This window comes from Vibrio mytili (genome assembly GCF_000830505.1).
Classification (GTDB): Bacteria; Pseudomonadota; Gammaproteobacteria; order Enterobacterales; family Vibrionaceae; genus Vibrio; species Vibrio mytili.
The window spans coordinates 1-57,671 of the sequence record NZ_JXOK01000036.1 but is presented as its reverse complement, the minus strand read 5'-3'; the positions used below and the strand labels follow the sequence as shown (position 1 = coordinate 57,671).

The following is a 57,671-nucleotide window of genomic DNA, read 5'->3' as shown; positions in this document are numbered from 1 at the left end:
TGGCCGCACTCAAGTGCGATATCGAACTCGGTTTTAATCTGCAAGATATTCGTTTTACCGGGCCGAACAAGGTGGCGTAGCGAGGCGTATTTGGAAAAGATATGGCGATTGATATCGTCGTATCTCCAGTGTCACGTCCAATAAATGAAAAAAGCGCCAGTATGTGCCGGCGCTTTTTACATGATTTGTGTTTCAACCAATCAGTGCGGAGAGATATTCGACAAACACTGAATATGGATCGTGATCTCTTCACGGTCATGATATAAGTGCTTAGCTTGCAACTTGAATTTGACTTTGTTTTCAATCAGAAACAGTTTCAAGTTCTCTAGATCTTGCAGCACTTCGTCGTAGCGACCTTTCATTGGCAACTTGAGATTAAATATTGCTTCTTTTGCCCACCCTTTGAGCAACCATTGGCCCATCAAGTGCGCCACACGTGCAGGCTTTTCAACCATATCACAAACGATCCAAGTTACATTCTTACGGTCAGGTTCAAACTTGAACCCGTCAACCATATGGTGCTTAATCTGGCCCGTTTCCATCAAGCTGTCTGCCATCATTCCGTTATCGACGCAATGAACAAACATCGAGCGCTTCACCAATTGGTAAGTCCAGCCACCAGGACACGCCCCCAAATCCACTCCCCACATTCCAGGCGCCAAACGCTCGTCCCACTCTTCACGTGGAATAAACACATGGAACGCTTCTTCCAGCTTTAATGTTGAACGACTTGGCGCATCCGCTGGAAACTTCAAGCGTGGTATGCCCATAAAAAACTGTGAGTTGTTGTCTGAGTACGAATAACCAACATAACAGTGACCTGGTGCAACGAAGCAAATGTGCAGCACAGGCTTTTTCGCGTTGTCTTTATTCCACATCAACCCTTTACCACGTAATGCTTGTCTCATCGGTACGGTAAACTTGCGGCAGAATTTCAGTAGCTCTTTTGCTTCGTTAGTGTCAGGCGTTTCGATACGCAAATCCCCACAGCGAGGGAAAGCGTCAATATCCGCTAACTCAGTAAGGATCGGGCTAATGCGATCTTCACTTGGTAACGATACGAATTCAGCGGCCACGGCAAACATCTGACGAGCGAAGATCAAAGACTGAAAGTCCAACTCTCTTGCCAATTTGTCTGCATCTCCATCTTGATAACATTCAAAGACAACGTATCCGGCGTTTTTCTTAACACGCGGGAAGCCGAACACTTCCAGTTGCGTCGCTTTGTCCTGAATTTCACCAGCACACTCTTTCTCGAAGCCAGAACGGCAATAGAGCATCAGTTGTTTCACTTGGAGACCTCTTTGATATTAAACGCAGCAAAAAAGAACAGACACCAGCCGATCATAAACATAAATCCACCCATCGGAGTGATAGGACCAAACCACTTGATGCCCGTTAGCGCCAGCGCGTAGAGACTGCCGCTAAAACAAAAGATGCCGATGATAAAGCAAATCGCTGCGATGAAAAAATACTTTTGCGCCTTTTGTTCTAAATTCATTAGCAACAAAAGCCCACAAAATGCGATCGCTAAAGTATGGATGAATTGATACAACACACCGGTCTTAAATACCTCAAGCAAGTACGGCGACAACATGGCTTTTAATCCATGAGCGGCAAACGCACCAAGCGCAACCGAGATGACACCAGATAAACCGGTAAAGGAGAGTAACCACTTACTTTTCACTGTATACCTCGTTAATAAATTCCGCTAAACACTCAACCGCCAGAGTAAGATTTTCCGCTTCAGTAAACCCTGAGCGCTTACGTGGTTTAAAGCTATGGTCACCATCCGGTAAAAAAGTCACGCGAATATGATCCGACAAAGCAAACTCATCGAATTCTTCCTGCTTACCAAATGTGTCGCGCTCACCCTGCAAAATCAGAGTAGGTTTATCTATTATCGCTAGATGTTCACCTTTGTAATTCTCTGGCTTACCAGGAGGATGAAAGGGATAACCTAAACAAGCAACACCTGCGATCAATTCATGGTCGGCTAACAAGCTTGCCATACGCCCTCCCATGGATTTACCACCAATAACAATAGGTTTATCCGTAAAGTGAGTGATCACTTCTTTGTAGGCTTCAAGCAGTTTAGGCGCGCGATCCGGTGGGCGTTTTTTACCATCCTCAGCCCGTTTAATCATATAAGGAAAGTTAAAACGTACGACACGAATTCCCTGCTCGACCAATCCCTTGGCAACAGCTGCCATAAAGTTATGCTCCATGTCCGCTCCTGCGCCATGAGCGAAAATAAACAGCGGTCCGTTCTCGGGGCCTTCCACTAACCAATCACTCATCTAACACTTCCTCTTGCTCTTTTCTTGCAGTGGCTACCATCCAATCACGGAAGGTGGCGATACGGCCCATGTCTGCCTGTTGTTCATGACAAACGACATAAAAAGCGTTTTTCGAAATCAACACCTCATCAAATGGAGCGATAAGTCGCCCCGCCTCCATTTCCGGCTTAGCAAGCACGTTATTCCCCAACGCTACGCCTTGTCCATGCGCTGCTGCTTGCAACACCATGGTTGAGTGACTGAAAATGGGGCCATGATTGACATTAATACCTTCAATGTTGTTCTGACGAGCAAACTGTTTCCAGTCTTTCCTTGAGGTATCATGTAGCAAAGTATGCAACCTTAGATCACTTAGAGATTCTAATGGTTTGTTACCTAAAAGTAACGAAGGTGAACAAAGCGGGATCAAAAACTCTTGGTAAAGTTTTTCCGATCGCAAACCTGGCCAATTACCACGCCCATAGTAAATGGCGACATCGACATCATCCGTCAGAGAGCCTTCATCCATATCCACCGCTTTGATACGAACATCAATATCTGGCTCTTGCGCATTAAAGTCTGCCAAACGAGGCACCAACCATTGGATAGCAAAACTAGGTGGCAAACTGATGGTCAGCGCCCCTTTTTCACTGCGTTCCAACACCTTATCAGTTGCTTCTGCAATTGAAGTAAAAATATCTTTGATGTCCAGAAAGTAGCTTTGCCCCTCTTCCGTTAACAATAAAGAACGGTTTCTGCGACGGAAAAGTTTAAGTGACAAAAACTCTTCCAACGCTTTAATTTGATGACTAACCGCCGCTTGAGTTACAAATAACTCTTCAGCAGCACGGGTAAAACTAAGGTGGCGAGCAGCAGCTTCAAACACACGAAGTGAATTCAAAGGCGGTAATCTGCGAGACATATGGGACCCCAAATAAGATTAGTTTTTTTTATCTGAAACATTATAAAATGTCCATTGTCGAACAGCCAGATAAATTCTATATTTCCCCCCGCAACGCGAGCCAGAACGGCTTGGTTTCTTTTGGAATCAATTGGCTTTGTCGTTGCGATGTTGTGTTTGCAAACTCGTATTTCGAGTTAGGTAGTTTTCTACCGAAGTGTTTTGTCTACTATCCCAAAGACAAAACAGATACTTCCTGTATTTATTTTGACCTGTCTGTCAAATTTCTTGCACCGCCTTTTAGGCGGTGTTTTTTTTATGCGTCAAAAAGCCTCAGCAAACAAAAAAGCGCAAATTGAATGTTCAATTTGCGCTTTTTCATTTCAACCAATCTAGGGGAAGATCAATCTGTCAATGTTTAAGGACGGTACACTTTCACATTGTTGAAGCCTTGCTCTTGCAAATATAGCGCTTGCAAACGGCTCATGACACCACGGTCACAATACAACAGATACGTTTTAGACTGCTCTAAATCACCGAACTGTGTTCCCAGTTTGTAGAAAGGAATGTGTTTCACTTCCACACCGTCAATAACTAACGGGTTGTCATCTTCCTCTTCTGGGCTACGGATATCGAGGACAACCGCATGCTCCTCAACCGCTTGTACCTGCTCGACTTCTGGTGCCGCTTTCTCAGACTCTTTAGCAATATCACGAATATCCATCACGCGCGCTTCTTTCACCACATTGTCTAAGATGCTGAAATCAAATTTCTCTTCTTCTGCTTCTAGCTTCGCTTTTACTGCTTTCACTGTTGGCTTTTTAGAAATCACACCACAGTACTCTGGCATGGTCTTAGCAAAGTCTTCAGTACCAATCTCGCGTGCTAGGTTGATGATGTCTTCTTTATCCCAGTTAATCAGAGGGCGAAGAATCAGCGTGTCTGTCACGTTATCAATATGACGTAGGTTAGTCAGCGTTTGGCTAGAAACTTGACCAAGCGCCTCACCCGTCACCAAGGCTTCAATCTTGAACTTCTCAGCCACCATTCCAGCAGCACGCATGAACATACGCTTCAAGATAACGCCCATTTGCCCATCATCAACTTTCTCTAAAATTTCAGCGACCACGGGTTCGAAATCTACCGAGATAAAACGCACTTTCGCTGAGGAACCGTATTTGTTCCATAGATAGTAAGAGACTTGCTTAACACCGATTTCGTGAGCAGGGCCGCCAAGGTTAAAGAAACAGTAATGGACTTTTGAGCCGCGCTTAATGTGTAAGTAGCTTGATACACCAGAATCAAATCCACCAGAAATCAGACTGAGTAAATCTTCTTGGGTTCCTAGAGGAAAACCACCCAAACCTTTGTGACGCGATAGTACTTGGTTGAGCTTGTCACCAGAAACTTCGACTTTAACCGTCACATCAGGGTTGTGTAGTTTTACGCTTGCGCTTTCTACGGCCTGATTAAGACCACCACCAACATAACGTTCAAGCTCGATCGAGGTGAAGTCATGCTTTCCACGACGCTTAGCTCGAACCACGAAGGTTTTGTTTTCAATTAATGGACGGCTGAGTTCCAGAACTTGCTCGTAGATGTCGTGTAAATCTTTGAACTCTGACTGCTTAACTTCCAAAACATGGTGAATACCAGGTGTGTGGGTTAAGACTTCTAAAACTTCAGCGTGGTATTCGTTACTCTCTGAGGTCACTTCAATGTGATCGCGACGGTTAAATACCGCCACAGATTCCGTGCGATTTTTGATGATATTACGAATGTTACACTCTAAAATCTTTGTGAAGCGCTTACGCACAGATTCACTTTTTACAAAAATTTCTGGATGGGGCTTTACAATAAATTTCATAGTCTAATTCGCAGGTTAGTTTCGCAATCAACAAGAAATGAACTCACAAAACGATATTATATCAATCGAAGCACACGCGAAATGGATACTCAGATCCATACTATGTGATGAGCTCACTTTTAGGGCGCAAGATTATACACCCAAGCGGGTTGGAAAGACAAAAAAAGCGAGCAGTTTGCTCGCTTAATAAATGTACACCACGAGTAAAACCCGCTTACTCACTGAATTACAGGCACTTCATCGCTATAGAGCGGTTCACCTTGCATGATACTGATTTCCACACGTCGGTTTAACGCACGGTTCTCGTCTGAGTCGTTAGGTAACAGAGGTTCAGTGTCCGCCATCCCTCGCACACGTAAACGCTGATGTGAAAAACCTCTGACCTTCTCCATCTCTTGAGCGACGGATACCGCTCGTTGAGAAGAAAGATCCCAGTTAGAACGGTAGAGCTCCGAGTCTAGTGGCCGATTGTCTGTATGACCAGAGATACGAATAATACCGGGAACGTCTTTGACTAACTCCGCTATCTGCCTAACGAGAGGACGAAATTTAGGCTGTAAAAACGCAGAACCTTCCGGAAAGGCGCCTTTCTCACGCATACGAATCACTATCTGTTGCCCTAGGTTTTCTACTTCAATGGCGCCTTGCTCAATCTCTCGCTCCAAAGCCTTCTTGATGCTTTCCATCAAGGTTTCCATCTCTTGTGACGCTTCCTGAGACTGAGATGATGTTTCGGACTGCTGCTGTTGCCTATCCGATTCTGAAGACTGATTATTGCGGGTAGACGTATCAGGTGACTGACCTCCAGTGAGTTTCCCTTCATCTCGCTGGGTACCACCAGCACGATCGGACTCCCCTTCATGAAACTCCAACGTTTGTTGGGTGATGTCCATAGTCTGCTGCATGATGACATCGATGGGTGTCGGCTCAGGTCTTCCCGGTCTAAATTCTTGCGCGATAATGCTGGTGCCTTTGGGGATATCCTTCACTTCAAGTTGGTTTTGCACACCAAACGCGAATTTCATCGATCCCGCGATCTGCTTGAACTTAAGGACATCCATCTCTGAAAATGACAGCAACAAAACAAAGAAACACATCAACAGTGACATTAGGTCAGCAAACGTGCCCATCCACAGCGGGAGACCAGGCGGCGGACAATCACATTTGTTGTCTTCATCATCCATTTTAACTCTCCCGGCTACTCATCAATTTCCAGTGCACGTTTACCCTCATTGAGGTAGTTTTTGAGATAACTATCAATCACACGTGGGTTTTGACCATCCTGAATGGCCAAAACACCGTCCATAATCAAGCGGCGATTAAGCGTCTCTTGATCCCGGCGCAGAGACAATTTATCAGCAATAGGAAAGAACACCATATTCGACAAAATCGCACCATATAACGTGGTTAACAGCGCAACAGCCATTGCAGGACCTATCGATTTTGGATCGTCCATATTCGACAACATTGCCACCAAACCAACTAGGGTACCAATCATTCCCATCGCTGGAGCAACGTCACCAAATGCGCGGAAAACCCCCGTTCCTTGCGTGTGTCGTTCATCCGTGAGGGCGATATCTTTTTGCAAAGCGGCGCGCACAACGTCGGCGTCATGCCCATCGACTAACAAATCAATGCCCTTTTGCATAAAGTTATTGGTGATTTCCATTTCCTCTAATGCAAGAAAACCACCTTTACGTGCGGCGTCAGCCATTTCGACAATTTTAGCAATCAAATCTTCAGGTTCGTCCGACTTAAACATAAAAGCTTTACCTGCGATTTTTGTCGCACCAAAGAACTGCCCTATCGTAAACTTCATTAACACGACAAAGGTTGAGCCACCTACAACAATAAGGATTGAGGTCACATCAACAAACATACCAATGCTACCGCCTAATATCATCGCCATGATGACAAAGGCAAAACCACCAATCAAACCTAATAGGGTTGCTAAATCCACAAAGCACTCCTCACGCTAAAATCCAATATTGCCACTTAAGACGAATTATCAACTGTATCGGCCACAAACACAGAATTTTTAGGAAAAACTTAGTAAACCGATCACAAATACGATCAGACACACTTCTCTAATTTCTCACTATTCGCCTTTCTCGGGTATTTAGAGCCAATTTTGTGACAATTTTATGAGGTTAAATTTGACCAAGTTACTAGGCTAGGGTAACTTTCGTGCATCCTATAAAAGGCGAATTTAAGGCAGAGAAGAGATGGCGGTCAAGAAACCTGAAAACATGACCTTCGAAGCAACCATTGAAGAGCTCGATAGCGTCGTAGAACAATTAGAGAACGGGGATCTTGCCCTCGATGATGCCCTACGTAAGTTTGAACGTGGCATTGCTCTCGCACGAGCAGGTCAAACCAAGTTAAGCGATGCGGAACAACGTGTCAGCATTCTACTTAGTGAAGATGACGAGGCGCCGTTAAGTGACTTCACCCCAGATTCAGAGTAACAATCAGTAGTGAGCAATGTGATGCAACAGACATTGACGTCTTTTCAACAAAGAAACAATCATCAATTGAATTTATGGTTAGAACAGCTCCCATATCAAGAGCAGCCATTGATTCAAGCAATGAAGTATGGGCTTTTGTTAGGCGGTAAGCGCGTTCGCCCTTATCTCGTTTACATCACAGGTCAAATGCTTGGTTGTGAGGCGGAAGATTTAGATACCCCAGCTGCTGCTATCGAATGCATTCACGCCTACTCGCTTATCCATGATGATCTGCCTGCAATGGATGATGACGAGCTGCGACGAGGTCAGTTAACGTGTCATATTAAGTTTGACGAAGCGACGGCTATACTGACTGGTGATGCCCTGCAAACGCTCGCGTTTACAATCATTGCCGATGGCAAACTGAGTTCATACGCTGAACCTCAGCGAATCAAAATGATCAAAGCTTTAGCGGACGCCTCTGGCGCCAATGGCATGTGTGTTGGACAAGCGCTCGATTTAGCTGCGGAAAACCGTCAAATATCTTTGCACGAGATGGAAGAAATCCATCGCAAAAAAACAGGCGCTCTGATCGACTGCGCCGTCAAACTCGGAGCCCTCGCCGCTGGTGAAAAAGGCCTTGAGGTTTTACCTCAGCTAGAACGCTACTCAAAAGCAATTGGTTTAGCGTTTCAGGTTCAAGACGACATTCTTGATATCATTAGTGACACAGAAACACTAGGTAAGCCGCAAGGTTCAGACCTTGAGTTGAACAAAAGCACTTACCCGTCTTTACTGGGTTTAGATGGAGCGATTGAGAAAGCTCACACTCTACTGCAGGAAGCACTTCAAGCATTGGAAGCTATCCCATACAATACCCAGTTACTAGAAGAGTTCGCCCGATATGTCATCGAGCGCAAGAACTAACACTATAAGCGCGCAATTATATGACTCTTGATATTTCAAAATACCCAACGCTGGCCTTAGCAAATACTCCGGAAGAGTTGCGTCTACTTCCAAAAGAAACATTACCAACGCTGTGTGATGAGCTTCGAACGTATCTGCTAAATTCAGTTAGCCAGTCTAGCGGACACTTAGCGTCTGGCTTAGGCACCGTAGAGTTAACGGTCGCTCTGCATTACGTTTATAACACACCAATTGACCAATTGATCTGGGATGTGGGTCATCAGGCTTATCCACATAAAATCCTAACCGGACGGCGTGATAAGATGCCGACCATCCGCCAAAAAGATGGGTTACACCCCTTCCCTTGGCGTGAAGAAAGTGAATATGACACGCTCTCCGTTGGTCACTCTTCTACGTCGATCAGTGCTGGACTTGGTATGGCCATTAGTGCACAACAAGAAGGAAAAGGCCGCAAGGTTGTCAGTGTGATCGGCGATGGCGCAATTACCGCGGGCATGGCTTTTGAAGCGATGAACCATGCTGGTGACATTCATCCTGACATGTTGGTGATCTTAAACGACAACGAAATGTCGATTTCAGAAAACGTTGGCGCGCTGAACAATCATTTAGCCAAAGTCCTGTCAGGCAGCCTTTATACTTCCATTCGCGAAGGGGGCAAAAAAGTGCTTTCGGGCGTACCGCCAATCAAAGAGTTAGTACGTCGTACGGAAGAGCACCTTAAAGGCATGGTGGTGCCAGGCACTCTGTTTGAAGAGTTCGGTTTCAATTACATTGGCCCTATTGATGGACACGATGTGAATGAACTGGTCAAAACGCTGAAAAATATGCGTGAACTGAAAGGTCCACAATTTCTGCATATCATGACTAAAAAAGGCAAAGGTTATGAGCCAGCAGAGAAAGATCCTATTGGGTATCATGGTGTACCGAAATTTGATCCAAGCCATAACTGCCTTCCAAAGAGCAGCGGTGGCAAGCCGACCTTTTCAAAAATCTTTGGTGATTTCTTATGTGATATGGCCTCTCAAGATCCTAAACTGATGGCTATCACGCCCGCCATGCGCGAAGGATCTGGCATGGTTCGATTTTCAAAAGAATACCCAGAGCAATACTTTGATGTTGCTATCGCAGAGCAACATGCAGTGACACTCGCCACCGGCATGGCGATTGCGGGTAACCACCCGATCGTCGCTATCTACTCAACGTTCTTGCAGCGTGGCTACGATCAGTTAATCCATGACATTGCAATTATGAACTTACCAGTGATGTTCGCAATAGATCGAGCAGGACTTGTTGGTGCAGACGGTCAAACGCACCAAGGTGCCTTTGACTTGAGCTTTATGCGCTGCATTCCAAACATGGTGATCATGGCGCCAAGTGACGAAAACGAGTGCCGTCAGATGCTCTACACAGGCCACAAACATACCGGGCCAAGTGCCGTGCGTTACCCACGCGGCAGTGGCATGGGGACAGAGGTTAACAACGAATTTTCTGCACTTGAAATCGGTAAAGGTCGAATCTTACGTGAAGGCAATAAAGTCGCCATTCTAAACTTTGGTACGTTCTTAGCTAACGCGTTAGAAGCGGCAGAAAAACTCAATGCGACCGTGGCAGACATGCGTTTTGTCAAACCACTGGACGAAGCCCTTATTCGTCAGCTGGCTGCGGAGCATGATGTGCTTATCACGTTAGAAGAAAACGTCGTTGCTGGCGGTGCAGGTGCTGGCGTGGTGGAGTTCATGATGAAAGATAAAATCATCATGCCAGTACTCAACCTCGGTTTACCAGACGCCTTTATTCCTCAAGGCACACAAGAAGAGCTGCACGAAGAGCTTGGCCTAGATGCGAAAGGAATCGAAGCGGCTATCACAGATTACTTGAACAAGTAAAAACACCGATAAAATATAAACAAGGGATGCGTCAGCATCCCTTTTTTGTATTCGTTAGTGCTCGCATGATGCCAACCTGAAGTGAGCTATTTCATCCAGCCAGCATAGTGGGCGACCAAATACAGGACAACGCCAGCCATAATACCTGCGACGATATCATCAACCATGATCCCTAACCCACCATGAATTCGCTTATCCAACCATCCAATCGGCCAAGGCTTCACCATGTCGAAAAAGCGAAACAAGATAAATCCTGTAAGTAACCACTTCCACTCAGTGATAGGGATATTCAGCGCAGGAACAATACCCATGGTGATCCAAAAACCAGCGAACTCATCCCACACAATCGAACCGTGGTCATGGACGCCCATATCATCAGACGTCACCTGGCAGATCTTAATGCCAACAACACATGAGATCAGAACGACAACCACATACGCAGCAAAAGGCAACTGCGCCAAGAGTAAAAAGAAAGGAACCGCCGCTAACGTGCCCATGGTTCCCGGAATGAGTGGCGATAAACCACTACCAAAGCCGGTGGCCAATAAATGCCATGGATTTTTTAATGAAAGCAGATAAAGAGGGTTCGTCATATTGTTAAACCTATTCTACGGGTTTGGCTTCGATGTTACTGGAAGTGGTCAAAACCACTCAGGTCCCAATCGAGAGGTTGATGATTATCATGCAGCTCAAACGTACCATTCGGCCTAATTTGACCGATGCAGGTGACTTTACACCCAATATGAGACAGTGCACTTTGTAGTGATCCACGATTTTGTTCCGAGACCGTAAAACACAACTCATACTCTTCACCGCTGGATAAAGCGTATTGCTGCGCACTCACCTTATCATCTAAAAACTGAGCAAGCTCCGAAGAGATAGGCAATTGCGAGACATCAATACTGACACCAACTTGCGAGCGTTGCAAAATATGCTTTATATCAGAAATAAGTCCATCTGAGATATCTATCGCTGATGATGCAAGACCAACTAATGCCTGTCCAGCCAATACTCGAGGCGTACTAAGGTAATGAGCTTTTTCTAACGCTTCAGCCCCAACTCGGTGACGCAGTGCGTCATCAAGAATAACATCTAACCCCGCTTTCGCATCACCCAGATTTCCTGTCACATACACCCAATCCCCCACATTTGCGCCGGATCGTTGCAGTGCTTTTCCTTCTGCGACAAAGCCTTGCACCGTGAGTGTTAAGCTCAACGGGCCTTTCGTCGTATCGCCACCAATTAACTGGATACCAAAATAATCGGCGAGCGCAAAAAAGGCATCACAAAAAGGCGCTAACCACGCTTCATCAGGCTCCGGCATTGTTAAAGCAAAACTGACCCAAGCAGGCGTCGCCCCCATGGCAGCAAATCACTAATGTTCGAAGCCAATGCTTTGTGGGCAACCCAAGCAGGGTTGGCGTGCGGCAGAAAATGAGTACCAGCCACTAATGTATCAGTGCTAATTGCGATCTGAACATTCGCAGGGGCTTTGACCAGAGCACAGTCATCCCCTCCGGCTAGGTGAACATCTTTGCGTTGGTTTTGACGACCAACAAAATACTTCTCAATCAGGTTAAATTCACCAGACATCATGACATCTATCTTATTGACATAAAAAAGGTCAGCGTATGCTGACCTTTTCATAAAAGAAATTGTTATTTCTTGCGAACGTGAGGTGCGGCTTTATCAAGTACACCATTTACAAACTTGTGGCTATCTTCAGCTGCAAATACTTTTGCAAGTTCAATCGCTTCATTGATAACAACTTTGTAAGGAACATCTTCGCGACGCGTCATCTCGTACATAGCAAGACGAAGAAGGGCGAGTTCCATCATATCCAGGTCCTGCATCGGACGGGAAGTGTATGGACGGATTTTACTATCTAGTTCAGCGTGGCTAAGTACAACACCGCCTAGTAGTTCACGAAAATACTCTACGTCAGTTTCTGGCGCAGTAAGCGCTGGTTCTGATGCGTGAAGATCTTCTTCATCGTATTTGTCACCAGACAAAAACTGTTGTTCGATCGTGGCAACATTCTCTTTGGTAATTTGCCATGAATAGATCGCTTGTAGAGCGAATTGACGTGCATTACGACGTGCGGCTGGTTTCACACTGGCCCCCATTAGGAATCAATTTCAGATAGTACATTAATCATTTCAAGTGCGCTTAGTGCAGCCTCTGCACCTTTATTACCAGCCTTGGTTCCTGCGCGTTCAATCGCTTGATCGATCGTATCAACAGTCAAAACACCAAATGCAACTGGAATACTGAATTCCATAGACACTTGCGCCAGACCTTTATTCATTTCACTACAAACATAGTCAAAGTGAGGCGTACCGCCGCGAATAACTGAACCCAAAGATACAATCGCATCAAATTTGCCAGTTTTAGCAACACGTTGAGCAACAAGAGGCAGCTCGACGGCACCTGGGCAACGTACAACAGTAATGTTGTCTTCGCTTACTTGTCCGTGACGTTTTAGTGTATCGATCGCACCAGAAAGTAGGCTTTCGTTAATAAAACTATTGAAACGAGAAATAACGATAGCAATTTTTGCATTTGGCGCTGGGAAGCCACCCTCGATCACTTTCATAAGCTTTCCTTTAACTCTATTTATAAGTGAAATATTTTCTTCAAGTGAGAATCGCCGGATTCTAGCACAAATTTGTGAGCAATATCTAATAGAAATTAGCGTCCCTAACCCTTTACGGCATGAACGACATAAAGACTAAAAACTTTACGCTCAACGCTTATTCGCAAACGTACTCAACGACGTTCAGACCAAAACCACCTAAGGCGTGGTATTTCTTATTGGTCGACGAGAGCAAACGCATATCATTCACGCCAAGATCAGCAAGAATCTGAGAGCCAACCCCAACCCGACGCGACGTTCCCTGCTTCTTAGCAAGAGTTGGAGCCTCTCCTTTGTCTTGCGCTTCAAACATTTTGACGCGATGGATCAGCAGTTCAGTGGAGTCTTCATGCCCAAGTACCACTAACACCCCACCTTCTTCACCAATACGTTTCATTGCTTTGTCCAGCGTCCAACTGCGCTCTGCGTTACGGTCACTGCGCAATAAGTCAGTAAATACATCTTGGAGATGGACACGTACCAACGGCGCATCACCTTTGAGGTCGCCGCGGCACATTGCATAGTGCACTTGATTATCGATCGTATCTTTGTACGTAACCAAGTTAAACTCACCAAACTCAGTCGGTAACTTACATTCAGCCACTCGCTCAATGGTCGTTTCAGTGTTATTTCGATATTCGATTAAATCGGCAATCGTACCCAATTTAATACCGTGCTTTTCAGCAAAGACTTCGAGATCTGGTCGACGAGCCATACTGCCATCATCGTTTAAAATTTCGACGATTACAGAAGCGGGCTCAAAGCCAGCTAGACGAGCTAAGTCACACCCGGCTTCCGTATGGCCCGCGCGTGTTAATACTCCACCCTCTTGCGCTGCTAATGGGAAGATATGGCCAGGTTGAACCAAATCCGCCGCTTTGGCATCCGGAGCAACAGCCGCTTGGACAGTGCGAGCTCGGTCAGCAGCAGAGATACCCGTTGTCACGCCTTCAGCAGCTTCAATCGATACAGTAAAATTCGTGGTGTACTGAGCATTGTTGTCTTGCACCATCGGTGGCAAACCCAGTTTTTCACAACGCTCTTTGGACATGGTCAGGCAGATCAAACCTCGCCCGTGGGTCGCCATAAAGTTGATCGCTTCCGGCGTAATATGCTCGGCAGCCATGATCAAGTCACCTTCATTCTCTCGGTCTTCATCATCCATCAAGATGACCATTTTACCTAAGCGAATATCGTCAATAATTTCTTGTGGTGTACTGATTGGCATATTCTGTTTCCCGTTTTTAAATTTATTATTACACACTGGTCGTGACTGAGTAGGATCTCAACATGTTGAGCGGTTTAAGCAAACCCGTTTTTCTGCAAGAATTCCATAGTGATACGCGATTCTGATTTTTCTTCTTGCTGTCCTTGAAGCAATCGCTCCATATAGCGAGCGAGCACATCCACTTCTAAGTTCACTTTACGACCCACTTGGAATTGATCGATCGTTGTCTCTTCACTCGTGTGAGGCACAATGGTGAGCTTAAACGCATTCTTGCGCAGATCGTTCACGGTCAGGCTAATGCCATCCACCGTTATCGAGCCTTTTCCTGCAACGTACTTGCTAATTTCTGCTGGCATCGCAACCCAAAACTCTATCGCACGCCCAACCTGATTGCGTTCAATAATTTCACCAACGCCATCGACGTGTCCAGATACGATATGACCACCAAAACGTGTCGTCGGTAACATGGCTTTTTCTAGGTTAACCTTCTCCCCTACCTGATATTGTGCAAAACCCGTCATTTTCAGCGTTTCTAACGACAAATCGGCACTGTAATGGTTCGGGCCGAAATCAATGACCGTTAAACACACACCGTTGGTCGCGATACTGTCACCGAGCTTAACGTCAGACATATCCAACGTCCCCGTTTCTACCGTTACGGTGATGTCTTCACCTTTGGGGGTAATCGCAGTAAGTTTACCTACTGCTTCAACAATTCCTGTAAACATAGTGCTTCTTTTCTAAAGTTCTTTGCGCGCAATGGAGGCAGTAATACGAATATCCGGCCCGATCATGCGCACATCGGTAACGTCCAAGTCAATGACCTCTGCCATGTCGGTAAGTCCAAGCGCGCCAATGAGACCTCGGCCATCACTGCCCATTAACTTAGGAGCAAGATAAACCACCAATTCATCCACAAGGTTAGCGTGAATCAGTGCACTGGCGAGTGTCGCGCCCGCTTCAACCCACAGATGGTTAATTTGATACTTGTTTGCGACTCTTTTTAATGTTGCCGCAAGATCAATTTGTCCAGCATTGTCCAATTGCGGTGCGATATCACCCTCGCTACTAACAAGGATACGCTCCCCGGCGCTGTTGAACAATTTGAGATCCGGTTTAAGTTGATGTTGTCGATCTAATATCACTCGACTCGGTTGACGCACATCTTCCGCAGCATACTGAGATTTTACACTCGCGGGTAAATCATTCCATCTAACATTTAACGAGGCATCATCATCAATCACCGTCTTACTGGTCGACAAGACTCCACCACTCATAGCGCGAAATCGTTGTACATCTTGGCGAGCTTGCGAGGAGGTAATCCACTGGCTCTGACCATTGCTTAGAGCGCTTTGCCCATCTAAGCTTGCCGCCATTTTTAGTTGAACGAATGGCATATCGGTTTGCATGAACTTAATAAAGCCCCTGTTAAGCATAAGCGCATCGATCTCAAGTAAACCGACTTGGACGTCAATGCCTGCATCACGTAGCATTTGAATACCGCGACCCGAGACTCTAGGGTTGGGATCTTGCATTGCACATACCACACGGGCTACTTTGGCGTTAATGAGCCTTCTGCGCAAGGTGGCGTACGACCATAATGAGAACAGGGCTCCAGTGTCACATACGCCGTCGCACCTTGAGCTTTATCACCAGCCATACGCAAAGCGTGCACTTCAGCATGAGGCTCTCCCGCACGGTAGTGATAACCTTCGCCCACAATCTGTTCGTCACGGACAATAACGCATCCGACGTTAGGATTTGGTGCGGTCGTATACATGCCTTGTTTCGCTAACGTAATCGCACGTGACATCATCGCAAAATCTTGAGGAGAATATTCTGTCTGAGGAGTGTGTTGAGTCATGCTTTGTTTGGTTCTCAAGGTTTAATCTTCAAGGCGGGCGATCTCTTCACCAAACTCTCGAATATCTTCGAAGCTGCGATAGACCGATGCAAAACGGATATAAGCCACTTTGTCCAACTCTTTGAGCTGATCCATGACTAAGTTACCAATCATGTCACTTGGAACTTCACGCTCACCCGTAGCACGAAGTTGCGATTTAATCATACTGATCGCTAATTCAATGGCGTCGGCACTCACAGGACGTTTTTCTAGAGCGCGCTGGATACCGCCTACCATTTTATCTTCATCGAACGGTTCACGGTTGCCATTTGATTTGATCACTTTAGGCATGACCAGTTCAGCTGTTTCGAATGTCGTAAAGCGCTCACTGCATGCGAGACACTGACGTCGACGACGGACCTGGTGACCATCTGCAACCAGTCGGGAATCTATTACTTTTGTTTCGTTCTCGGAACAAAAAGGACAATGCATATCACCTCCAAATAAACCGCTTAAAAAGCATCAATAGTGTAGCGGAATTGATAACTTAGAGAAAACAAAAAGGGGCACTGACGCCCCTTTTTCATTCAATATGAGATTGTTTTTGTTAACTTCGTACTAAAGTGGCTAACTCCGTGCTAAATAGTTGGCTTTCCCCACCCATTTATAACTGGTTAGCTCTTCTAGGCCCATAGGCCCACGCGCGTGCAGTTTTTGTGTCGATACAGCGACTTCAGCACCTAGACCAAATTGCGCACCGTCGGTAAATCGTGTTGCTGCGTTAACGTAAACCGCTGCAGAGCCGACAGAGTTTATAAACAACTCAGAATTTTCAAGGCTGTTAGTCATGATCGCATCAGAGTGACTGGCGTTGTGTACGCGCATATGGTCAATCGCATCTTTTACGTCCGACACCACTTTCACACCTAACGTGAAACTCAGCCATTCAGTATCGAAGTCTCCTTCGCCCGCTTCACGAATTTGTTTAGCATCCACCATCAAAGCTTTCGCCTTTGTTTCTGCAACAAAAGTGACTTTGTCATTTAGGCGTTCGACCAACATAGGTAGGAAGTCTGCGGCAATGTTTTCATGTACTAGTAATGTATCGAGCGAATTACAGGCTGAAGGACGTTGAACTTTTGAGTTTTCAACTACGTTCAACGATTTTGCTAGATCGGCAGATTCATCGACAAAGATATGACTGATACCAAAACCACCGATAATAACGGGAATGGTACTGTTCTCTTTGCACATTTTATGCAAACCAGCGCCACCACGAGGAATAATCATATCCACATAGTCATCGAGTTTAAGCAGTTGAGACACCAATTCACGGTCTGGCTTTTCAATGTATTGAACTGAGGCAGCTGGCAGGTTCGCTTTTGCTAACGCTGACTGGATAACTTTAACCAACTCCATATTCGAGAAGAACGTTTCTTTCCCCCCGCGCAAGATACTGGCGTTGCCGGTTTTCAGACACAAAGCAGCGATATCAATTGTCACGTTCGGACGCGCTTCGTAAATCACGCCAACCACACCCAGTGGTACGCGACGTCGTGATAGCGACATGCCGTTTTCTAATACTTTACTGTCAATTTCACTGCCAACCGGGTCGCTCAAGCTGATGACATTACGAACATCATTGGCAATACCTGTGAGTCGCTCCTCGTTTAGAAGCAATCGGTCAAGTAAAGCTTCGGTTAAACCTGCTTCACGGCCAAGATCGATGTCCTTCGCGTTCGCAGCCAAAATGGCTGCTGAGTTTGCTTCTAGCTCATCCGCGATGATGGCAAGTGCTTGGTTTTTCTGTGCTGTTGACGCTGTCGCCAGTTCAAATGCTGCGTCTTTGGCAGCTTTTCCCATGTACGTTAAATCCACGTTGCTTCCCTTAATTTCTATTCTTGAATGACGACAAGGTCATCTCTATGAATGACTTCAGAGCCATAATCATGGCCTAAAATAGAGATAATATCTTTACTGTGCTTACCCGCAATTTTAGTTAGGTCGTCATTGGAATAGGCACTGATACCACGTGCGACTAACTTACCGTGTGTGTTTGTCACTCGCACAACTTCACCACGAGCAAAGTCACCACTCACTTTAGTTACTCCTTTGGCCAATAGGCTGCTGCCCTTTTCCACAACAGCCTTAACTGCACCATCATCAATAATAATATCACCAGAAGCCGCTGGGCCCGCTAAGATCCAACGCTTGCGGTTTTCCAATGATTCTGCACACGGTAAGAAACGGGTACCTTGTGGCTCTGCGCTCAATGAATCAAAAATAACGTTTGGTGCGCTGCCCGCTGCGATAATGACCTCAATCCCCGCTCGACGCGCAATATCAGCAGCTTGGAGCTTGGTTGCCATACCACCAGTACCTAGTGTTGTTCCACTACCACCTGCGATTTTACGCAATGTATCATCAATGGTTTTTACTTCTTTGATCAACTCAGCATTAGGGTCTTTGCGTGGATCCGCGGTAAATAACCCTTTCTGATCAGTAAGAAGCAGTAACTTATCCGCACCACATAAAATGCCCACGAGTGCCGATAAGTTGTCGTTGTCGCCTACTTTGATTTCACTGGTTGCCACGGCATCGTTTTCATTCACGATTGGAATAATGTCGTTTGCGACCAGTGCATTGACGGTATCGCGAGCATTCAAAAAGCGTTCACGATCTTCCAAGTCAGCACGCGTAAGCAGCATTTGGCCGATCTTAATCCCATAAATGGCAAATAAAGACTCCCATGTTTGAATCAAGCAACTTTGTCCCACAGCAGCCAGCAACTGTTTGCTCGCCATCTCGTTGGGGAGTGCGGGGTATCCAAGGTGCTCACGCCCTGCTGCGATAGCACCAGACGAAACCATTACGATGGAATGGCCTTGTTTCTTAAGTTCAGCACACTGACGTGCCAGCTCAACCATATGAGCACGGTCTAACGCCAATGTACCGCCTGTCAGCACACTTGTACCCAGTTTCACAACGACCGTTTGAGGTTGCGAAACATCTGCATTTTGTTGATTCGTTGTCATGATGTCTTTTGAAGTGAAAACAAATATAAAGAGAGGATGTTTTAACAATCCAAGCGGTATTAAACAAGAGAAAAGGTGCGAAAACGCACCTTTTTACTGTATATAAAAAGAAAACAGCCAAATATCAAAATAAAACAGTCAAATTAAGCAAAATCGAAAGACTCCGTATGGTATTCAACTTCTAATTTGAAATGCTCTTCTAACGTATCGACTAACTTTTGATGGAAGGTGCTTTGCGTTGCATAGACTTCCTCAACGGTTTTCTTTGGTAGGGTTTCAGACACCCATTGGCCTTCTTTATTGTACTTGCCAATGTGGTAGTTTGCGGTAAAACCACCGTCAATGGATTCTAAATCCATCCACCACCCCCAAAACTCGCGTTTTTCTGGTGACTTTTTATCGTCTACACAAACCGAAAGGCAATCAAAATAGTAGCGCCCTTGTTGTGATTGAGGCTCGCGTAGATAAGGACCTATCCCTTTTAACTTTGACATCAAGCGAAAATGAGTCGGTCCTTGAGCTGTTTGTGACATATGAATCTCCATTTTCATAATAAACACCCAAGAATAGTTATGTTCATACTCTTGCCACCTCAAGATGAAGTCATAAATCGCGGTACCGCTTTTTTCACCAAGAATGACAATGTATCCAAATCATCGTCATTCCAAAAAGCGAATACATACTCGCAGAGCAACCATCTTGACGTTACTAGAGTATTGCAGAGCTTATTTTTTGCTCATATGCACTACTGTTAACTAATTTGGGTGCGTTGTCATCTTAATAATTCATCTTCTAGCCAATTAATCGCTAAATCGAGGGATTGCTCATACCCTTTTGTAATTGTTTTAGAACTAATTTTCTTCGCTTTACCATAATGACTAAACAAGGCCACCAGCTGATTATCGCTGTGTGGCGACACGGGGTCCCCCTCTAAACCCAATGCCAATATTGGCACTTTAGTTTTTCGATGACTCAAGAATCCTTGCACTTTTAACGACCAAGCCATCATCTGGCCAGCCATGCTATTGATATCTACAGGGCTCTTGCCAATCCTAGACGCCAACATATCAAGATACATCTTAGGCATTTGTTGCAGTTTCTTCGGTGACGTGAATAGGTCGTGAACGGGCGCGCCCATTGCGACACACGCTTTGATCTTTTCTTGTTCGACAAACGACAATCTAACCATGGCATTGCCACCGAAACGAAAGCCAATCAAGCCAACTTTGTGGTGGTCAACGTAAGGAATGGAATACAGCTCATTAAGCACGGCTTGGTGTAAACAGCTAGTATCTTCAGTCAAAGGCCAATGAGAACTGTGTCCGATGGACGGCATATCCACCGTCAACATTGCAATGTCTTTCGGTGCAAAATGGTTGCGAAACAGGCGCCACATATCCGTTTGTAAGCTGTCCAAGCCTGCACTCACCATCACAACAGGCAATTGTTTGTCCGTTCTTGGTAAGTGTAATGTCGCCATGATTTTTCGTTTTTGGTAAGGCACTTCAATTTGCTTGATCGTATATTTACTTTTTTCTGCGCCCTCAGAATATGCCTTGTTTGCTAAGACTTGGGCCTGCAACGCTAAGTTATCGTTCTTCAAGTGAGGGTAACCTGCGATGCTAAAACACAACGAGGCAGTGAACAGCTCATCGGCAGCCTCTTCACCTTTCATCTCACTCGAACGGCGTTGATGGTCCATGCCCAGTTTTATCCATTCAAATGTCCAGTTACCATTGTGGTAACCCATCACGGTATCCAACCAATCATCGTGCGTTCTCGAGTGAGATGAAGAAGCAATTTTGGACAGAACACCTTCCATTTCAATGGGTGACACCCCTTGCCATGCCCATTGCAGACGGCGTAAATGTCGATACCATGCGCGATCTCCAACTTCCAAACGTTCATCAAGAATCTTTTGACTGGTTGGCATGTACTGAGTAAGAGCGGAGGTTTCTTTCGCTTGCTTGTGCTTGACAAATAACGTTTCGGAAAGGTTTTTGCTTATTTCTTCAGACATATACTGAGCCTTAGGCTATCTAGAATATTTACATGATAATAAAAAAAATGCCCCTAAACAGGGGCATTTCTCAATATTCTTTCACTGCGACTATTTACGCTTGCGATTCACAGGCTCAGCAAACTGGATAGACATATCCCATGGCTGTTCAATCCATGTGTCTTGCGCAATATCGACCACGTAATCATCAAGCAAATCCTTACCGGAAGGTTTAGCACACACAGCTATCAATTTTGCTTTCGGGTACATTTCACGTAATTTACGCGCAGTGTCACCACTATCCACTAGGTCTTCAACGATTAAGTAACCTTCACCGTCACCCTCAGGCGCTTTAAGTACACTCATGTCGTGCTGATGATCATGATCATAGCTAGAGATACAGATGGTATCGACGTAACGAATACCCAGCTCACGAGCTAGAATCGCACCAGGAACCAAACCACCTCTGCTCACGGCCCAAATGCCCTTCCATTGCTCAGCTGGCATCTGTTTTTCTGCCAGTTCACGGCAATAGCTCTGCATCGCATCCCAAGTGATGATGAATTTTTTACTCATTGTAATAACCTAATTATTTTAAAATATGCATCCCTAATTCTAGCGAAACGCATTCATGCGAACCGTTCACTAGCGTTCGACAAACGAACCAATACGGGGATTTCAAGCTGCGCAAACGATTATTCTACCGAAACCCCTTCCTAATACCAATGGTGATCTCAAAATTCGACGTTGAGAGCGTAGAAAAATCGATTTCGGTGAACAATGTCAAAATAAAAAAGCCAGTGCGAACACACGATTCACACTGGCTTTTGCTAAAGATGATTAACCAGCAAGGTATTTAATAATGAAGATGGCTGCCATTACCCAAACGCTTGCAGAAACCTCACGACCTTTACCACTGAACAGTTTGATCGCAGCATAAGCGATGAAACCAAGTGAAATGCCTTCTGCAATAGAGAACGTGAGTGGCATAACCAGACACGTGACAACGACGGGAGCAGCTTCTGTTAGATCGCGCCAATCAATGCTTACCAATCCAGACAGCATAAGGATCGCAACGTAGAATAGAGCGCCAGAGGTCGCGTAAGCTGGGATCATTCCAGCAAGCGGAGAAAATAGCAGTGCCAAAATGAACAAGACGCCTACAACAACCGCGGTGAGACCAGTACGGCCACCTGCGGCAACGCCCGACACACTTTCAACGTAGGATGTCGTGTTTGAAGTGCCTAACAGTGCACCAACAGAGGTGGCTGTAGAGTCAGCAAGCAGCGCTTTATTCAAGCGAGGAATATTGCCGTTTTCGTCGGTTAGACCCGCTTTTTGAGACACACCCACCAAGGTGCCAGCTGTGTCGAACAAATCAACAAACAAAAATGCAAACACGACGGAAATCATGCCAACTTCAAACAAGCCAGAAAAATCTAATTGCAAGAAAGTAGGCGCAATACTTGGTGGTGTCGACATCAAACCATGCCATTGCACATCACCAAAAACAATGCCTAGACCAGTGATCGCAAGAATCGCGATCATGACCGCACCTTTGACACCACGATGAACCAGCGCAATAGTTAAGAAAAAACCAATTGATGCTAAGACGCTGGTAACGATGTTATGTGCCCCATAGAAACTAAGGTTGCAGGGTTATCAACAACAATCCCGGCATTTTTTAATGAAATAAAGGCTAGGAAGAGACCAATACCGGCCGAGATACCAGTGCGCAGTGAGTGTGGTATCGAGTTGATAATCCATTCACGAATTTTAAATATACTGAGCGCAATAAAAAGCAGGCCGGATACAAACACCGCCGCCAATGCGACTTGCCAAGTGTAACCCATGCCTAATACTACCGAGTAGGTGAAGAAAGCATTCAGTCCCATACCTGGCGCTTGTGCGATCGGGTAGTTTGCCACTAGTCCCATAATGAAACAGCCAATCGCTGCTGCTAAACAAGTCGCAACAAAAACGGCACCACGATCCATCCCCGTATCAGACAAAATAGCTGGGTTCACAAAAATGATGTATGCCATAGTGAGGAAGGTAGTAATACCTGCAATGACCTCAGTGCGCACATTTGTGCCATTTTCACTGAGTTTAAAGAGCCTTTCGAGCATGTTCGAATCCTATAATAGGTAAAGTAAACGGTTGCGTAATCGATTGGCAAAATTATAAAGTCATCAATTAACAAATTCCAGATAGAATTTTCACTCTAACGTATTTTTTTTACCAGAATATGAAACCTATTCATTAGAAAATCGCGCTAGCACTTAGCTTACCCACTAATAAATAAAGAATAATTTAATCGGAAACGAAGATTCTGGAAGTGTACAGATTGAACAATGTTGTAAACTTTCAAAGTAAAAAAGTACTTTGGTAACCATTAAGTGCTTTGGAATTAGAGAAAAATAGAATGAATGGGATAAGTAATCAGATAACAGAAAGTTACTGGTTGGAAATTAAACAGTCTAAAAGAGAGAGATAAAAAAACGCCACTCAAATTGAGTGGCGGCGAATCATGGTCAGCACTACTACTGAAAAAAAATTCCAATTTATAGGGGTGAACAAACTGTTCAAGTCACATGCGTTGACTGCGTTTAGTAGCCAAAGCTTGTTGGGTATACAAAGTTGCTGGTGTAAACAGACTTGTTAGTCCAGAACATTGTACTTGGTAAACCTTTCATAAATATCACCTTCTAAATCAATTAAAACAGTCGTTGATTTCTCGGTTCCTTGGAGGCGATGGTTCGGACTCATCCTTTGAGCGTTTCATTCTTCTCTAAGAAGCTGGTTATAAATATACCATCAAGAAAATTAATTACAACACTTTAAGTGACAAATATCACAAAAATCACAAAAACTGACAAAGATCAAAATAATGATGTAATTTAATTACAAATTTGTAAGTTAGAAAACTTTTAACCATAGATACAGTAAGAGCGTCAATACGACCCGATGGGGCTTACTGTACACCCCCATAGTACTTATGTACGTAAATTGTGACACTTTTCAATCTACTCTGTCGTAAATGCTCGCCGCGACAACTACTCGTTAGTGCGCTGTGGTGGTATCCTTAGCCTTATTTAAACCAAACTCAACAATGCAGAACCTTCTACTAATTTGGTTTTCATTTTTAAGAGTATATTTGGTAAAGCACATCAAAAGGAGTCTTACGTGTCTGAATTCCATTCTGAGATCAGTACCTTATCACCTGCTCCCCTTTGGCAGTTTTTTGATAAAATTTGTTCCATCCCTCACCCATCAAAACATGAAGAGTCACTCGCTCAATACATTATTAACTGGGCTAGCGAGCAAGGGTTTGAAGTTCGTCGCGATCCTACTGGCAACGTGTTCATCAAAAAGCCTGCAACGCCAGGCATGGAAAACAAGAAAGGTGTCGTACTGCAAGCACACATCGACATGGTTCCACAAAAGAATGAAGACACCGTTCATGATTTCGCAACCGATCCTATTCAGCCTTACATTGATGGAGAATGGGTAACGGCGAAGGGTACAACCTTGGGTGCTGACAACGGTATTGGTATGGCCTCTTGTCTTGCAGTTTTAGCCTCAAAGGGTATCAAGCACGGTCCACTGGAAGTCTTACTGACTATTGACGAAGAAGCAGGTATGACAGGCGCATTCGGCCTCGAAGAAGGTTGGTTAGAAGGTGATATTCTTCTCAATACCGACTCAGAGCAAGAAGGCGAAGTGTATATGGGTTGCGCAGGTGGCGTCGATAGCTCCATGACCTTCTCTATTACCCGTGATGACATCCCTGTAGGATACGTAACGCGCCAGCTGACTCTTAAAGGACTAAAAGGCGGTCACTCAGGCTGCGATATTCATACTGGTCGCGGTAATGCCAACAAATTGCTTGGTCGTTTTCTAGCAGGTCATGCTCAAGACTTGGATCTACGCTTGATAGAGTTCCGGGGCGGTAGCCTACGTAATGCGATACCGCGCGAAGCGTTTGTCACGGTTGCATTACCTGCCGAGAAACAAGAAAAACTGGCTGAAACCTTTGACCACTATACCGACTTACTTAAAGCGGAATTAGGTAAAGTAGAAACCAATATCGTCACATTTAATGACGAGATTAATTCCGATTCGAAGGTCTTTGTTGCCGCTGACCAAAAACGCTTTATCTCAGCACTGAACGCTTGTCCAAATGGCGTAATACGCATGAGCGATGACGTTGAAGGTGTGGTTGAAACCTCACTCAACGTCGGCGTGATCACCACAACAGAAGACACTGTTACTATTTTATGTCTTATTCGCTCTTTGATTGATTCAGGTCGCAGTCAAGTCGAGGGGATGCTTCGTTCAATTGCAGAACTTGCTGATGCACATATTGCTTTCTCTGGTGCATACCCTGGCTGGAAACCAGACGCTGACTCCGAAATCATGGCTATCTTCCGTGATATGTACGAAGGGATTTATGGCAACAAACCAAACATTATGGTTATTCATGCTGGTTTGGAATGCGGTCTTTTCAAAGAACCTTATCCACATATGGATATGGTGTCTTTCGGCCCTACCATTAAGTTCCCTCACTCACCTGACGAGAAAGTCAAAATCGATACGGTGCAGTTGTTCTGGGATCAGATGGTGGCTCTTTTAGAAGCCATTCCAGAAAAAGCCTAAGTAATACGCTTATCGATGTGAAAAGGGATGCATTGCATTCCTTTTTGTATTCGCTGATCTATCTAAGCGTAAGCCGACGGTCATGATAACAATTTTTTATCGTAACCTTAGCTATAATGATTCGTGAGATATGGCAGCTATTGTTACATTATTGATAACATTTATGACAGAGACGATATATGGCTAGGTTAAAGAGAAGCAAGGCATTTGAGCTACTTGGACATCAAGTACAGCCCGGACAAAGGTTAGAAATCGAATTCGAAGCAGCGCAGCTATATACGCATTCACCTTTATCTATTCCAATAGAAATCATTCATGGTAAGAAAGAAGGCCCCGTATTATTAGTTAACGCTGCCATTCACGGTGATGAACTCAACGGGGTGGAAATTGTTCGTCAGTTGATCAACCAACTTGATCCACTCAAGCTCAAAGGCACAGTGATCGCCGTCCCTATCGTCAACGTGTTTGGTTTCATTCACAAGTCACGTTATTTGCCTGACCGCCGCGATCTCAATCGATGCTTTCCTGGTAGCGAAAAAGGGGCACTTGCCTCTCGTATGGCTTATGGTTTTTTTAACAATATCGCGAAGCGTTGTAATTATATTTTAGATATTCATACAGGAGCAATTTACCGCACCAACTTGCCGCAAATAAGGGCCAACCTGAGTAACCCAGAAACCCTCCGAATAGCGAAAGCGTTTGCTACCCCAGTCATTATTGATTCGGCTTTAAGGAATGGCTCGTTGCGCAGTGAAGCAGAAAAATGTGACATCCCAGTTCTGACCTATGAAGCAGGTGAAGCCTTGCGTTTCGATCCGCTATCAATCAGTGCAGGTGTACTAGGGATACATAGAGTAATGCAAGCGGTTGGTATGTTACGTGCAAGTCGCAAGAAATACCCTGAACCAATCATAGCCAAATCCACCAGTTGGGTTCGAGCCTCGGGGAACGGAATTTTACGAACGGTCGTGAACCTAGGAGACAAAGTGGAGCAAGATACCACCCTAGCCTATATCAGCTCACCACTGGGTCACGTTGAGTTAGAACTAAAAGCCCCCAAAAGTGGTTTAGTCATTGGTCAACAAACGTTACCACTGGTGAACGAGGGTGATGCCATTTTCCATCTTGCGTACTTTAATCAAGGGGACGAAGAAGTCGGTCAAGCGGTCGAGAGCTATATTGAAGAATTAACCGAGTTCGACATCGACCAAGTGACCACGGGACAAATACCTTTCGACTCTCAACAATAAAAATGCAGCAATAAAAAATGCCCTGACATTAGTCAGGGCATTTTTGTCTCTATTACTTTTAGTATTGTTCTCAGCCGTAAAATTCGCGAGCATCAGAGCTCAAAGAATACAGGCTTCGCTATTACTCTTCGTCTGCGTCTTGAGCCTGACGAGCTTCTTCTTTGCGCGCTTTGGCTGCAAGTTGCTCTGCTTCACGCTCTTGACGTTGTACCGCTTTACGCTCATTACGAACGACTTGATTTTGAACAAAACCAGCCAGCTCTTTCTCAGCCCAAGCTTGTGCTTTCTCTTCGCTATCAAAGCCTGTTTCACGTTTTGATACAACAGTCTTACGAGACGTCACTTGACGAGTGATTTCTGCGCTCCAGCCGTTACGTTTTTCAGTCACGCGGATAGCAAATTTTGGATTCTTAGACATTTCTTTCATTTCCTAAGGGATTTTAGGGATCAATCAGGGATTCGGTCAACTTGATAACTCCATCTAAGCTGAGCTGTTTAACACCATCCCTTGGTAAGCGCGGTATTAGAGCATAATTGATTCCTCTTTGCGCGATTTTTTTGACTGAAAGTAAGAATTTTTCTAAGCCGAAACAAAAAAGCGCAGACCTTGCGATCTGCGCTTTGCTCTTCAATGAAAACCTGAATTAGCCGATGTTCTTGCGTGCGTTTTGGAACATACGCATCCAAGCACCGTTTTCACCCCAGCCTTCTGGAGACCAAGAGTTTGCAACTGTACGGAATACACGCTCTGGGTGAGGCATCATAATAGTGACACGGCCATCAGCGGTTGTCAGACCGGTGATCGCATTTGGCGAACCATTCGGGTTGTTCGGGTACTGCTGCGTTGGGTTGCCGTTATTGTCGATGTAACGCAGTGCGACGGTACCTGACGCTTCGATTGCGCTTAGGTGCTCGCCGTCACGTACTTCCACACGACCTTCACCGTGCGAAACCGCGATAGGCATACGAGAGCCAGCCATGCCGTCGAAGAACACAGAGTCAGACTTCTGCACTTCTACTAAGCTAAAGCGTGCCTCAAAACGCTCAGATTCGTTGCGAACAAAACGTGGCCACAGGTCTGCACCAGGGATAAGTTCTTTCAGGTTCGATAGCATCTGACAGCCATTACACACACCAAGAGAGAACGTCTCCTCGCGGTTGAAGAAGGCTTGGAATTGCTCACGAGCTTGCGCGTTAAATAGAATGGACTTCGCCCAACCTTCACCAGCGCCTAGTACGTCACCATAAGAGAAACCACCACAAGCCACTAGACCTTGGTATTCATCCAGTACGGCTTTACCAGTCAGAATGTCACTCATATGAATGTCAGTTGCTTCAAAGCCCGCACGGTCAAACGCTGCTGCCATTTCAACGTGAGAGTTAACACCTTGCTCACGAAGAATCGCCATCTTAGGCTTCGCGCCTTTTGCAATGTATGGTGCCGCGATGTCTTCGTTGACATCGTAACTTAGCGATACGTTCAGGCCTGGGTCTGAATTGTCTTTCTTCGCTTCAAATTCTTGGTCTGCACATGCTGGGTTATCACGTAGTGCCTGCATTTTATGCGTGGTTTCTGCCCAGATAACACGGAGGTCTGTACGTGAACGCTCAAGTACAACAGCATCACCAGAAGTGATAACAAAATTGTCTGAAGCCTCAACAGAACCAATCACATGTGAACATGCTTCTAAACCGTTTGCCGCTAGCGTAGACAGAACGGAATCCAGTTCTGCGTTCTTAACTTGAACAACTGCCCCCAACTCTTCGTTGAATAATGCTGCTAATGCATCGTCACCAAGTGCTGCTATGTCAGCCTTCACACCACAGTGGCCGGCAAATGCCATCTCAGCAAGTGTTACGAACAAACCACCATCACCTTTATCGTGGTAAGCCACTAGCTTGTCATCGCGAACTAGCGTTTGCATCGCATCGAAGAAGCCTTTTAGCTGCTCTGCGTTGTCTACGTCCGCTGGCTTATCGCCAAGCTGTTTGTAAACCTGTGCCAGCGCAGTTGCACCCAAACGGTTTTTACCGTTACCAAGGTCAATGAGCACGAGTGAAGATTCACCCTTGTCGGTACGCAACTGAGGTGTCACTGTTTTACGCACGTCTTCAACACGACCGAACGCAGTGATAACCAGCGATAGCGGTGACGTCACTTCTTTGCTCTCACCGTTCTCTTCCCACTTGGTCTTCATCGACATTGAGTCTTTACCAACAGGGATAGTCAGACCTAGAGCCGGACACAATTCTTCACCTACTGCTTTCACCGCTTCGTAAAGACCAGCATCTTCACCAGGGTGACCTGCTGGAGACATCCAGTTCGCAGACAGTTTAATGCGTTTGATATCACCGATATCTGTCGCAGCAATGTTTGTTAGAGACTCACCAACCGCCAGACGAGCTGATGCGCCAAAATCTAGTAGAGCGACTGGAGTACGCTCACCCATCGACATCGCTTCACCGTGGTAGGTGTCGTAACTTGCGGCGGTTACCGCACAGTTCGCCACTGGAACCTGCCAAGGGCCTACCATTTGGTCGCGAGCAACCAAGCCTGTAACCGAGCGGTCACCGATGGTGATCAAGAATGTTTTCTCAGCAACGGTTGGTAGACGAAGAACGCGGTCAGCCGCTTCGTTGATTTCGATACCATCGCGTGCAATCGCTGGACTATCGACTTTCAGCGTTTTAGCATCGCGGTGCATCTTCGGAGTCTTGCCAAGCAGAATGTCCATTGGCATATCGATTGGCGTATTGTCGAAGTGAGAATCTTCTAGCGTGAGGTGACGCTCTTCCGTTGCCACACCGACGACCGCATATGGCGCACGTTCACGCTTACAAATCGCATCAAATGCTTCCATATGCTCTGGCGCAACCGCAAGAACGTAACGTTCCTGAGATTCGTTACACCAAATCTCAAGTGGGCTCATGCTCAACTCATCATTTGGTACGTCACGTAGCTGGAATTTACCGCCACGCTCGCCGTCGTCACATAGCTCTGGAAGTGCATTAGAGATACCGCCCGCGCCCACATCGTGGATAAACGCGATAGGGTTATCTTCGCCTAGCTGCCAACAACGGTCGATCACTTCCTGACAACGGCGTTCCATTTCTGGGTTTTCACGTTGTACTGAAGCAAAGTCCAAATCTTCTGCTGATTGGCCAGACGCCATTGACGAAGCGGCACCGCCACCTAGGCCGATATTCATCGCTGGGCCACCAAGTACGATTAGGCTCGCACCCACTGGGATCTCTTTCTTCTGCACGTGCTCATCACGAATATTACCCATACCACCAGCAATCATGATTGGCTTATGGTAACCACGGATTTCTTCACCCGCGTGAGACGTAACTTTCTCTTCGTAGGTACGGAAGTAACCGAGTAGGTTTGGACGACCAAATTCGTTGTTGAATGCCGCGCCGCCTAGAGGACCTTCGAGCATGATGTCTAATGCGTTTACGATACGTCCCGGCTTACCAAAGTCGGTTTCCCACGGCTGCTCATAACCAGGAATACGTAAGTTAGAGGTTGTGAAACCAACCAGACCCGCTTTTGGCTTACCACCGATACCTGTCGCGCCTTCGTCACGGATTTCACCGCCAGAACCCGTTGATGCGCCTGGCCACGGAGAGATTGCCGTTGGGTGGTTGTGCGTCTCTACCTTCATCAAGATGTGTGCATCTTCGTGATGATAAGTGTATTGACGAGATTTAGGATCAGGGAAGAAACGACCGACTTTAGAACCTGTCATTACCGCTGCGTTATCTTTGTAAGCAGACAGAACGTGATCAGGCGTCGTTTCAAATGTATTTTTGATCATCTTAAACAGCGACTTTTCTTGGTCTACGCCATCGATAGTCCAATCCGCGTTAAAGATCTTATGACGACAGTGCTCTGAGTTTGCCTGAGCAAACATCATTAGCTCAATGTCGTTTGGATTACGACCAAGCTTAGTAAAGTTCTCAACTAAGTAATCAATTTCATCGTCTGCTAACGCTAAACCAAGGGAAACGTTTGCTTCTTCAAGCGCAAGACGACCACCCGCTAAGATATCAATATGCGCGACAGGCTTAGGCTCTGCGACGGTAAACAGTGCTGACGCAGCGTCAAGTTCAGTAAACACGGTTTCCATCATACGGTCATGGATTAGCGCTTTCACTGCATCAACTTGCTCTGGTGTTAACTCAGATGACGCCTCGACATAGTACGCTGTACCACGTTCCAGACGCTTAACCTTGTTTAGACCACAGTTTTTCGCAATATCGGTCGATTTGGAAGACCATGGAGAAATAGTGCCAGGACGAGGCGTCACAAGAAGTAGAAGACCTTCAGGCGCGTGCTCTTCGATGGTTGGGCCGTAAGTTAGCAACTTTTCTAGTTTTTCTAACTCTTGGTCATCTAGATCAGAGGTTAGATCTGCAAAGTGCATAAACTCGGCATATATGCCAGTTACAGGCAGATCTTGTTCACGACAAAGTTCGAGTAGTTTGTTAACACGGAACTCAGAAAGAGCTGGGGAGCCACGCAAAATTCTCATGTGCTTAGGTCTCTTATGCAATTGGTTGAGGTCTATTGACCTGAGGTGATATTGGAATAAATTCAGTGGGTTACTGTATGTTCTTCGAGGGCATTACCGAAGATTCACAAACCTATGCCAATTCCACCTCTCCTTTGCGAGCGCATTATATAGTATTTGTTTTTGTGATGTAACACCAAAAGCAACCGTTTGCGTCACTTTTTTCTTCAAATTTGAATTATCCCTAAATAACCGCTAAACCCCAACCTCGGTAAGATAGATGACAAACGGCTTACTATCGCAATGTGGCTTTCGTTTGGCTCACCGTCCTTGGTACATATGTTCAAAAATGTCGATAAAACCCGCAATGTGACATTCTATCGACCCGATTCACTTTGCCCTATCGCCTCGCTTTGATATAAAGGTAAATAGAAAACTTATCGAGCAGTACCAATCTAATGCAAAGAAGTATTTATTAATGCAAATCAGCCAGTTCAACCGACTTAAGCGCAGCGCCCTACTTTTCGCTTCTGTGCTACTCCTTTCTGCCTGCCAAATTGAGTCGGCACCCAAAAGTGAATTCGAACAAATCCAAGAACGTGGAGTGCTTCGAGTTGGTACTTTAAATAATCAACTGTCGTACTACATTGGTCCCGATGGTCCAGCAGGGTTGGACTATGAGTTGGCACGTCAATTCGCTGAAGAGCTAGGCGTTAAACTCGAGATCAAACCAGCATTTCGTCAAGCCGATCTATTCCCTGCACTAAATAAAGGTGATATCGATATTATCGCCACCGGACTGAACCAGACTTCGCAAGCAGTCGAGCGCTTTCGTCCTGGGCCAGCTTATTACTACGTTAGCCAGCAAGTTGTTTACAAAAAGGGACAACGTAGGCCTCGAAGCCTGGAACAGCTTATCCAATATCAAGCGTCTAAAGATGAAGCTGCAGACGAAGAGACAAACGCAGGTGCACAAACGCTGCAGATCGTCGAACAATCCCAATATGTCCCTACGTTGACAGCATTGAAAGAACAACACCCGGATTTGCAATTTGAAATTGTAGGTAATGCTGATACTCGCGACCTATTGAAACGCGTTTCTACTGGTGAGTTAAGGTTTACGGTCACCGACTCTGTTGAATTGTCGCTGGCTCAACGGCTTTATCCCGACTTGGCATTGGCGTTTGAGCTAACCGAAGATCAACCTGTTTCTTGGTTTACTCGTCGCTCAGAGGACGAGAGTTTATATGCGATGCTTATCGAGTTCTTTGGCAATATCAAACAGTCTGGGGACTTAGCGTTACTGGAAGAGAAGTATATTGGTCACGTCGAAGCGTTCGATTATGTGGATACTCGTGCTTTTATTCGTGCACTGGACGACAAGCTACCAAGGTGGTCTCCTCTGTTTCAAAAATACAGCGAAGAGTTTGACTGGCGCCTCATCGCTGCATTGGCTTATCAAGAATCTCATTGGAAACCAAAAGCGAAGTCTCCAACAGGTGTCCGAGGGATGATGATGCTGACGTTGCCGACTGCGAAAAGCGTTGGCGTGACTAACCGATTAGATCCAGAGCAATCCGTTCGAGGTGGTGTCGAGTACTTGCGTCGTATTGTCGGTCGGGTGCCAGACTCCATCAATGAACATGAAAAAATTTGGTTTGCCCTTGCTTCTTATAACATTGGCTATGGCCATATGATGGACGCAAGACGCCTTACCAAATCGCAAGGCGGTGACCCTGATGCTTGGGCTGATGTGAAAGATAGATTACCGCTACTACGTCAAAAGCGTTATTACAGCCAAACCCGTTATGGCTATGCTCGCGGGGATGAAGCGCGCAACTACGTGGAAAACATCAGACGCTACTATCAATCCATTATTGGTCACGTCAGTCAAAAACCAGCGGAAGAAGATGACACCGATGACTTGAAAGTCATCCCACCTCTTGCCCCTGAGCAACTTGTCTCTGGGGCCATCGAAACAATCACAGGGTCCAGCTCTTCGGCGAGTCAATCTATCCCAGAACAAGACTCAGACGACCAGGACGAAACATCCGATGACGCGATAGACTAACTCAACGATTCACTTTGCTAATGACCAGAACATTAGTAAATATATTAACGAAGAACATGCATGCAAACACGTATGCTTGATACAGTGCGTGTGCTAAAGAGAGAGTGTTCGTCGTCTTGTACCAAAAAGGTTTCGAATATGAAAAGATGTAGAGTTCAGTCAAAACGTTTAAGTAAAACCGTCGCTGCGATACGCCGAAAACGCAAATTAGCGAACTTAAAAAAGAAAATGAATGCTCGTAGGCGTATTTTCGTTCATTTAGTCAACCAATAAGATCACAAATAAGTCGGCCCTCTCTTGTGACAAAAAGCAGCGAAAATATCGAACACAGGTAGCGCTCTCGTATGCTGCTCTGAGGTGCTTGCTGTGTTGGTTCTATTTGTCCCGATGGGTTTGCTCGTTTTGCAAAGCTTTCTCAGCTTGTTTTCTGGCTTTGATTTCTTTACGCCGACGTTTAAAGAACGCTTGTAATTGAGCTCGGCACTCTTCTTCTAGCAGCCCTTGTTCTACGATTGCATAGTGGTAAGCAGCTTGGCTTTCAAACAAATTCAAAACGGTCCCCGCTGCACCGGCCTTAAGATCGGGTGCACCGTAGACCACGCGCTTAACTCGACTGTGTAACAACGCACCTGCGCACATCGGGCAAGGCTCTAATGTCACATAAAGCGTGGTGTCCAATAAGCGGTAGTTTTCTAAGACTTGCCCAGCTTTACGTAATGTTTGAATCTCCGCATGAGCCGTTGCATCGTGAGCGCATATCGAACGGTTCCAACCTTCTGCGATGATTTCCCCATCTTTGACTAGCACGGCGCCAACCGGCACTTCACCTTCCGCCTCTGCCTGCTCAGCCAGTGTCATTGCTCGGCGCATAAAGTGTTCATCTTGGGCGGTGAATTGAAGATCAGACAAAGTGGGCTCCAGTATCTTGATAAATCGTTTAATGCGGTGAATGTTACCCTTCAAATTCAGGAAGTGGAAGTGGATTACGGAATACGGGACCCTCGGTAAACGCCTCCGTAATCTAGAAGCGAAGCGATCTGTAATCCAAAACCACAAACACTAAATCCACCGTTTATCACCTAAGTTACAGCACTTACCCTAGGTCCTTTCTTTTACTAAAAAGAAAGCACCCGTTTTTCAACGAGTGCTTTTTAGTATATGAAGTACGGTTATATCCGGACGTTCTGGTTACATCGTATAAGTGTAAGGCGCTTGGATACCAAGAGGGATACCAATCATCCAGTAGGCGACTAGGAAGATTGACCAGCCGATAAGCATCGCAATCGAAAATGGCATCATTAGAGACGCTAAGGTTCCAATACCCGTCGATTTCACGTAACGCTGACAGTAAACCACAACCAGAGGAAAGAACACCATTAGAGGTGAGATGATGTTCGAGACTGAATCACCAACACGGTATGCTGCCTGAGACAACTCAGGGGAAATCCCCACAGCCATCAACATTGGAACCAAAATAGGACCAATCAACGCCCACTTCGCAGATGCTGAACCAATCAATAGATTCACAGCCGCTGTCAGTAGAATCATACCAACGATGGTCGCCTCGCCTGGCAAGTTCATTGCTTTCAACCCTTCCGCACCGTATAGCGCCAACATAGTGCCGATGTTTGATTGAGCAAATGCAGACAGGAACTGAGCACAGAAGAACGACATCACAATATACGCACCCATGGTAGACATGGTATCCGCCATCGCTTTGATAACGTCATTGCTTGTTTTAAACGTACCAGAAACTTTACCGTACACGTAGCCAGGGATGATAAACAAGATAAAGATCAATGGGACGATAGACTTCATGATCGGTGCAGAGAAGGCCGTGATCTCCCCTTCAGGTGAACGAAGCGCTGAATTCTCAGGAATAAGAGCCACAACAAGAAGTGCAATCCCTGCCATCATTGCCCAACCCGCATAGCGAAATGCCTTTGATTCAATCTCAGTAAACGAGCCCAAATCAGGTGCCGTTTCTGCATCTTCATCGACAGGCATTCTCGTTAAACGTGGTTCGATAATTTTCTCGGTAACATACCAACCAATCGCGACAATGATGACTGACGAGATACCCGTGAAGAAAATGTTAGCTAGTGGATTCACAATATATTCAGGGTCCAATACTTGTGCGGCAGTTTGGGTGAAACCTGCAAGTAAAGGATCGATACCAGAAGGGATGAAGTTTGCAGAGAAACCACCAGAAACCCCAGCAAATGCCGCCGCGATACCCGCTAGAGGATGACGACCTGCTGCATGGAAAATAATACCACCTAGCGGGATAACCAAAACATAACCCGCATCTGCAGCCGTGTGCGAGACAATAGCTACCAGAATCAACATAGGGGTAAGAAGTTTCGCTGGTGTAAAGCTCAGCATCTTCTTCAGACCTGTCGTAATAAAGCCAGAAGAGTCTGCAACCCCCACGCCTAACATCGCAACCAATACGATACCAAGAGGAGCAAATCCAGTGAACGTGGTCACCATGTTCGCTAAGAAACTGGCAAGCGATTCGCCGGTCAAAAGGTTAGTAATCGTAAGTGCTTCGCCTGTTCGAGGGTTTAGGAGGTCGAAAGAGACATTCGACAAAAGTGCGGACGCAGCCCAAGTGATAACTAATGCCCAGAAAAACAGAATCGCTGGATCAGGAATTTTGTTACCCGCACGCTCGATAAAGTTTAAAAAGCGATCCATCCCGCTCGGCTTCGATGATGGTGCTTGATTGATTGCTTGATTACTCATGGCAACTCCAAAAAATGATGTTGGTGCTATGGCCTTTTTAAAATCATAATCACGGCCAGCTCTCAACCAACTATTCTAGAGAACCACCAACTCCAAAGCACAAGGTTCTAGAATTATTTTCATATTTGGAGACATATTTTGCAAAAAAGCACCTTGAGTTAAACATAATAAAAACAGTAATACATCAACGGTATTAACAGTTCAAAAACCATCTATATACATTCTCAATCATGCCACAAACCCAGTCTCAATAAGCGATCACTAGAAATATGCGCAAGTGCAACGGTTATTAATTATCAAACTCACTAAAACGTGAGATCATCGTTTTTAATTGAATCGATTGCGTCTCACCGAGCCTATCTTCCCAACTAGCAGTGACCGTAACCGTCTTTAATGAACCGGAGACGGTTGCCGAGGGAACCTGCCACTGAAGCGTGTAAGCGCCAACAGCAGAAGATCCGGTCGCGATAGAGTCGAAGTCCGCAACAGGCATAGCGGGCGATGCCGCAGATGCCCCGCGAGTTCGGAACCATTCGAGTTTGTTCTCAGCGAGACGCAGAGCTTCAATACTATTTATCGCGTATTCAGATTCCCGCTCTAAGTATACATTCAGTTTTGTTAGCCCTAATGCCCCTACGCCAAGAAGCAGAAAAGCAATCAAGACTTCGAGTAAGCTAAAGCCATTTTGTTTAGAGATCATTCCAAGAACCTTTTTTCCAATAAACTTTTTTGAGTTTTTTCATCGGATTATCAATCACATCTCGATTGTACTGAAACGATAATGCGGAATTGAATAGAGCAAATGTGCCAGGTGCATCCATTACAAAACCACCTAAAGGGTTAAAAGATCCATGTTGAAAATAACCGACTTTGTCCTTGTTAATTGGAACAGTACCAGCGAGTCCCGCAATCACCCCATCCAATTCAGAATCATTCTCAAGGCTGGGCCAGCCAGTGAAATCTAAAGCATTCCCATCAGCATCGATATAGTGTGGAGAAATAAAGTGGTAGAGCATTCCCTTAAAGTTATGAGTGCCTTTTGTAGAAAAAATACCATCTTGAACGACTAAGATAATGCCATCACCACTTAAATGGTTATCGATAGCGGTATCGATGCTTGAAAAGTCATCAGTATTTAGTTCACATCCGCCATAGACCCAAACGAGATCGTGTCCGGATTCAATATTGCTGACAATATCTTCCGCGCAGTTAGTATTGAAGGTAAGGAGAGGTAAATCATTCGTTGACCCCAAAGTGACTGAGTTGAGAGATAGAGGTACATAACCAAAAATTGAGTTATCAGACATTACATCAAACCATTCACTTCTAGGCATATTAAACACGTCTTTAAACGGTTCCATACTCGAAGATTGTCGATAGTCATCTTTCGAGTCCGCAACACTGCTTGCCCAACTGTGATGTGTAGTCGCACATTTTTGTTCCTGTCCAGCGGGACTTGCAGGGAAACCTTCATACGGAACTTCAGATAACTGATGTGGGTGTAGAGTGTTTACGCTTGTCGCATAGAAGTAATTAAAATAAAGAACCGACGTACATTCCCACAAATTATTCCCTAAACTTTTACTTGGATCTGGTGAGCTCGTGTATGCACCATTTATGACAAGATCCGAGGTAGACTTGATAGCACCGGGACCACTTGAAGGAAACTCAACAGTTTTGTTAAGTTCTGTATTACCGACTAAAGAAGTGACTAAACTTGATGCTTCTGAAGAAAAAGTTAATTCATCAAGATCCATTTCGTCTATACACTCATCTACGTCCGCTGGGATCTGTTTCAACAACTTCGCTTTAGAGAAAGCACACTCCAGTCCACCTTCTGCTTTCCAGTGTGCTTGGCGAGCTTTTAATTCGTTCTGAGCAACTTTAATTTGAAAAAAAACACCTTTTGATGAAGCAAGGGAAACAATTAAAGCGAGAAGTAAAAGAATGGACGTCACAAGTAAAGCGACATAACCAGACTGATTCGACCTAAGTTTCATTGCCAATTCCTTTGCTTAATCGAAAACGCTGCAACTGTATTGAGCGCTCCATCAACGGTCTGTAATCTCAACGATACATCCGTTACGCTGGTTGACTTAGAACCATTCGTTAGCGCTGAAGAGCTCACCGAAAACTGAGTAACCTGAATAATATTTTCGTCAAATAAAGGGGAACAACTATTAATTCCGCCAAAAGTTTTAATTTGAGCTTGGGAAACAACAGGATTGGAACAAAATTCAAGCTTATTACCATCCTGTTGATACTTAATATTTTGGTAACCATCACCTTCTTTGAAATACACAAAACCGATAGCCGCTCCACTGATAGTAACCGTGTCTGTAGCTCCTGATAGCTTAAGAGAATGACCATTACCGCCATCGTACCCCGCTCTCTGAATGTCATCTTTCATCACCATCAACGTAACATTAAGTCCCTGAAGTAAATGTAACTCCAAGTTTTTCTGTCTAGCCGTTTTTTGTAAGCTTATAAAGACAGAGCCAATCACTCCTAACAAAATTAACCCGATTAATGAAGCGATCATAAATTCGATTAACGAGCTACCTCGTTGATAACGATAATTAGCACTCTGGGTAATCATATAGTGCTCCAGAGTCGCTACAAACCCTGATACGCCCAGGAGGATTAGAAACTGCCAATATCAATTTAGAGTTCTGATTATTAGAGGCAAAGAACTCTATACTCCCGGAGGCAGGACGTCCTCTGACTTCGTCAAAGCTCATATATTTAGATTCGTAGTTGTGGATGATAGATAGTTCTGAGTAAGGAGTACCGGAAAAATGCAATATCGTATTTCCTCCAACCGTCGATGAGTCTGTCAAATCAAGAGACCAACTTCCATCACTAATGACGTCATTTTTATCCATTGAAAAGTGCACATACAACTTGGTATTTCGCATCACCGCTTCTGACTTACTTTGATTCAAAAAACCAAACAACTCAGTGGCAAGACGCTGCATTTGTATTTTTTGTGAAATATGACTAAAACTTGGCGCAGCCATAGCCAATAAAATACTCATGACCGATACCGTAATAAGCAGCTCTAATAACGTAAACCCGCGAGGCATTTCCCAAATTCCTATGCAAACAGTCTGATGACCGTAATTCATCTTGCACAGATGCTATCACCTGCCAAAAATAGGGGTAAAAGCAAAAAGGAAACTACTCGTAATGATTCGAATTTCTCGCTGTAACAACTACAACAGAAGATTAAGAGGGATGACATTGATCGAATTACTGATTGCGGTGGTCATTGTTGGGATCATTGCAGCTATCGCCTATCCTTCTTATACCAGCCATGTTCTTAAATCACATCGAACGGTAGCGTTGAGCGATATCAGCCGTATTCAATTGGAACTAGAAACGTCTTACGATGGTGGGTACGACTGGAGTCAGATTGTTTCTGGCGGTAACTGCACCATATGTGATTCAGACAGTGACCGTTTTAGCTTTTCGGTTGTCAGTTCTGCCAGTGTCGCCTACACAATTACGGCAACGGCTAAGTCCGACCTTGGGCAAAATAATGACAGCTGTTTTCCTTCAGGAGTAACCAGCCTCACACTTACTGCAACCAATGTTGAAGCCCCAAGCAGTTGCTGGAATTAAAGGACTTAACGCCACGATATACCTAAAAATATCCGTAATAAAAAGGCCTGCATTTCTGCAGGCCTTAAATGTTTCTTAAATATTTATAGCATGACGACTGGTATTAGCTAGTCAGATCATCAAAGAACTTTTTCACGCCGTTGAAGAAACCTTCCGATTTCGGCTTATGCTTCGCAGCTTCACCGCCACACGACTCTTCAAATTCTTTCAGCAGCTCTTTCTGACGTGAGCTTAGATTGACGGGTGTTTCTACCACAAGCTTAACGATAAGATCGCCTACACCACCGCCACGTACACCTTTGACACCTTTACCACGCATACGGAACATACGACCGGTTTGCGTTTCTGTCGGTACCTTCAGGCTTACTCGACCATCGAGAGTAGGGACTTCAACTTCACCACCTAATGCTGCCATTGTAAAGCTAACCGGCACTTCACAGTACAAGTTGTTGCCATCACGTTCAAAGATGTGATGGTCTCTCACATGTACTTGTACGTAGAGATCACCCGCTGGTGCGCCCATTTCTCCCGCTTCACCTTCGCCAGACAAACGAATGCGATCACCAGTATCAACCCCTGCTGGATCTTAACGTTAAGTGTTTTGGTTTTCTGCTTACGACCTTGACCATGACATTCATTACATGGGTCTTTAATGATCTTACCTTTACCATGACAGGTAGGACAGGTTTGCTGAACAGCAAAGAAACCTTGACGCATCTGTACTTGACCATGGCCGTGACAAGTGCCACACGTCTCAACAGAAGAGCCTTTCTTCGCACCGCTACCTTCACATGTATCACAGTGAACTAAGGTCGGAACTTCGATTTCTTTCGTTACGCCACGTACTGCTTCTTCTAGCGACAGATCCATATTGTAACGTAAGTCGGCACCACGCTGAGCTCGGTGACCACCACCGCCACCACGACGGCCACCGCCAAAGATATCACCAAATACATCACCAAAAATGTCGCCGAAATCAGCACTGCCGCCACCAAAGCCGCCACCGCCGAAGCCGCCGCCACCTTGTTCAAAAGCGGCATGACCGTATTGATCGTACGCTGCTTTTTTCTGAGGATCGGTCAGAACTTCGTACGCTTCTTTTACTTCTTTAAATTTATCTGAAGCAGAATCATCATCCTGATTGCGGTCAGGATGGAATTTCATCGCTAAGCGTTTGTACGCTTTTTTGATATCGCGCTCAGAGGCATCACGGCTTACGCCTAATACTTCGTAAAAATCACGTTTTGACATGTTCTTCGTCACCAATGTAGTACTGCAAACGGCCTTTGCCGCTTGGTGTTTATATCGTTTTAGATAAAAGCTTTTTTAGAAAAGCGCTTAGCTAGAAAGACGGTGCTATTTACAAACAGGCGGGCGTAAGAGTTCCCCCAAACGCCCGCACAATGAAGTCGTATCGACGCCAGATGGTGTGGTTACCATCTGGTTAAGAAAGATTATTTCTTATCGTCTTTTACTTCTTCGAACTCAGCATCGACAACATCGTCTTCTTTAGACTGTGCACCCGCGTCAGCACCTTGTGCCTGTTGCGCTTGAGCTTGTTGTTGAGCGATTTCCATCAGTTTTTGAGAAGCGGTCATTAGCGCTTGAACTTTAGCATCGATAGCTTCTTTATCTTCGCCTTTACGCGCGGTTTCTAGCTCTGCGATAGCTGCTTCAATCTTCTCTTTCTCTTCGGCAGGTAGAGCTTCACCAGCTTCTTCTACTTGCTTACGAGTACCGTGAATCATTTGGTCAGCTTGGTTACGTGCAGTCGCTAACTCTTCGAACTTCTTGTCCGCTTCTTTGTTTGCTTCCGCTTCTTGAACCATTTTCTCGATGTCTTCATCGCTTAGGCCACCAGATGCTTGGATCGTGATCTTCTGTTCTTTACCCGTCTGCTTATCTTTCGCAGATACGTGTAAGATACCATCCGCATCAAGGTCGAAAGTTACCTCGATTTGTGGCATACCACGTGGCGCAGGCTGGATGCCTTCTAGGTTGAATTGACCTAGAGACTTGTTGTACATCGCTTGCTTACGCTCACCTTGTAGAACATGGATAGTAACCGCGTTCTGGTTGTCCTCTGCTGTAGAGAAAACTTGGTTCGCTTTGGTTGGAATCGTCGTGTTCTTCTCAACCAATTTAGTCATTACGCCACCCATTGTCTCAATACCTAGAGACAGTGGAGTTACGTCTAGAAGCAGTACGTCTTTCACGTCACCAGCTAGTACACCACCTTGAACTGCAGCACCCATTGCTACTGCTTCGTCTGGGTTTACGTCACGGCGCGCTTCTTTACCAAAGAACTCAGCAACTTTCGCTTGCACCATCGGCATACGAGTCTGACCACCCACTAGGATTACGTCAGTGATGTCGTTTACTGATAGATCCGCGTCGGCTAACGCTACTTTCAGTGGCTCAAGAGAGCGCTGTACTAGGTCTTCAACTAGAGATTCTAGTTTCGCACGAGTCACTTTAATGTTCATGTGCTTAGGACCTGTTGCATCTGCAGTAACGTAAGGTAGATTTACGTCAGTTTGAGAAGTAGAAGAAAGCTCGATTTTCGCTTTCTCTGCTGCTTCTTTCACACGCTGCATTGCAAGTGGATCATTCTTAAGGTTGATGCCTTGCTCTTTGTTGAACTCATCAACCAAGTAGTTGATCAGACGGTTATCAAAGTCTTCACCACCTAGGTGAGTATCACCGTTAGTTGCTAGAACTTCGAACGTTTTTTCGCCTTCAACTTCATCGATTTCGATGATTGAAATATCGAATGTACCACCACCAAGGTCGTATACTGCGATAGTGCGGTCACCACCTTTCTTATCAAGACCGTAAGCAAGTGCTGCTGCTGTTGGTTCGTTGATAATACGTTTAACTTCTAAACCTGCGATACGGCCAGCATCTTTTGTTGCTTGACGCTGAGCATCGTTAAAGTAAGCAGGTACTGTGATAACTGCGCCAGTTACCTCTTCGCCTAGGAAGTCTTCAGCCGTTTTCTTCATTTTCTTAAGAACTTCAGCAGAAACCTGAGGAGCGGCCATTTTTTGGCCTTTTGCTTCTACCCAAGCGTCACCGTTGTCAGCCTTAACAATTTTGTAAGGCATGATTTCGATGTCACGCTGAACTTCTTCGTCTTCAAAACGACGACCGATTAGACGCTTAATAGCAAATAGCGTGTTTTCAGGGTTAGTTACTGCTTGACGTTTTGCAGGCTGACCTACTAGCGTCTCACCATCAGTGTAAGCAATAACCGATGCAGTAGTACGTTCGCCCTCTGCGTTTTCAATTACACGAGGTTTGTCGCCGTCTAATACTGCAACACATGAGTTAGTAGTACCTAAGTCAATACCAATGATTTTACCCATCTGGCTATCTCCGAATAAATTCTATTTTCGTTTGGTTATAACCCCAATGTGGGGGGAGGAGAATCGGGTTTCAACCCTTGCTCACAAACAAAAATAATCAATGTTTGCTTCTCTATGCCACATAGATAGGGGCGGTAAATTGCTTTTCAAGGGCAGAATGAAAAAAAACCGTTTTTTTTCTTATTTCTTGCCTTAGTTTTTACGGAAAATGCAACGCGACACCTATCTTTAGTTCGCACCTTCGCGGGTGAACACCGCGGCGGCACAAACCGACATCGTCTCTAAAAATTAAAAATGCCCATTACGTTCGCAATGGGCATTGGTCCTGTTTTCAATCGTTATGGTTATTTAGCAACCATAACCATAGCAGGACGCACTACGCGACCGTTCAGTTCGTAACCTTTTTGCATTACAAACATCACCGTGTTTGACTCATGATCAGGGCTTTCTTGAATCGACATTGCTTGGTGAAGTTCAGGATTAAATACTTCGCCTTCTGGGTTGATTTCTTTCAGGCCAAATTTAGCAACAACGTCGACGAACGTTTTGTGGGTTAGCTCTATCCCTTCAAGAATTGGCTTAACAACCTCACTTTCTGTGTCTGCGGCTTGAATAGCGCGCTCAAGATTATCGATAACTGGAAGCAGTTCTTCAGCGAACTTGTTCAATGCGTATTTACGCGCTTTATCGATTTCTTGCTCGGTACGACGACGCATGTTTTCAACATCCGCTTTTGCACGTAGCACCGAATCTTGCTGCTCTTTTACTTTGGCTTCACTAGACAACAATGCCGCTTCTAACTGAGCAATCTTCGCGTCTTTCTCATCACCAATTTCCTCAAGTTCCACTTCGGCTTCTTGAGCTTCAGCTTCGACTTTCTCAACTTCTTCGATGATTTGATCTAGCTCTTCTTCAGTAACTTTATTTTCTTCGTTGCTCATGATATCTCCAGAATTCAACACAGTGCCGTTAATACTGTCGGCGAGTAGCCTGAGTCAACGACACAAAAATTCGCATATTTAGGTGACTTGCCATTATTATGGGGATGAAGATTCCTGATTCAAGCCTCTTTAATGCGGAAATGATATGAAAAATCCATGTAACGTGATCGCGATTATTGGTAAACCAAGAGATCAACAAGCAATTCAAACTCATAAAGAGCTTTACCAATGGCTAACAGCTGAAGGTTACAAAGTATTTATTGACGACCGTCTCGCGGCAATTCTTGACGATATTCCGTCAAGTCAATTTGCCAGTTTAGTTGAATTAGGTAAAAACGCAGATTTAGCGATTGTCGTTGGTGGCGATGGCAACATGCTTGGTGCGGCCCGAATCTTATCCCGTTTTGACGTCGCAGTGATCGGTGTAAATCGAGGTAATCTAGGCTTTTTGACCGACTTAAGCCCAGATGACTTTCAGGCCTCCCTAAAAGCAGTACTCGACGGTGAATATATTGAAGAAGAGCGATTTTTGCTGGAAGCCGAAGTACACCGTCACGGTCAAATAAAAAGTCATAATGCAGCGCTAAACGAAGCAGTCTTACACCCAGGTCAAATCGCCCACATGATTGAATTCGAAGTGTACATCGATGACAGCTTCGCGTTCTCCTTGCGAGCCGATGGGTTAATCATTTCGACTCCAACAGGCTCCACCGCTTACTCACTCTCAGGTGGCGGCCCTATTCTCTCGCCAAGTTTGAATGCCATTTCATTAGTGCCAATGTTCCCGCACACTCTATCCAGCCGACCACTGGTGGTTGACAGTAAACGTCGTATTAAACTGGTCGTTTCTCCGGATAACCGCGGAACGCAAGAAGTGAGTTGTGATGGACAAGTGTCACTACCCGTCTCACCTGGTGATGAAATCCATATATATCAAAGCCCTAATGTACTCAAACTTATCCACCCCAAGGACTACAGTTATTATCATGTTTTGCGCAATAAACTGGGGTGGTCAAGTAAGCTTTTTTAACCTTAGATGCTCTCTGTAACGCATTTCATTTCAAAGAATAATCCATAGCATTTCCAAGAGTCTCTATGATTCCAAGAGGCTCTTTTTTCATATCTGATCACAAAAAACCGTTCGTATATTAAAAATCTCCCCACCCACCTTTACTGTATAAAGAAACAGTATATACTGTTCTCATATACAGTATGTTTGGTTATACAGGTAAAGAAAAAATGCTGGCTCATTTAAGTGTTAATAATTTTGCGATTGTGAAATCTTTACAACTCGAGCTTTCCAAAGGAATGACCACCATTACCGGTGAAACAGGCGCGGGTAAATCCATTGCTATCGATGCGTTAGGGCTTTGCTTAGGCGGCAGGTCTGATGCAGGTATGGTAAGACAAGGAGAAGCGAAAACCGAAGTGAGCGCCGCTTTCTTACTGGATAACAACGTACATGCCACACGCTGGTTAGAAGATAATGATCTCCTCGATGGTAGTGAATGCATCTTGCGCCGCATCATCACAAAAGAAGGCCGTTCACGAGCTTTTATAAACGGTAGTCCAGTCCCTCTTTCACAACTCAAATCTCTTGGACAACTTTTAATCAACATCCATGGCCAACATGCACATCATCAGTTAATGAAAAGCGACCAGCAAATGGCGATGCTGGACCAATATGCTGGTCATCACAACCTATTGAAAAATACACGTGGTGCCTATCAGAAATGGCGTCAAGCAGACAATAATCTCAAGCAACTTAAAGAGAATAGCCAACAAAATCAGGCACAAAAGCAATTGCTTGAATATCAAATCAAAGAACTGAATGAGTTATCGCTAGGTGAAGAAGAATTTACAGAGCTCGAGCAAGAGCACAAACGACTGTCTAACAGTGGAGAGCTTGCCACTACCTGCCAACAAGCCATCGAACTTATTTACGAAAGTGATGAAGTCAATGCGCTTGGTATTTTGCAATCGGCCAATCACTCCCTAATACAGCTCGCCGAAATGGATGAAAAGCTCTCTGACTTACCTAACATGCTGTCAGAAGCAATGATTCAATTGGAAGAAACGAAAAACGAGTTACGAAATTACTTAGATGGTATTGAGGTCGACCCTGCGCGGATGGCTTATGTGGAAGAACGCTTTTCCAAAGTCATGTCGATAGCGCGCAAGCATCACGTCATGCCAGAGGATCTCTATCTGCATCATCAAGATCTTTTGTCTCAGATTGAAGCTTTAGATTGTTCTGATGAAAAATTGGAAGCATTGAGTCAAGAAGTAGAACAGCACTACCAAGGTTTCTTGTCGAGCGCAGAGAAGCTGCATAAGTCACGTAGCCGCTACGCAAAAGAGCTTAACAAGCTGATTACGCAAAGTATGCATGAGTTAAGCATGGAAAAAGCCGTGTTCAGTATCGAAGTAAACAACGACAACATACACCCGTCACCGCTTGGGATGGACAGCGTTTGTTTCTTAGTCTCGACCAACCCCGGGCAACCATTACAACCGATTGCCAAAGTTGCCTCAGGGGGAGAGCTATCACGTATTTCTCTCGCGATCCAAGTCATTACTGCGCAAAAGGTCGATACTCCGAGTCTAATTTTCGATGAAGTTGATGTCGGTATCAGTGGTCCAACAGCCGCAGTGGTCGGCAAAATGTTACGAAAACTGGGCGAATCCACACAGGTTATGTGTGTCACTCACCTTCCTCAGGTAGCGGGTTGTGGTCACAACCAAATGTTTGTCGCCAAACAGACCAAAAAAGGTCACACCGAAACACAAATGTACACTCTGGATGAACAGCAACGTGTGGCAGAATTGGCTCGCCTACTCGGCGGCAGTCAAATTACCGACTCAACACTCGCCAACGCAAAAGAACTGCTAGTCGCAGCTTAACATTGACGATGGCAGAATCATTCATGCTTTTTCAGTGTCACTGATTCTGTCATCTTTAAATGCCTTTGCGACATCATTTGAGCAATGTACACTGTCTTGATACAGAGATAGATGCCGAATATCTGTCAATAAATGCAACTCAAATCAAAATTCGTTGTCAGATTCCCTACCGTACGACGCATAGCTTTTTACATCTGCGTCGAGCTTGTTTATTATCAGCGCAGTATTTTAAAGGTTACTAAGAAATTATTATGCAATTAAAGAAGTGGTTAGTTGCCGTACCATTAGCAATGACATTGCTGACAGGATGCTCGGTGTTAGAAAAACTGGTTTATCGCATTGATATCAACCAAGGCAACTATGTAGAACAAAGTGCAGTGGATAAATTAAAGTTTGGGATGACTAAAGCACAGGTTCGCTTCGTACTGGGGTCGCCAATGCTCATCGAAAACGGCTACCCAAACACATGGTATTACATTTACCATCACACGCCAGGTCACGGTGACCCTGTCCAGAAAGATCTTATCGTCAACTTCGATGACCAAGGAACGCTGGCAGATATTAGCGGTGACTTCCCGAAAAGCGATACGTTTTACGAACAGATTCAGTAACAAACAGATTCAAAAAAACCTCCTAACTAGGAGGTTTTTTATACCCTATGAATGGTTCGAGCTACTCATTTTTACGCGAAGCGTTCGGCTTACCGCCCGTCACAGGATCTGCATTGCCTGCCGCTTTCGCCTGTTCAGCGCGCTTGCGACGAATCTCTTTTGGATCAGCAAGTAAGGGGCGATATATTTCAATTCTGTCTCTGTCTCGCACCGTCGCTTCTAATTTTACATTACGACTAAACACACCAACCTTATTCTTAGACAGGTCGATTTCTGGATACAGCTCCAGTACCCCAGATTGACGAATGATCTCTTCTACCGTCGCGTGGTTATTAACGACTAAGTTAAAAACGCGCTGCTCATGAGGAAGGGCATAAACAACCTCTACATGGATCATGTCGGACTCAATACTCATAGCACATATACCTGTTTAGCCCGTTTGGTAAAGGCGTTTACCATATTGTTGGTCAATTCATTGAAAATTTTACCAAACGCCATTTCAATCATTTTGCTTGAAAATTCAAACTCTAGCTTGAGCTCTACCTTACACGCCTGTTCATCCAGCGCAGTAAAAATCCATCCTCCACGCAAGGTTTTAAAAGGACCATCCACCAAGTTCATCATTATCGCCTGTCCAGGAACAAGCTCGTTGCAAGTTGTAAAGGTCTTGCTAATACCAGCCTTTGCAACATCAACCGACGCCACCATGCCGCTATTTGAAGAATCAATAACTCGAGAACCAGAACAACCTGGCAAAAACTCGGGGTACTTAGCAACATCATTGACCAGATCAAACATCTGTTCTGCACTAAAAGACACCAACGCTGAACGGCTGATTTGCTTCATAGATACTCCTATCAATACTTGTACAGATTAAAAGCTCGTGTCAATTTTACTTTTATTCGACGATTGCGCAAATAAAAGGATTTCCTAACCGATATCCAAGCCGTATAATGACGCCATTATGGCAAAGAAAAAATCAAAACAAAAAGCGGGTAGTAATACTATTGCGCTCAATAAAAAAGCTCGCCACGAGTATTTCATTGATGATGAAATCGAAGCTGGCTTGGAGCTCCAAGGTTGGGAAGTGAAAGCCCTTCGCCAAGGTAAAGCCAATATTTCAGAAAGTTACGTATTTATGCGTGACGGTGAAGCCTTTGTGAGTGGCATGACAATCACTCCTTTAAATCAGGCATCGACACACGTTGTGGCGAACCCTACTCGTGTGCGTAAACTACTAATGAGTCGTCGTGAACTCGATAACCTGCTCGGTCGTGTAAACCGAGAAGGCATGACTCTAACAGCGCTATCTTTATACTGGTCTCGCTCTTGGGTTAAGATGAAAATCGGCGTAGCGAAAGGTAAAAAGCTGCACGATAAGCGTACTGATCTGAAAGAAAAAGACTGGGCAAGAGAAAAAGCACGCGTAATGAAGAGCTCATTGCGTTAATCTTGACCACTTAAACGCATAGTACTGGACAGCTAATGCTTTTCTGTTACTATGCAAATCATACCTTGGGGCTGATTTAGGATTCGACGGGAATTCAGAAGTCTGAGGTGCATGCCGAGGTGCGGTAGGCCTCGTTAACAAACCGCAAAAAAATAGTCGCAAACGACGAAAACTACGCACTAGCAGCTTAATACCCTGCTGAGAGCTCTCTCGCCCTAGCTTCCGCACGTAAGACGGGGAATAACGAGGGATCAAACCCAAACGCGCTAGCCCGGATTCTCCCGCCTGAGAGATGAACGGCGAATTATAATTCAGGCTAGTCATTCATTAGCGTGTCGGTTCGCAGGTGGGTGGCGAAATTAAAGATCGACTAAGCATGTAGTACCAATGATGAAAGGTTTTCGGACGCGGGTTCAACTCCCGCCAGCTCCACCAATCGATTGGAAAAGGCCACCCTCGGGTGGCCTTTTTTATTGACCTCAACACAATAAAAGCCTTACCCCACAAGGGCTCACCCTGAAATCCCTCTCAGTTCTGATACTCCATAAACAATCATAGAGTTCATTAGAGCTTAGACGTTTAGTATTCCTTTTAGTATTCCCTATAATGAAGGTGGTTTTTTGAGAATACTAAAAGGCAAACTATGGCTAGGCAATCAACTCCTCTAACGGATAGCAAAATACGAACCTACAAACCTCAAGATAAAATCTGCATCCTCTCAGATGGCGGTGGCTTACAACTAAAAATCAAACCTAACGGCTCCAAGCTATGGAACTTTAACTACTACCATCCAATCACTCAAAAGCGGGTCAACATGGGCTTAGGCTCATATCCTGACATAAGCCTGCGAGCAGCGCGAGAAACTGCTCAGCAAGCTAGAACCTTGGTTAAAAGTGGAGTAGATCCTAAAGAGGCACGCGAGCAGAAAAAAGCTGAACACGTGGCGATTGTTGAGCACACACTTTTTAACGTAGCCCAAAGCTGGTTTGATATGAAAAAAGCCAGTATTACCCATGACTATGCTAATGATATTTGGCGATCTTTTGAGCTGCACATTTTCCCTTCGCTAAAAAGCCAGCCAATCAGTCAAATTAGCGCCCCTGAAGTGATCGCAATTCTTCGAAATATCGAAAGCAAGGGAGCACTCGAGACTGTTCGACGTCTTACACAACGGGTGAATGAAATCATGCGCTATGCGGTTAACCATGGCCTTATTCACTCAAACCCATTAGAAGGCATTAAAGACGTTTTCAAAAAACCCAAAAAACAGAATATGGCAGCACTATCACCAGATCAATTGCCAGAACTAATGCAAAAGCTCCCCTATGTAAATTTGAAGCTTACTACCCGTTGCCTGCTTGAATGGCAGTTGCACACAATGACTCGCCCAAAGGAATCGGCATCTGCAAAATGGAGCGAAATCGATTTTGATAATGCAGTTTGGATAATCCCAGCGGAAAGAATGAAGAAAAGACGTGAGCATCGTGTTCCCCTAACCCCGCAAGCACTACAAATTTTAGAGCGCATGAAACCTATTAGCGGCAATCGTGAGCACATCTTTCCTGCTGACCGTGATCCTAAAAAACCAATTCATGAGCAAACTGCAAATGCGGCGCTAAAACGTATGAACTTAACAGGCCGAACAACCGCCCACGGCTTCCGTTCACTGGCATCAACAACACTGAATGAGCAAGGGTTTGAGCCTGACTTAATCGAGGCGGCTCTTGCCCATGTAGATGACAACGAGGTGCGCCGAGCTTACAACCGTACAGACTTCTTAGAACGTAGAAGACCCATGATGCAGTGGTGGTCAGAGCATATTCAAGCTGCTGCTATAGGAACTGCCACAATAAGCGGCCGCAAAGCCCTTAAGGTGGTGTGATGGCCATACCTAAATCATTTTTTAAACCGCTTCCAGCTTATGAGTGGACGGAAGAAGTCGCCGAAAAACTAGCCGGAAAAATACACAGTGCACAATTGACCAAAAAAGAGAGAGCACAAGAAAAGCAAAGACAGAAAAAAATCCTATATCAAGCGGCAAAGAAAATAATTACTAATTTTCCAACGGAGCTTGGCCATCCTCGCCCCCATCTTACTGTACGTTAAAGCCTTTGTATGAGCGTATTGCTGTGCTTAATCATGAGGTTGAGCGCCAGCTATTTGGAAAATATTACATATACCAGAACCTAGGCTCTTGGTTTGTTGAGTGCTTCCTTCCTTCGGACTTAGCAGAACGGTTTGATCATACTGATGAGATTTACGAATTAAACCTACAGGGAAATGAGGGAAAAAGCCGCAAACACCGAGAAGATGCGGCATTACTAGCTCACTTGCTACGCTGGTGGACTAGCCGTGGAAATCCAATAGAGACGTGGAATCAAAAAGATAACCATCTTGTTGAGTTCCTAGCATCTACCACTGGCAGAGCATACGAAACAATCACTGATATATTAAAAACAGTTAAACCGAACCCAAAGCCAAAGATTCCTGAGGAATACGAAAACCTCGATGTATTTAGTTCCCAGATTTACAGCGCAAATCCAGCTTGTCAGCCGACCAAAGAACAAGTCAGAAACTACAAGCTCGTGAAAAATGATAATGATGTGAAAAAACTGGAAAGCCTATTATCAAACATTCCCAATAATTACAAGGGTAATTTCACCAACTTTTTTCCCTAAAAGTCCCCCTAATAAATTAGAAGGGCTTTTGCCATGATTAGCCCCGTCATAAACACTCAGGAGGCTACATGAGCAAACCAACAATACTAATCCGTATTGCCGATGTGAAGGCAATGACCGGATTATCCCAAGCGACAATTTACCGCATGATGAAATCTGGAAAATTCCCACAGCATTTGGATCTTGGCAGCGGCCGCACGGTCGCATGGCGTAGAGATGACGTGCAAGACTGGATTGATACCCGCCCACTTCGCAGCAAGGTGCTAAAGGTGAGTCAATGAGCACACACAACCGCACAGGATTTGTAATCAAATGGAGAAAGGGACTCGCTGTCACTGCTCACATCCTCCTAGATACAGGTGAAACCGCCTGCAAAATTGAGAAAAGCCTACGTGAGGGGGTTAACGATAAGAGGTACGAAGTTATGGGGCAAAGGCCGGATAACTGCCACGTGTGCAAAACCTGTTTAAACGCTCTAGGATTACCGGAAAACTCGATGCCACCACAATCCAGCCTCTTGCCAGAATAAACAAACTCAAATATCAAATAGCCCTGTAAGCCACACAGGGCTTTTTATCGAAAACCCAATGTCTGACACTTCCTACATATCAGAACAAGAGCTAGCCGAACTGTGCACAAGCGCAGGGCTCGAGACGTCAACACGCACAATCAGGCGTTACTATCAAAAAGGTATATTAACTCCCCAGCATAAGATAAAAGGCCGCCCCGTTGGCTGGCCGCGCTCATACATTGAGCAACATCCACGCTTTAGAGCTGTGGTAGAAAATCACACCGCACCACCTGCCAGCCTAAAGAGAAAAAAGCGTAAACCTGTGTTATACAAATCATGTCAATATAAGGGGCAAACAATTAACTGTAGCCCTAGCAAGCCATGCTACTTATCAATTCTCACTCATCTAGTTACCGATATACTGTGCCTCACAGAAACCATGAACAAATCTGTTGGGCTACTGGTTGTCATTCGTGATCCCAAGCTGGTTGAAAAATCGCTAAAAAAACTAAAAAGGAGAATCTCTAAAGCGTTCAAAATTGACTACGGCGAAGTGCACCACTGGCACAAAAAAGAAGTAGGAAAAAGCAACGGTGAACACTCACACATTGCAATCTTGTTTGACTCAAGCAAGCGCTCATATCGAGCAAAAGCCCGTATATCAGAGGTTCTCGACGTAATGGGAGATGAGGTTTGGATAGAACATAAAAGCGGCCGTGGAAAGAAGGGGATTCATGTAATGACTACACAACAAGACATTGAAGACTTTATTTACCACACCTCATACCTAGCGAAAGTCAAAACAGCCAAAAACAACAAACCGTCTTTTAGCAAGTCTAGAGGAATTAAAACTCATTTAAAATGAATAACAAATCACAAGTCAATGCCTGAGATACTTTTCACAGAGCCAAAAATGAGAACTCCTGACGAGAAGTGGCCAACTTCACTTGGTCAGCCCAAAAACGGAAAAAAAGCAGGCACGTCTTATGTAGCAAGGGGCGCAAGCTATACAGCAGTCCTGCCCTCATCACCTTCCCTCTTTACTTACCCGTGCTAACCGCACAGAACCTTAGTAGTCACAACTGCGCTAGCGAATAAATATGAAAAGCCTTCTCTGATCTCGAATGTGCAACTATTCCCCTCCCCCGCAGCAGATTGAAAACTAGCAAAAAGAATGGCTCACCCGCTCCGTCTTAATCAGTAAGCTATACACTACTTTTTCAAAGGTGGTCGATTACCAATCCAATTAGTTACGACCGGAAGGCAATATAGCCTGCTCCAAACAATTAGGTTTGAGCATTATGAGCACCTATTGAGCAACTAAAGAGTTATGGTCTACCTCACTTCTGCCCCTTTTGGTTGTAGCTTCAAATCCAATACACATTTTCGCAATGTGCGTTTGGCTTACTAAAATTAATCCATCGAAGTATGAATGTTAGACTTTCTAAAATTATGAACCATTTTGCAGTATAATCTCCCATGCTTCTAGCTAACATACTGATTATCAATTAAGTTACGATAAGAAAGACCGCGTTATTGAACGATAAAAGACGGCTAAAAGCAGTGTAGAAAGCCTTAGGCGAAAAAGAGTATAAAAATGAGATTACCTCAAAGACCAGAATCCCATCAATTGGAAACGGATTCGATTAACAATTTTAAAGCAGCATTACCAAGAAACTGGGATGCATCTACTCCAGAGAATGACTATGGAATTGATTTGGTTGTGCATATCTTTCGAGATACAAGTGCGACTGGGCAAGAGCTGTTAGTGCAATTGAAAGCGTCGGGGCATTCGAATGCGACAACTACTGGTAACTCAGAACGAATTACCCTAAATGTATCTACTTACAATATGCTAATGAGTAAATTACAGGTGGTTATGTTAGTAAAATATGTGGCAGTTGAAGGTCGAGCATACTGGCAGCTTCTTAGTCAAATAGACGAACCAAATCAAAGTCAGGAAACAATGACGGTACATATCCCTAGGGCTAATGTGTTGTCCGAAATTAATTGGCAGCAGATTAGTAGTTATGTAGATCATATACACCACCAAAAGTTAGGTCGAAGAGAACGAATCAACCTTGGGGATTTCGCCTAACAAGGCGTTATACAGCAGAATAGGAATTATGAAATATCTAACAGATGAAATACATGAGTGGGCACTTGGATCAAGCTCTCGTACAAATGGTGACTACGACGATATATACAGAGCTTATCAGCTCTGGAAGCATGCTCAGGAGCTACTAGTAAGTAGTGATCATGAGCTTTATAGATCGGACTGTATAGCAAATCTGAAAAGGGCAATTAATCATCGACTACAAGCGATTGAGAGGATTTATAAAATAAGCAAGTTGCCGTTAGAAATTTCTTCTAAAAAAGTTCTAGATCGTTATGAATATCTAGGTTTGATCAGACCAATGGTGCTGAATGAACTTATCAAAGTGCGCAATGTTATTGAGCACCAAGACCAAACTCCACCAGAAAAAGAAAAATGTGTTTATTATATCGATATTGTTTGGTATTTCTTGAAAAGTACAGATTCATTAGTTGATAACATTGTAGAGTCGGTGGAATATATTGATGATGAAGATAATGTAGTTACCATTGATGTTAGTCCTGGTGATAATTGGGTTTTCACGGCATGCCTAAAAATTGAGGCGTCGTTGTTGAGTGCTGAACATAAAGCCCAATATATAGAACTTAGTGAAATCGTGAGCCCCAATGAAACGGGCCGTGTTATAGCAAGAGTTGAGTTAAAGCCCAATACTAAACAGCTCTTGACCTTAGTAAACGAGTATTTTGGCTCGGCTAGCTTTTGGCATGAAGATCGTTTTGTGCAACAACTAGCTGTATAACAAGCAATTTCAGAGGGATTCACAACGCTTAGCACTTTTGCTTCTACTTCAGTTTTAGTGTTTATGGCACAATGCTTTAGGTTTGGGTGTAGGCGTTGTTCACCCCTTAATTGGGCGATACGTAAAGGTAAATAATGGAACAAATACTGTTAAATTTGTCATCAACTGATTGGTGGTTTACGGGACTCTTTTTTGCTCTTTTAGGTTCTTTTTTACCAAAGATTATTAGTATCATTTGGAAGCGCTCTGTAGAGCATTTACCTAGTTTAGTTCGAGGTTTTAATAGAACACTCAGATTTAACTTATTGGTAAATGTAAGAAAGCATCGAGATGAAGACCACTTCATAACCTGGGTTATTTGTCGCTATTGGTTAGGTTGCTTTATGTCATTAATGTTAGCTTTATCTATTGCTGGCATCTACGCTCTAAACAGCCTCGAAGCAATCCTTCCATATCGAGGGCACTTATTGTTTGTTGTTGTTTTTATAGCCATATTGAATCAGCTAATATTCAGGCAGAAAAATTTTATTTTTTCACTAATTACTCAGAATAAGAAAGTTAAAAAATGGAAGAGCGTTGGGCGAAACGTAAAACAAAGCGTTTAAGACGGATTCCCAACGCTTGGCATTTTTAGTTTAAATAGGCTTCAGTGTTTACGGCACAATAGTTTAGGTCTGGTGGTAGCGTTGCTCACCACTTAACGCTGCGTTAGTTGCTGTTCAACAACGTTTAGATTTCGTGAGGTTTATATGGCACATTTCGTTAACTTCGAAAAAATGAGAGAGAAAATATTTATTCTGAACAATGTTGTTTTGTCTGGAGAAGCTTTTGCTATTAAATATAGGGTAGGTATTGAAGGTGTGCCATCCTTGTACCCTAAGTCAGAGTACTGGACAATGCTCAAGCGTATTGTCAGCAATTCATGTTTAGAGTTGTCTGTTTTGATCCGAAACTCCAAAGAATTAAGAGATCTAAAAGAAGGTAAATCGGAATCCCATAAAATAATAATGTGTGCAGACTTTATCGACCATAAAGTTGGGAAGTATGACTTCATGTATATTGCCAATAAAATTATACACGCGAAGTCTTTTCTATTGACGCCTGTAGGCTCGAATCAGTATGAAGAGTCTTTTGAGTGGTGGGATGGATTAATCGAGGTATCCGGTACCTCTCAAGGTGGGAAAGATTGGAGTCTAAGTTTTAACCTTTCTGATTGGCTTGGAAGCATAGTTAATTTTCTCAATCATTCGCAATTGGTGCTTTCTAAAATTCAAATGGACTCCTACGATATTCAACGCAGAAACTAACAAACGACTAAGGTTTCAATGTACTTTTTCTTATCTAAAATGATGCTACTAAATGATTTGAGCTAAGAAGCTTTATCCCAAAAGCTTCCTAGAAGCTGATCAAAGTATATTGTCTGCCAACGGTTATCTATTTACGCTTGCCTGAGCTAGCAGCACGTGCAGCAACCACTACTAGCGGCTAGCCCAAAGATAAGATTGATTATCACCTAGATAAAGGTAGAAATATTTTTAGTATTCCCGTTAGTACTCTCAAAAGATTTAAAAAACAATAAAAACAATTAAAATCAATAAGTAAAACTCTCAATTCAGATGACGCCAGCCCACCAATCGATTGGAAAAGGCCACCTTCGGGTGGCCTTTTTTGTATCAAAAAAATATAAAGTTCAACGAGTTAACTCGCTTTCCTGTGTCATCGCACCTCATATCTGCTCACGCTTTTAGAACCCTATGACTTATCCTATCCTCGTATCCAAGATATTTTTCGTGCTAGATCGGGTATAACAAAATCGCAAGACGTGTCGTTCAACTGACAAATAAAAAGTAAAAAGCACCGTACACCTCTCTACTAACTGAAGAAATGACCATGATGTCGTAGATGTCGTATTGGTGGAAGCAGATCGGGCCATGCTCAGTGATAACACTCACTCAGCGATAGTATGATCGTACAGATTATCGAGAACGCAGAGAGATTATGGTTTGACGAAGCAAGCATATTCTCAATCAAGAGTGTCATTGACAGTAATAGCTTGAAACAAAATAATCGTAATCACTCAAAACTGGACATTTTCGCGCTACCGACGTTGGTAAATTAGTAGCTGACGGATTGCTCCTTATATAAAAAAACTCGCTTAGCTTCACGCGCAATTTTGTGCCGATCAACTTTTGGAGTGACACAGTTCTATCTTCATGACTCTCCTCAAATAGCTTAATTTATCGATAGGATAACGGCTGTCCATACAGAGTTGAATCTTGCTCGTTTTCTTAAGTTTATCTTAAGTGATCAGGACTAACATTGAACCTGTCGATATATTACCGATTTTGATAGGACGAACTATATGAATCTTAAGTCACTTTTCATCACAACGTTTGCAATGACTGGTCTCATGTCTTTCAGCGTATTTGCTGATCCT

Annotated in this window: 53 protein-coding genes, 1 other RNA gene and 4 pseudogenes (1 of these 58 running past the window's edge); 23 read left to right on the top strand and 35 right to left on the bottom strand. The window is 44.5% G+C overall.

Translation table 11 applies throughout. The annotated features are described in order from the left end of the window. On the top strand, nt 1-80 hold the final stretch of the coding sequence (gene xni, locus SU60_RS09860; RefSeq protein ID WP_041155373.1) for a flap endonuclease Xni. 703 nt of this gene lie to the left of the window's left edge; only the last 80 of its 783 coding nucleotides appear in the window; its start codon lies off the left edge, out of view; its stop codon occupies nt 78-80. A gap of 120 nt (nt 81-200) precedes the next feature. Here the strand turns inward: xni and rlmM are convergent, their stop codons facing one another. The 7 genes from rlmM to pomA form a co-directional block, all read right to left on the bottom strand. After that, nucleotides 201-1,292, bottom strand: a complete 1,092-nt coding sequence (gene rlmM / locus SU60_RS09855) for a 23S rRNA (cytidine(2498)-2'-O)-methyltransferase RlmM (RefSeq protein ID WP_041155372.1) — start codon at nt 1,290-1,292, stop codon at nt 201-203. After that, on the bottom strand, nt 1,289-1,687 hold the full coding sequence (locus tag SU60_RS09850; protein ID WP_041155371.1) for a DUF423 domain-containing protein: 399 nt from the start codon (nt 1,685-1,687) through the stop codon (nt 1,289-1,291). The genes rlmM and SU60_RS09850 overlap by 4 nt, the downstream gene beginning before the upstream one ends. Then, entirely contained in the window at nt 1,677-2,300 is a 624-nt protein-coding gene (locus SU60_RS09845; protein ID WP_041155370.1) for an alpha/beta family hydrolase, read from the bottom strand. Before SU60_RS09845 ends, SU60_RS09850 begins: the two co-directional genes overlap by 11 nt. Then, nucleotides 2,293-3,201, bottom strand: a complete 909-nt coding sequence (locus SU60_RS09840; RefSeq protein WP_041155369.1) for a transcriptional regulator GcvA — start codon at nt 3,199-3,201, stop codon at nt 2,293-2,295. Before SU60_RS09840 ends, SU60_RS09845 begins: the two co-directional genes overlap by 8 nt. 397 nt (nt 3,202-3,598) lie before the next feature. Continuing rightward, the gene (gene thiI, locus SU60_RS09835) at nt 3,599-5,047 is read right to left on the bottom strand and encodes a tRNA uracil 4-sulfurtransferase ThiI (RefSeq protein ID WP_041155368.1); all 1,449 of its coding nucleotides are present in this window, start codon (nt 5,045-5,047) and stop codon (nt 3,599-3,601) included. Nucleotides 5,048-5,265: 218 nt separating this feature from the next. Then, complete coding sequence (locus tag SU60_RS09830; protein WP_041155367.1) at nt 5,266-6,231, bottom strand: flagellar motor protein MotB; 966 nt, start codon at nt 6,229-6,231, stop codon at nt 5,266-5,268. 14 nt (nt 6,232-6,245) lie between these two features. Continuing rightward, nucleotides 6,246-7,007 (bottom strand): flagellar motor protein PomA, encoded by a 762-nt coding sequence (gene pomA / locus SU60_RS09825; protein WP_041155366.1) that lies wholly within the window; start codon nt 7,005-7,007, stop codon nt 6,246-6,248. A 265-nt stretch (nt 7,008-7,272) separates the two neighbouring features. Here pomA and xseB point away from each other — a divergent pair, with 265 nt between their 5' ends. From xseB to dxs, 3 genes are read left to right on the top strand one after another with little or no spacing between them, the layout of a single operon-like run. After that, nucleotides 7,273-7,515, top strand: coding sequence for an exodeoxyribonuclease VII small subunit (gene xseB / locus SU60_RS09820; protein ID WP_041155365.1), 243 nt, complete (start codon nt 7,273-7,275; stop codon nt 7,513-7,515). 21 nt (nt 7,516-7,536) lie between these two features. Beyond that, nucleotides 7,537-8,421 (top strand): (2E,6E)-farnesyl diphosphate synthase, encoded by an 885-nt coding sequence (gene ispA, locus SU60_RS09815; RefSeq protein ID WP_041155364.1) that lies wholly within the window; start codon nt 7,537-7,539, stop codon nt 8,419-8,421. A 20-nt stretch (nt 8,422-8,441) separates the two neighbouring features. Next, entirely contained in the window at nt 8,442-10,307 is a 1,866-nt protein-coding gene (gene dxs, locus SU60_RS09810) for a 1-deoxy-D-xylulose-5-phosphate synthase (protein WP_041155363.1), read from the top strand. 86 nt (nt 10,308-10,393) lie between these two features. Here the strand turns inward: dxs and pgpA are convergent, their stop codons facing one another. From pgpA to vcdP, 15 genes and pseudogenes are all read right to left on the bottom strand, one after another. After that, nucleotides 10,394-10,900, bottom strand: a complete 507-nt coding sequence (gene pgpA / locus SU60_RS09805; RefSeq protein ID WP_041155362.1) for a phosphatidylglycerophosphatase A — start codon at nt 10,898-10,900, stop codon at nt 10,394-10,396. A 35-nt stretch (nt 10,901-10,935) separates the two neighbouring features. After that, a pseudogene (thiL, locus tag SU60_RS09800) lies at nt 10,936-11,900 on the bottom strand (thiamine-phosphate kinase). Between the two features lie 65 nt (nt 11,901-11,965). Beyond that, nucleotides 11,966-12,433: a transcription antitermination factor NusB gene (gene nusB / locus SU60_RS09795; protein ID WP_041155361.1), complete on the bottom strand. Its 468-nt coding sequence runs from the start codon at nt 12,431-12,433 to the stop codon at nt 11,966-11,968. Continuing rightward, nucleotides 12,433-12,903, bottom strand: a complete 471-nt coding sequence (gene ribH, locus SU60_RS09790) for a 6,7-dimethyl-8-ribityllumazine synthase (RefSeq protein WP_005381572.1) — start codon at nt 12,901-12,903, stop codon at nt 12,433-12,435. The genes nusB and ribH overlap by 1 nt, the downstream gene beginning before the upstream one ends. 157 nt (nt 12,904-13,060) lie before the next feature. After that, nucleotides 13,061-14,170 (bottom strand): bifunctional 3,4-dihydroxy-2-butanone-4-phosphate synthase/GTP cyclohydrolase II, encoded by a 1,110-nt coding sequence (gene ribBA / locus SU60_RS09785; RefSeq protein ID WP_041155360.1) that lies wholly within the window; start codon nt 14,168-14,170, stop codon nt 13,061-13,063. Nucleotides 14,171-14,244: 74 nt separating this feature from the next. After that, the gene (locus SU60_RS09780; RefSeq protein ID WP_041155359.1) at nt 14,245-14,898 is read right to left on the bottom strand and encodes a riboflavin synthase; all 654 of its coding nucleotides are present in this window, start codon (nt 14,896-14,898) and stop codon (nt 14,245-14,247) included. Between the two features lie 12 nt (nt 14,899-14,910). Next, a pseudogene (gene ribD, locus SU60_RS09775) lies at nt 14,911-16,034 on the bottom strand (bifunctional diaminohydroxyphosphoribosylaminopyrimidine deaminase/5-amino-6-(5-phosphoribosylamino)uracil reductase RibD). Between the two features lie 21 nt (nt 16,035-16,055). After that, nucleotides 16,056-16,505, bottom strand: a complete 450-nt coding sequence (gene nrdR, locus SU60_RS09770) for a transcriptional regulator NrdR (protein WP_041155358.1) — start codon at nt 16,503-16,505, stop codon at nt 16,056-16,058. Nucleotides 16,506-16,640: 135 nt separating this feature from the next. After that, nucleotides 16,641-17,891, bottom strand: a complete 1,251-nt coding sequence (locus tag SU60_RS09765; RefSeq protein WP_041155357.1) for a glutamate-5-semialdehyde dehydrogenase — start codon at nt 17,889-17,891, stop codon at nt 16,641-16,643. Between the two features lie 17 nt (nt 17,892-17,908). After that, complete coding sequence (gene proB / locus SU60_RS09760) at nt 17,909-19,048, bottom strand: glutamate 5-kinase (protein WP_041155356.1); 1,140 nt, start codon at nt 19,046-19,048, stop codon at nt 17,909-17,911. A gap of 143 nt (nt 19,049-19,191) precedes the next feature. Continuing rightward, a complete protein-coding gene (crl, locus tag SU60_RS09755; RefSeq protein WP_041155355.1) occupies nt 19,192-19,581 on the bottom strand; it encodes a sigma factor-binding protein Crl in 390 nt (129 codons plus the stop codon). Nucleotides 19,582-19,820: 239 nt separating this feature from the next. Further along, entirely contained in the window at nt 19,821-21,068 is a 1,248-nt protein-coding gene (frsA, locus tag SU60_RS09750; RefSeq protein WP_041155354.1) for an esterase FrsA, read from the bottom strand. 90 nt (nt 21,069-21,158) lie between these two features. Beyond that, a complete protein-coding gene (gene gpt, locus SU60_RS09745; protein ID WP_041155353.1) occupies nt 21,159-21,623 on the bottom strand; it encodes a xanthine phosphoribosyltransferase in 465 nt (154 codons plus the stop codon). Between the two features lie 264 nt (nt 21,624-21,887). Next, a pseudogene (locus SU60_RS09740) lies at nt 21,888-23,176 on the bottom strand (NCS2 family permease). 480 nt (nt 23,177-23,656) lie between these two features. Continuing rightward, entirely contained in the window at nt 23,657-23,743 is an 87-nt protein-coding gene (gene vcdP, locus SU60_RS22945) for a small protein VcdP (protein WP_481078884.1), read from the bottom strand. 490 nt (nt 23,744-24,233) lie between these two features. On the opposite strand from vcdP, the gene SU60_RS09735 reads away from it, so the two are divergent. Beyond that, nucleotides 24,234-25,706, top strand: coding sequence for an aminoacyl-histidine dipeptidase (locus tag SU60_RS09735; protein ID WP_041155352.1), 1,473 nt, complete (start codon nt 24,234-24,236; stop codon nt 25,704-25,706). Nucleotides 25,707-25,885: 179 nt separating this feature from the next. Beyond that, entirely contained in the window at nt 25,886-26,956 is a 1,071-nt protein-coding gene (locus tag SU60_RS09730; RefSeq protein WP_041155351.1) for a succinylglutamate desuccinylase/aspartoacylase family protein, read from the top strand. A 121-nt stretch (nt 26,957-27,077) separates the two neighbouring features. Here SU60_RS09730 and SU60_RS09725 read toward each other — a convergent pair whose 3' ends face one another. Next, complete coding sequence (locus tag SU60_RS09725; RefSeq protein WP_041155350.1) at nt 27,078-27,374, bottom strand: DUF3622 domain-containing protein; 297 nt, start codon at nt 27,372-27,374, stop codon at nt 27,078-27,080. A 226-nt stretch (nt 27,375-27,600) separates the two neighbouring features. Beyond that, nucleotides 27,601-31,494, bottom strand: coding sequence for a phosphoribosylformylglycinamidine synthase (gene purL / locus SU60_RS09720; RefSeq protein ID WP_041155349.1), 3,894 nt, complete (start codon nt 31,492-31,494; stop codon nt 27,601-27,603). Between the two features lie 457 nt (nt 31,495-31,951). On the opposite strand from purL, the gene mltF reads away from it, so the two are divergent. Then, nucleotides 31,952-33,544 carry a membrane-bound lytic murein transglycosylase MltF gene (gene mltF / locus SU60_RS09715; protein WP_041155348.1) on the top strand — a complete coding sequence of 531 codons (1,593 nt, stop codon included), beginning with the start codon at nt 31,952-31,954 and terminating at the stop codon, nt 33,542-33,544. Between the two features lie 375 nt (nt 33,545-33,919). Here mltF and tadA read toward each other — a convergent pair whose 3' ends face one another. The 6 genes from tadA to SU60_RS09685 all read right to left on the bottom strand — a co-directional run bounded on the left by tadA (nt 33,920) and on the right by SU60_RS09685 (nt 39,378). Continuing rightward, the gene (gene tadA, locus SU60_RS09710) at nt 33,920-34,453 is read right to left on the bottom strand and encodes a tRNA adenosine(34) deaminase TadA (protein ID WP_041155347.1); all 534 of its coding nucleotides are present in this window, start codon (nt 34,451-34,453) and stop codon (nt 33,920-33,922) included. A gap of 279 nt (nt 34,454-34,732) precedes the next feature. Continuing rightward, nucleotides 34,733-36,292 carry an AbgT family transporter gene (locus tag SU60_RS09705; protein ID WP_041155346.1) on the bottom strand — a complete coding sequence of 520 codons (1,560 nt, stop codon included), beginning with the start codon at nt 36,290-36,292 and terminating at the stop codon, nt 34,733-34,735. A gap of 289 nt (nt 36,293-36,581) precedes the next feature. Beyond that, nucleotides 36,582-36,992: a type IV pilus modification PilV family protein gene (locus SU60_RS09700; RefSeq protein ID WP_041155345.1), complete on the bottom strand. Its 411-nt coding sequence runs from the start codon at nt 36,990-36,992 to the stop codon at nt 36,582-36,584. Further along, nucleotides 36,982-38,292 (bottom strand): hypothetical protein, encoded by a 1,311-nt coding sequence (locus SU60_RS09695; RefSeq protein WP_041155344.1) that lies wholly within the window; start codon nt 38,290-38,292, stop codon nt 36,982-36,984. Before SU60_RS09695 ends, SU60_RS09700 begins: the two co-directional genes overlap by 11 nt. Next, on the bottom strand, nt 38,289-38,891 hold the full coding sequence (locus tag SU60_RS09690) for a PilW family protein (RefSeq protein ID WP_041155343.1): 603 nt from the start codon (nt 38,889-38,891) through the stop codon (nt 38,289-38,291). The genes SU60_RS09695 and SU60_RS09690 overlap by 4 nt, the downstream gene beginning before the upstream one ends. Further along, nucleotides 38,872-39,378, bottom strand: coding sequence for a GspH/FimT family pseudopilin (locus SU60_RS09685; protein ID WP_041155342.1), 507 nt, complete (start codon nt 39,376-39,378; stop codon nt 38,872-38,874). Before SU60_RS09685 ends, SU60_RS09690 begins: the two co-directional genes overlap by 20 nt. 103 nt (nt 39,379-39,481) lie before the next feature. Between SU60_RS09685 and SU60_RS09680 the strand changes: the two genes are divergently transcribed. Next, entirely contained in the window at nt 39,482-39,916 is a 435-nt protein-coding gene (locus SU60_RS09680; RefSeq protein WP_041155341.1) for a type IV pilin protein, read from the top strand. A gap of 103 nt (nt 39,917-40,019) precedes the next feature. On the opposite strand, the pseudogene dnaJ reads toward SU60_RS09680, so the two are convergent. From dnaJ to grpE, 3 genes and pseudogenes are all read right to left on the bottom strand, one after another. Beyond that, a pseudogene (gene dnaJ, locus SU60_RS09675) lies at nt 40,020-41,167 on the bottom strand (molecular chaperone DnaJ). Nucleotides 41,168-41,370: 203 nt separating this feature from the next. Then, nucleotides 41,371-43,284, bottom strand: coding sequence for a molecular chaperone DnaK (dnaK, locus tag SU60_RS09670; RefSeq protein WP_041155340.1), 1,914 nt, complete (start codon nt 43,282-43,284; stop codon nt 41,371-41,373). 344 nt (nt 43,285-43,628) lie between these two features. Then, nucleotides 43,629-44,225 carry a nucleotide exchange factor GrpE gene (gene grpE / locus SU60_RS09665; protein ID WP_041155339.1) on the bottom strand — a complete coding sequence of 199 codons (597 nt, stop codon included), beginning with the start codon at nt 44,223-44,225 and terminating at the stop codon, nt 43,629-43,631. 145 nt (nt 44,226-44,370) lie between these two features. On the opposite strand from grpE, the gene nadK reads away from it, so the two are divergent. The 3 genes from nadK to bamE all read left to right on the top strand — a co-directional run bounded on the left by nadK (nt 44,371) and on the right by bamE (nt 47,740). Continuing rightward, nucleotides 44,371-45,255 carry an NAD(+) kinase gene (gene nadK, locus SU60_RS09660; protein WP_041155338.1) on the top strand — a complete coding sequence of 295 codons (885 nt, stop codon included), beginning with the start codon at nt 44,371-44,373 and terminating at the stop codon, nt 45,253-45,255. Between the two features lie 209 nt (nt 45,256-45,464). Continuing rightward, complete coding sequence (gene recN, locus SU60_RS09655) at nt 45,465-47,129, top strand: DNA repair protein RecN (protein WP_041155401.1); 1,665 nt, start codon at nt 45,465-45,467, stop codon at nt 47,127-47,129. A 251-nt stretch (nt 47,130-47,380) separates the two neighbouring features. Next, complete coding sequence (bamE, locus tag SU60_RS09650) at nt 47,381-47,740, top strand: outer membrane protein assembly factor BamE (protein WP_041155337.1); 360 nt, start codon at nt 47,381-47,383, stop codon at nt 47,738-47,740. A 61-nt stretch (nt 47,741-47,801) separates the two neighbouring features. Here the strand turns inward: bamE and SU60_RS09645 are convergent, their stop codons facing one another. Then, nucleotides 47,802-48,155 (bottom strand): RnfH family protein, encoded by a 354-nt coding sequence (locus SU60_RS09645; RefSeq protein WP_041155336.1) that lies wholly within the window; start codon nt 48,153-48,155, stop codon nt 47,802-47,804. Continuing rightward, a complete protein-coding gene (locus SU60_RS09640) occupies nt 48,152-48,586 on the bottom strand; it encodes an SRPBCC family protein (RefSeq protein WP_041155335.1) in 435 nt (144 codons plus the stop codon). The genes SU60_RS09645 and SU60_RS09640 overlap by 4 nt, the downstream gene beginning before the upstream one ends. A 118-nt stretch (nt 48,587-48,704) precedes the next feature. Here SU60_RS09640 and smpB point away from each other — a divergent pair, with 118 nt between their 5' ends. The 12 genes from smpB (at nt 48,705) to SU60_RS09585 (ending at nt 56,541) form a co-directional block, all read left to right on the top strand. Next, on the top strand, nt 48,705-49,190 hold the full coding sequence (gene smpB / locus SU60_RS09635) for an SsrA-binding protein SmpB (protein ID WP_041155334.1): 486 nt from the start codon (nt 48,705-48,707) through the stop codon (nt 49,188-49,190). A gap of 67 nt (nt 49,191-49,257) precedes the next feature. Then, nucleotides 49,258-49,625: a transfer-messenger RNA gene (ssrA, locus tag SU60_RS21345) on the top strand. Nucleotides 49,626-49,833: 208 nt separating this feature from the next. Next, a complete protein-coding gene (locus tag SU60_RS09630; RefSeq protein WP_041155333.1) occupies nt 49,834-51,072 on the top strand; it encodes an integrase domain-containing protein in 1,239 nt (412 codons plus the stop codon). Continuing rightward, nucleotides 51,072-51,296, top strand: coding sequence for a hypothetical protein (locus SU60_RS09625; protein WP_041155332.1), 225 nt, complete (start codon nt 51,072-51,074; stop codon nt 51,294-51,296). Before SU60_RS09630 ends, SU60_RS09625 begins: the two co-directional genes overlap by 1 nt. 5 nt (nt 51,297-51,301) lie before the next feature. Then, on the top strand, nt 51,302-51,868 hold the full coding sequence (locus tag SU60_RS09620) for a hypothetical protein (RefSeq protein WP_128814654.1): 567 nt from the start codon (nt 51,302-51,304) through the stop codon (nt 51,866-51,868). Nucleotides 51,869-51,936: 68 nt separating this feature from the next. Further along, nucleotides 51,937-52,149 (top strand): helix-turn-helix transcriptional regulator, encoded by a 213-nt coding sequence (locus SU60_RS09615; protein WP_041155330.1) that lies wholly within the window; start codon nt 51,937-51,939, stop codon nt 52,147-52,149. Further along, nucleotides 52,146-52,397 (top strand): hypothetical protein, encoded by a 252-nt coding sequence (locus tag SU60_RS09610; RefSeq protein ID WP_041155329.1) that lies wholly within the window; start codon nt 52,146-52,148, stop codon nt 52,395-52,397. Before SU60_RS09615 ends, SU60_RS09610 begins: the two co-directional genes overlap by 4 nt. Before the next feature lie 421 nt (nt 52,398-52,818). Beyond that, on the top strand, nt 52,819-53,244 hold the full coding sequence (locus SU60_RS21670) for a hypothetical protein (RefSeq protein WP_128814653.1): 426 nt from the start codon (nt 52,819-52,821) through the stop codon (nt 53,242-53,244). 732 nt (nt 53,245-53,976) lie between these two features. After that, nucleotides 53,977-54,477 (top strand): DUF4365 domain-containing protein, encoded by a 501-nt coding sequence (locus tag SU60_RS09600; protein ID WP_041155327.1) that lies wholly within the window; start codon nt 53,977-53,979, stop codon nt 54,475-54,477. 28 nt (nt 54,478-54,505) lie between these two features. After that, entirely contained in the window at nt 54,506-55,234 is a 729-nt protein-coding gene (locus tag SU60_RS21015) for a hypothetical protein (protein ID WP_052481520.1), read from the top strand. Between the two features lie 134 nt (nt 55,235-55,368). Next, nucleotides 55,369-55,839, top strand: coding sequence for a hypothetical protein (locus tag SU60_RS09590; RefSeq protein ID WP_041155326.1), 471 nt, complete (start codon nt 55,369-55,371; stop codon nt 55,837-55,839). A gap of 144 nt (nt 55,840-55,983) precedes the next feature. Next, on the top strand, nt 55,984-56,541 hold the full coding sequence (locus SU60_RS09585) for a hypothetical protein (RefSeq protein ID WP_041155325.1): 558 nt from the start codon (nt 55,984-55,986) through the stop codon (nt 56,539-56,541). Nucleotides 56,542-57,671: the final 1,130 nt, after the last annotated feature.

What these genes read in the sequence shown, in the direction of transcription:
- SU60_RS21015 (WP_052481520.1), top strand. Translation starts at nt 54,506, where the DNA reads ATGAAATATCTAACAGATGAAATACATGAGTGGGCACTTGGATCAAGC.
- SU60_RS09630 (WP_041155333.1), top strand. Translation starts at nt 49,834, where the DNA reads ATGGCTAGGCAATCAACTCCTCTAACGGATAGCAAAATACGAACCTAC.
- SU60_RS21670 (WP_128814653.1), top strand. Translation starts at nt 52,819, where the DNA reads ATGAACAAATCTGTTGGGCTACTGGTTGTCATTCGTGATCCCAAGCTG.
- SU60_RS09600 (WP_041155327.1), top strand. Translation starts at nt 53,977, where the DNA reads ATGAGATTACCTCAAAGACCAGAATCCCATCAATTGGAAACGGATTCG.
- SU60_RS09640 (WP_041155335.1), bottom strand. Translation starts at nt 48,586, where the DNA reads ATGAAGCAAATCAGCCGTTCAGCGTTGGTGTCTTTTAGTGCAGAACAG.
- SU60_RS09725 (WP_041155350.1), bottom strand. Translation starts at nt 27,374, where the DNA reads ATGTCTAAGAATCCAAAATTTGCTATCCGCGTGACTGAAAAACGTAAC.
- SU60_RS09610 (WP_041155329.1), top strand. Translation starts at nt 52,146, where the DNA reads ATGAGCACACACAACCGCACAGGATTTGTAATCAAATGGAGAAAGGGA.
- SU60_RS09845 (WP_041155370.1), bottom strand. Translation starts at nt 2,300, where the DNA reads ATGAGTGATTGGTTAGTGGAAGGCCCCGAGAACGGACCGCTGTTTATT.
- SU60_RS09615 (WP_041155330.1), top strand. Translation starts at nt 51,937, where the DNA reads ATGAGCAAACCAACAATACTAATCCGTATTGCCGATGTGAAGGCAATG.
- SU60_RS09840 (WP_041155369.1), bottom strand. Translation starts at nt 3,201, where the DNA reads ATGTCTCGCAGATTACCGCCTTTGAATTCACTTCGTGTGTTTGAAGCT.
- SU60_RS09780 (WP_041155359.1), bottom strand. Translation starts at nt 14,898, where the DNA reads ATGTTTACAGGAATTGTTGAAGCAGTAGGTAAACTTACTGCGATTACC.
- SU60_RS09705 (WP_041155346.1), bottom strand. Translation starts at nt 36,292, where the DNA reads ATGAGTAATCAAGCAATCAATCAAGCACCATCATCGAAGCCGAGCGGG.
- SU60_RS09645 (WP_041155336.1), bottom strand. Translation starts at nt 48,155, where the DNA reads ATGAGTATTGAGTCCGACATGATCCATGTAGAGGTTGTTTATGCCCTT.
- dxs (WP_041155363.1), top strand. Translation starts at nt 8,442, where the DNA reads ATGACTCTTGATATTTCAAAATACCCAACGCTGGCCTTAGCAAATACT.
- vcdP (WP_481078884.1), bottom strand. Translation starts at nt 23,743, where the DNA reads ATGAAAGGTTTACCAAGTACAATGTTCTGGACTAACAAGTCTGTTTAC.
- SU60_RS09590 (WP_041155326.1), top strand. Translation starts at nt 55,369, where the DNA reads ATGGAACAAATACTGTTAAATTTGTCATCAACTGATTGGTGGTTTACG.
- SU60_RS09685 (WP_041155342.1), bottom strand. Translation starts at nt 39,378, where the DNA reads ATGCCTCGCGGGTTTACGTTATTAGAGCTGCTTATTACGGTATCGGTC.
- ribBA (WP_041155360.1), bottom strand. Translation starts at nt 14,170, where the DNA reads ATGCCAATCAGTACACCACAAGAAATTATTGACGATATTCGCTTAGGT.
- SU60_RS09585 (WP_041155325.1), top strand. Translation starts at nt 55,984, where the DNA reads ATGGCACATTTCGTTAACTTCGAAAAAATGAGAGAGAAAATATTTATT.
- SU60_RS09690 (WP_041155343.1), bottom strand. Translation starts at nt 38,891, where the DNA reads ATGATTACCCAGAGTGCTAATTATCGTTATCAACGAGGTAGCTCGTTA.
- nrdR (WP_041155358.1), bottom strand. Translation starts at nt 16,505, where the DNA reads ATGCATTGTCCTTTTTGTTCCGAGAACGAAACAAAAGTAATAGATTCC.
- crl (WP_041155355.1), bottom strand. Translation starts at nt 19,581, where the DNA reads ATGTCACAAACAGCTCAAGGACCGACTCATTTTCGCTTGATGTCAAAG.
- smpB (WP_041155334.1), top strand. Translation starts at nt 48,705, where the DNA reads ATGGCAAAGAAAAAATCAAAACAAAAAGCGGGTAGTAATACTATTGCG.
- SU60_RS09680 (WP_041155341.1), top strand. Translation starts at nt 39,482, where the DNA reads ATGATTCGAATTTCTCGCTGTAACAACTACAACAGAAGATTAAGAGGG.
- bamE (WP_041155337.1), top strand. Translation starts at nt 47,381, where the DNA reads ATGCAATTAAAGAAGTGGTTAGTTGCCGTACCATTAGCAATGACATTG.
- proB (WP_041155356.1), bottom strand. Translation starts at nt 19,048, where the DNA reads ATGACAACGAATCAACAAAATGCAGATGTTTCGCAACCTCAAACGGTC.
- dnaK (WP_041155340.1), bottom strand. Translation starts at nt 43,284, where the DNA reads ATGGGTAAAATCATTGGTATTGACTTAGGTACTACTAACTCATGTGTT.
- grpE (WP_041155339.1), bottom strand. Translation starts at nt 44,225, where the DNA reads ATGAGCAACGAAGAAAATAAAGTTACTGAAGAAGAGCTAGATCAAATC.
- SU60_RS09830 (WP_041155367.1), bottom strand. Translation starts at nt 6,231, where the DNA reads ATGGATGATGAAGACAACAAATGTGATTGTCCGCCGCCTGGTCTCCCG.
- recN (WP_041155401.1), top strand. Translation starts at nt 45,465, where the DNA reads ATGCTGGCTCATTTAAGTGTTAATAATTTTGCGATTGTGAAATCTTTA.
- SU60_RS09730 (WP_041155351.1), top strand. Translation starts at nt 25,886, where the DNA reads ATGGCTAGGTTAAAGAGAAGCAAGGCATTTGAGCTACTTGGACATCAA.
- mltF (WP_041155348.1), top strand. Translation starts at nt 31,952, where the DNA reads ATGCAAATCAGCCAGTTCAACCGACTTAAGCGCAGCGCCCTACTTTTC.
- SU60_RS09700 (WP_041155345.1), bottom strand. Translation starts at nt 36,992, where the DNA reads ATGATCTCTAAACAAAATGGCTTTAGCTTACTCGAAGTCTTGATTGCT.
- SU60_RS09625 (WP_041155332.1), top strand. Translation starts at nt 51,072, where the DNA reads ATGGCCATACCTAAATCATTTTTTAAACCGCTTCCAGCTTATGAGTGG.
- frsA (WP_041155354.1), bottom strand. Translation starts at nt 21,068, where the DNA reads ATGTCTGAAGAAATAAGCAAAAACCTTTCCGAAACGTTATTTGTCAAG.
- xseB (WP_041155365.1), top strand. Translation starts at nt 7,273, where the DNA reads ATGGCGGTCAAGAAACCTGAAAACATGACCTTCGAAGCAACCATTGAA.
- thiI (WP_041155368.1), bottom strand. Translation starts at nt 5,047, where the DNA reads ATGAAATTTATTGTAAAGCCCCATCCAGAAATTTTTGTAAAAAGTGAA.
- ispA (WP_041155364.1), top strand. Translation starts at nt 7,537, where the DNA reads ATGCAACAGACATTGACGTCTTTTCAACAAAGAAACAATCATCAATTG.
- purL (WP_041155349.1), bottom strand. Translation starts at nt 31,494, where the DNA reads ATGAGAATTTTGCGTGGCTCCCCAGCTCTTTCTGAGTTCCGTGTTAAC.
- pgpA (WP_041155362.1), bottom strand. Translation starts at nt 10,900, where the DNA reads ATGACGAACCCTCTTTATCTGCTTTCATTAAAAAATCCATGGCATTTA.
- SU60_RS09695 (WP_041155344.1), bottom strand. Translation starts at nt 38,292, where the DNA reads ATGAAACTTAGGTCGAATCAGTCTGGTTATGTCGCTTTACTTGTGACG.
- gpt (WP_041155353.1), bottom strand. Translation starts at nt 21,623, where the DNA reads ATGAGTAAAAAATTCATCATCACTTGGGATGCGATGCAGAGCTATTGC.
- nadK (WP_041155338.1), top strand. Translation starts at nt 44,371, where the DNA reads ATGAAAAATCCATGTAACGTGATCGCGATTATTGGTAAACCAAGAGAT.
- ribH (WP_005381572.1), bottom strand. Translation starts at nt 12,903, where the DNA reads ATGAAAGTGATCGAGGGTGGCTTCCCAGCGCCAAATGCAAAAATTGCT.
- nusB (WP_041155361.1), bottom strand. Translation starts at nt 12,433, where the DNA reads ATGGGGGCCAGTGTGAAACCAGCCGCACGTCGTAATGCACGTCAATTC.